Annotated in this window: 51 protein-coding genes (2 of these 51 running past the window's edge); 27 read left to right on the top strand and 24 right to left on the bottom strand. The window is 69.7% G+C overall.

What is annotated here, in order from left to right; all coding sequences use genetic code 11:
* Together BST38_RS06420 and BST38_RS06415 are read left to right on the top strand one after the other, a co-directional pair.
* A protein-coding gene (locus tag BST38_RS06420; RefSeq protein WP_083142409.1) for a cobyric acid synthase crosses the window boundary here: on the top strand, positions 1-1,023 show its 3' portion. The gene continues 453 nt to the left of window position 1, outside the view; only the last 1,023 of its 1,476 coding nucleotides appear in the window; its start codon lies beyond the left edge, outside the window; its stop codon occupies positions 1,021-1,023.
* A complete protein-coding gene (locus BST38_RS06415; RefSeq protein ID WP_083142408.1) occupies positions 1,023-1,751 on the top strand; it encodes a cobalt-precorrin-6A reductase in 729 nt (242 codons plus the stop codon). The genes BST38_RS06420 and BST38_RS06415 overlap by 1 nt, the downstream gene beginning before the upstream one ends.
* Here BST38_RS06415 and BST38_RS06410 read toward each other — a convergent pair.
* Together BST38_RS06410 and BST38_RS06405 are read right to left on the bottom strand one after the other, a co-directional pair.
* On the bottom strand, positions 1,739-3,133 hold the full coding sequence (locus BST38_RS06410; protein WP_083142407.1) for an aspartate aminotransferase family protein: 1,395 nt from the start codon (positions 3,131-3,133) through the stop codon (positions 1,739-1,741). The genes BST38_RS06415 and BST38_RS06410 overlap by 13 nt on opposite strands.
* Before the next feature lie 116 nt (positions 3,134-3,249).
* Positions 3,250-4,743 carry a CoA-acylating methylmalonate-semialdehyde dehydrogenase gene (locus tag BST38_RS06405; protein WP_083142406.1) on the bottom strand — a complete coding sequence of 498 codons (1,494 nt, stop codon included), beginning with the start codon at positions 4,741-4,743 and terminating at the stop codon, positions 3,250-3,252.
* 127 nt (positions 4,744-4,870) lie between these two features.
* On the opposite strand from BST38_RS06405, the gene BST38_RS06400 reads away from it, so the two are divergent.
* On the top strand, positions 4,871-6,457 hold the full coding sequence (locus BST38_RS06400) for a PucR family transcriptional regulator (protein WP_083142405.1): 1,587 nt from the start codon (positions 4,871-4,873) through the stop codon (positions 6,455-6,457).
* Between the two features lie 9 nt (positions 6,458-6,466).
* Positions 6,467-6,988, top strand: coding sequence for a bifunctional adenosylcobinamide kinase/adenosylcobinamide-phosphate guanylyltransferase (locus BST38_RS06395; RefSeq protein WP_083142404.1), 522 nt, complete (start codon positions 6,467-6,469; stop codon positions 6,986-6,988).
* Positions 6,989-7,019: 31 nt separating this feature from the next.
* Here the strand turns inward: BST38_RS06395 and bluB are convergent, their stop codons facing one another.
* The 5 genes from bluB to BST38_RS06370 all read right to left on the bottom strand — a co-directional run bounded on the left by bluB (position 7,020) and on the right by BST38_RS06370 (position 12,349).
* On the bottom strand, positions 7,020-7,667 hold the full coding sequence (gene bluB / locus BST38_RS06390) for a 5,6-dimethylbenzimidazole synthase (protein ID WP_083142403.1): 648 nt from the start codon (positions 7,665-7,667) through the stop codon (positions 7,020-7,022).
* A complete protein-coding gene (locus BST38_RS06385) occupies positions 7,664-8,449 on the bottom strand; it encodes a cobalt-precorrin-4/precorrin-4 C(11)-methyltransferase (protein WP_083142402.1) in 786 nt (261 codons plus the stop codon). Before BST38_RS06385 ends, bluB begins: the two co-directional genes overlap by 4 nt.
* 115 nt (positions 8,450-8,564) lie before the next feature.
* Positions 8,565-9,803 (bottom strand): amidohydrolase family protein, encoded by a 1,239-nt coding sequence (locus BST38_RS06380; protein ID WP_083142401.1) that lies wholly within the window; start codon positions 9,801-9,803, stop codon positions 8,565-8,567.
* Positions 9,804-9,856: 53 nt separating this feature from the next.
* Positions 9,857-11,281: a WS/DGAT/MGAT family O-acyltransferase gene (locus tag BST38_RS06375; RefSeq protein ID WP_083142400.1), complete on the bottom strand. Its 1,425-nt coding sequence runs from the start codon at positions 11,279-11,281 to the stop codon at positions 9,857-9,859.
* A gap of 75 nt (positions 11,282-11,356) precedes the next feature.
* Positions 11,357-12,349 carry a LacI family DNA-binding transcriptional regulator gene (locus BST38_RS06370; protein WP_181792095.1) on the bottom strand — a complete coding sequence of 331 codons (993 nt, stop codon included), beginning with the start codon at positions 12,347-12,349 and terminating at the stop codon, positions 11,357-11,359.
* A 133-nt stretch (positions 12,350-12,482) separates the two neighbouring features.
* On the opposite strand from BST38_RS06370, the gene BST38_RS06365 reads away from it, so the two are divergent.
* From BST38_RS06365 to BST38_RS06335, 7 genes are all read left to right on the top strand, one after another.
* Positions 12,483-13,910: a sugar porter family MFS transporter gene (locus BST38_RS06365; protein ID WP_083142455.1), complete on the top strand. Its 1,428-nt coding sequence runs from the start codon at positions 12,483-12,485 to the stop codon at positions 13,908-13,910.
* A complete protein-coding gene (locus BST38_RS06360) occupies positions 13,907-14,824 on the top strand; it encodes a sugar phosphate isomerase/epimerase family protein (protein WP_083142398.1) in 918 nt (305 codons plus the stop codon). Before BST38_RS06365 ends, BST38_RS06360 begins: the two co-directional genes overlap by 4 nt.
* 4 nt (positions 14,825-14,828) lie before the next feature.
* Positions 14,829-15,860, top strand: a complete 1,032-nt coding sequence (locus BST38_RS06355; protein WP_083142397.1) for a Gfo/Idh/MocA family protein — start codon at positions 14,829-14,831, stop codon at positions 15,858-15,860.
* Between the two features lie 4 nt (positions 15,861-15,864).
* Positions 15,865-16,737, top strand: a complete 873-nt coding sequence (locus BST38_RS06350) for a sugar phosphate isomerase/epimerase family protein (protein ID WP_083142396.1) — start codon at positions 15,865-15,867, stop codon at positions 16,735-16,737.
* A gap of 82 nt (positions 16,738-16,819) precedes the next feature.
* Entirely contained in the window at positions 16,820-17,842 is a 1,023-nt protein-coding gene (locus BST38_RS06345; protein WP_083142395.1) for a sugar phosphate isomerase/epimerase family protein, read from the top strand.
* A gap of 99 nt (positions 17,843-17,941) precedes the next feature.
* Positions 17,942-18,580: a TetR/AcrR family transcriptional regulator gene (locus BST38_RS06340; protein WP_420872563.1), complete on the top strand. Its 639-nt coding sequence runs from the start codon at positions 17,942-17,944 to the stop codon at positions 18,578-18,580.
* Between the two features lie 78 nt (positions 18,581-18,658).
* The gene (locus BST38_RS06335) at positions 18,659-20,266 is read left to right on the top strand and encodes a diflavin oxidoreductase (RefSeq protein WP_110781551.1); all 1,608 of its coding nucleotides are present in this window, start codon (positions 18,659-18,661) and stop codon (positions 20,264-20,266) included.
* A gap of 6 nt (positions 20,267-20,272) precedes the next feature.
* Here the strand turns inward: BST38_RS06335 and BST38_RS06330 are convergent, their stop codons facing one another.
* The 6 genes from BST38_RS06330 to BST38_RS06305 all read right to left on the bottom strand — a co-directional run bounded on the left by BST38_RS06330 (position 20,273) and on the right by BST38_RS06305 (position 26,342).
* Complete coding sequence (locus BST38_RS06330; protein WP_083142393.1) at positions 20,273-21,685, bottom strand: NCS2 family permease; 1,413 nt, start codon at positions 21,683-21,685, stop codon at positions 20,273-20,275.
* A 9-nt stretch (positions 21,686-21,694) separates the two neighbouring features.
* Positions 21,695-21,952, bottom strand: coding sequence for a hypothetical protein (locus BST38_RS06325; RefSeq protein WP_083142392.1), 258 nt, complete (start codon positions 21,950-21,952; stop codon positions 21,695-21,697).
* An 11-nt stretch (positions 21,953-21,963) separates the two neighbouring features.
* Positions 21,964-23,205, bottom strand: a complete 1,242-nt coding sequence (locus BST38_RS06320) for an acyl-CoA dehydrogenase family protein (RefSeq protein WP_237160680.1) — start codon at positions 23,203-23,205, stop codon at positions 21,964-21,966.
* On the bottom strand, positions 23,198-24,394 hold the full coding sequence (locus tag BST38_RS06315) for an acyl-CoA dehydrogenase family protein (protein ID WP_083142390.1): 1,197 nt from the start codon (positions 24,392-24,394) through the stop codon (positions 23,198-23,200). The genes BST38_RS06320 and BST38_RS06315 overlap by 8 nt, the downstream gene beginning before the upstream one ends.
* 141 nt (positions 24,395-24,535) lie before the next feature.
* On the bottom strand, positions 24,536-24,943 hold the full coding sequence (locus tag BST38_RS06310) for an STAS domain-containing protein (protein ID WP_083142389.1): 408 nt from the start codon (positions 24,941-24,943) through the stop codon (positions 24,536-24,538).
* A gap of 160 nt (positions 24,944-25,103) precedes the next feature.
* A complete protein-coding gene (locus BST38_RS06305) occupies positions 25,104-26,342 on the bottom strand; it encodes a DNA polymerase domain-containing protein (protein WP_083142388.1) in 1,239 nt (412 codons plus the stop codon).
* 55 nt (positions 26,343-26,397) lie between these two features.
* On the opposite strand from BST38_RS06305, the gene fadD2 reads away from it, so the two are divergent.
* Both fadD2 and BST38_RS06295 read left to right on the top strand, forming a co-directional pair.
* Positions 26,398-28,119: a long-chain-fatty-acid--CoA ligase FadD2 gene (gene fadD2, locus BST38_RS06300; RefSeq protein WP_083142387.1), complete on the top strand. Its 1,722-nt coding sequence runs from the start codon at positions 26,398-26,400 to the stop codon at positions 28,117-28,119.
* A 29-nt stretch (positions 28,120-28,148) separates the two neighbouring features.
* Complete coding sequence (locus tag BST38_RS06295) at positions 28,149-28,928, top strand: SDR family NAD(P)-dependent oxidoreductase (RefSeq protein ID WP_083142386.1); 780 nt, start codon at positions 28,149-28,151, stop codon at positions 28,926-28,928.
* On the opposite strand, the gene BST38_RS06290 is transcribed toward BST38_RS06295, so the two are convergent.
* From BST38_RS06290 to BST38_RS06260, 7 genes are all read right to left on the bottom strand, one after another.
* Complete coding sequence (locus BST38_RS06290; RefSeq protein ID WP_083142453.1) at positions 28,925-29,245, bottom strand: hypothetical protein; 321 nt, start codon at positions 29,243-29,245, stop codon at positions 28,925-28,927. The two genes, BST38_RS06295 and BST38_RS06290, sit on opposite strands and share 4 nt — an antisense overlap.
* Positions 29,246-29,271: 26 nt before the next feature.
* Positions 29,272-30,159 (bottom strand): ferredoxin family protein, encoded by an 888-nt coding sequence (locus BST38_RS06285; RefSeq protein ID WP_083142385.1) that lies wholly within the window; start codon positions 30,157-30,159, stop codon positions 29,272-29,274.
* Positions 30,156-31,379: a cupin domain-containing protein gene (locus BST38_RS06280; protein WP_083142384.1), complete on the bottom strand. Its 1,224-nt coding sequence runs from the start codon at positions 31,377-31,379 to the stop codon at positions 30,156-30,158. Before BST38_RS06280 ends, BST38_RS06285 begins: the two co-directional genes overlap by 4 nt.
* A 9-nt stretch (positions 31,380-31,388) precedes the next feature.
* Positions 31,389-31,571 carry a hypothetical protein gene (locus BST38_RS06275; RefSeq protein ID WP_083142383.1) on the bottom strand — a complete coding sequence of 61 codons (183 nt, stop codon included), beginning with the start codon at positions 31,569-31,571 and terminating at the stop codon, positions 31,389-31,391.
* A 113-nt stretch (positions 31,572-31,684) separates the two neighbouring features.
* Positions 31,685-33,868: an acyl-CoA dehydrogenase family protein gene (locus BST38_RS06270; RefSeq protein ID WP_083142382.1), complete on the bottom strand. Its 2,184-nt coding sequence runs from the start codon at positions 33,866-33,868 to the stop codon at positions 31,685-31,687.
* A gap of 56 nt (positions 33,869-33,924) precedes the next feature.
* On the bottom strand, positions 33,925-34,872 hold the full coding sequence (locus BST38_RS06265) for a 2-hydroxyacid dehydrogenase (protein ID WP_083142452.1): 948 nt from the start codon (positions 34,870-34,872) through the stop codon (positions 33,925-33,927).
* Complete coding sequence (locus tag BST38_RS06260) at positions 34,869-36,005, bottom strand: alpha/beta hydrolase (protein ID WP_083142381.1); 1,137 nt, start codon at positions 36,003-36,005, stop codon at positions 34,869-34,871. Before BST38_RS06260 ends, BST38_RS06265 begins: the two co-directional genes overlap by 4 nt.
* 101 nt (positions 36,006-36,106) lie before the next feature.
* On the opposite strand from BST38_RS06260, the gene BST38_RS06255 reads away from it, so the two are divergent.
* Entirely contained in the window at positions 36,107-36,682 is a 576-nt protein-coding gene (locus BST38_RS06255) for a VOC family protein (protein WP_083142380.1), read from the top strand.
* Here BST38_RS06255 and BST38_RS06250 read toward each other — a convergent pair.
* Positions 36,679-37,308 carry a TetR/AcrR family transcriptional regulator gene (locus BST38_RS06250; protein WP_083142379.1) on the bottom strand — a complete coding sequence of 210 codons (630 nt, stop codon included), beginning with the start codon at positions 37,306-37,308 and terminating at the stop codon, positions 36,679-36,681. The genes BST38_RS06255 and BST38_RS06250 overlap by 4 nt on opposite strands.
* A gap of 108 nt (positions 37,309-37,416) precedes the next feature.
* On the opposite strand from BST38_RS06250, the gene BST38_RS06245 reads away from it, so the two are divergent.
* From BST38_RS06245 to eccE, 12 genes are all read left to right on the top strand, one after another.
* Positions 37,417-38,322, top strand: coding sequence for an oxygenase MpaB family protein (locus tag BST38_RS06245; RefSeq protein WP_083142378.1), 906 nt, complete (start codon positions 37,417-37,419; stop codon positions 38,320-38,322).
* A 168-nt stretch (positions 38,323-38,490) separates the two neighbouring features.
* Positions 38,491-40,341, top strand: a complete 1,851-nt coding sequence (eccA, locus tag BST38_RS06240; RefSeq protein ID WP_083142377.1) for a type VII secretion AAA-ATPase EccA — start codon at positions 38,491-38,493, stop codon at positions 40,339-40,341.
* Positions 40,338-41,885 (top strand): type VII secretion protein EccB, encoded by a 1,548-nt coding sequence (gene eccB / locus BST38_RS06235; RefSeq protein WP_083142376.1) that lies wholly within the window; start codon positions 40,338-40,340, stop codon positions 41,883-41,885. Before eccA ends, eccB begins: the two co-directional genes overlap by 4 nt.
* Positions 41,882-45,880: a type VII secretion protein EccCa gene (gene eccCa / locus BST38_RS06230; protein ID WP_083142375.1), complete on the top strand. Its 3,999-nt coding sequence runs from the start codon at positions 41,882-41,884 to the stop codon at positions 45,878-45,880. Before eccB ends, eccCa begins: the two co-directional genes overlap by 4 nt.
* Positions 45,880-46,188: a PE family protein gene (locus BST38_RS06225; protein ID WP_083142374.1), complete on the top strand. Its 309-nt coding sequence runs from the start codon at positions 45,880-45,882 to the stop codon at positions 46,186-46,188. Before eccCa ends, BST38_RS06225 begins: the two co-directional genes overlap by 1 nt.
* A 6-nt stretch (positions 46,189-46,194) precedes the next feature.
* Positions 46,195-47,772: a PPE family protein gene (locus tag BST38_RS06220; RefSeq protein WP_110781542.1), complete on the top strand. Its 1,578-nt coding sequence runs from the start codon at positions 46,195-46,197 to the stop codon at positions 47,770-47,772.
* Entirely contained in the window at positions 47,769-48,062 is a 294-nt protein-coding gene (locus BST38_RS06215) for a type VII secretion protein EsxS (protein ID WP_083142372.1), read from the top strand. The genes BST38_RS06220 and BST38_RS06215 overlap by 4 nt, the downstream gene beginning before the upstream one ends.
* A 14-nt stretch (positions 48,063-48,076) precedes the next feature.
* Positions 48,077-48,364 (top strand): WXG100 family type VII secretion target, encoded by a 288-nt coding sequence (locus BST38_RS06210; protein WP_083142371.1) that lies wholly within the window; start codon positions 48,077-48,079, stop codon positions 48,362-48,364.
* A 9-nt stretch (positions 48,365-48,373) separates the two neighbouring features.
* Complete coding sequence (locus BST38_RS06205; RefSeq protein WP_083142370.1) at positions 48,374-49,246, top strand: ESX secretion-associated protein EspG; 873 nt, start codon at positions 48,374-48,376, stop codon at positions 49,244-49,246.
* A complete protein-coding gene (gene eccD / locus BST38_RS06200; RefSeq protein WP_083142369.1) occupies positions 49,228-50,676 on the top strand; it encodes a type VII secretion integral membrane protein EccD in 1,449 nt (482 codons plus the stop codon). The genes BST38_RS06205 and eccD overlap by 19 nt, the downstream gene beginning before the upstream one ends.
* A gap of 3 nt (positions 50,677-50,679) precedes the next feature.
* Positions 50,680-52,044 (top strand): type VII secretion-associated serine protease mycosin, encoded by a 1,365-nt coding sequence (mycP, locus tag BST38_RS06195; protein WP_083142368.1) that lies wholly within the window; start codon positions 50,680-50,682, stop codon positions 52,042-52,044.
* Positions 52,041-52,916: a type VII secretion protein EccE gene (gene eccE / locus BST38_RS06190; RefSeq protein ID WP_083142367.1), complete on the top strand. Its 876-nt coding sequence runs from the start codon at positions 52,041-52,043 to the stop codon at positions 52,914-52,916. Before mycP ends, eccE begins: the two co-directional genes overlap by 4 nt.
* Here the strand turns inward: eccE and BST38_RS06185 are convergent.
* On the bottom strand, positions 52,903-54,132 hold the full coding sequence (locus tag BST38_RS06185) for an alpha/beta hydrolase family protein (protein WP_083142366.1): 1,230 nt from the start codon (positions 54,130-54,132) through the stop codon (positions 52,903-52,905). The genes eccE and BST38_RS06185 overlap by 14 nt on opposite strands.
* On the opposite strand from BST38_RS06185, the gene BST38_RS06180 reads away from it, so the two are divergent.
* Positions 54,131-54,895: a trans-aconitate 2-methyltransferase gene (locus BST38_RS06180; RefSeq protein ID WP_083142365.1), complete on the top strand. Its 765-nt coding sequence runs from the start codon at positions 54,131-54,133 to the stop codon at positions 54,893-54,895. The genes BST38_RS06185 and BST38_RS06180 overlap by 2 nt on opposite strands.
* A 4-nt stretch (positions 54,896-54,899) precedes the next feature.
* Here the strand turns inward: BST38_RS06180 and cysC are convergent, their stop codons facing one another.
* Both cysC and cysD read right to left on the bottom strand, forming a co-directional pair.
* Positions 54,900-56,759 (bottom strand): sulfate adenylyltransferase subunit CysN, encoded by a 1,860-nt coding sequence (gene cysC / locus BST38_RS06175; protein ID WP_083142364.1) that lies wholly within the window; start codon positions 56,757-56,759, stop codon positions 54,900-54,902.
* Positions 56,759-57,671 carry the 3' portion of a sulfate adenylyltransferase subunit CysD gene (cysD, locus tag BST38_RS06170; RefSeq protein WP_181791988.1) on the bottom strand. The gene runs 20 nt beyond the window's last position, so the window shows 913 of its 933 coding nt (coding positions 21-933); its start codon lies off the right edge, out of view — the gene reads right to left on this strand; it ends in the stop codon at positions 56,759-56,761. Before cysD ends, cysC begins: the two co-directional genes overlap by 1 nt.

The following is a 57,671-nucleotide window of genomic DNA, read 5'->3' as shown; positions in this document are numbered from 1 at the left end:
AACCTCGGGCTGGCCCGGCACGCCGGCCTGCCGACCGTCGTGGTCGGCGACATCGACCGCGGCGGGGTGTTCGCCGCGTTCTTCGGCACCGTCGCGCTGCTCGCCGCCGAGGACCAGGCGCTGATCGCGGGCTTCGTGGTCAACAAGTTCCGGGGCGATCTCGAGCTGTTGTCCCCAGGGTTGCGCGACCTCGAACGGCTCACCGGCAGAACGGTATACGGAACCCTGCCCTGGCATCCGGACATCTGGCTGGACTCCGAGGACGCGCTGGACCTGCAGGGCCGCCGCTCCGCACAGACAGGAGCGCGCCGGGTCGCGGTGATCCGGTTGCCGCGCATCAGTAACTTCACCGACGTCGACGCACTCGGCCTGGAACCCGGCCTCGACGTCGTGTTCGCCTCGCACCCGGGCGCACTGGCCGATGCCGATCTGATCGTGGTGCCCGGAACCCGGTCGACGATCAGCGATCTCGCATGGCTGCGGACGCGGGGTCTGGACCGCGCGGTGCTGACCCATGCCGCGGCGGGCAAACCGGTGCTCGGCATCTGCGGCGGCTTCCAGATGCTGGGCCGCACCATCCGCGACCCGGACGGTATCGAGGGAGACCCCGCCGAGGTCGCCGCGTTGGGTCTGCTCGACGTCGAGACGAGATTCGTCGCCGAGAAGTCTCTTCGGCTTCCCGACGGCGACTGGCTCGGCGCCGCGGCGACCGGATACGAAATCCACCACGGCAGGATCTCCCGCGGCGACGGCGTCGAGGACTTCCTCGGCGGGGCCCGCAGCGGACAGGTGTTCGGCACCATGTGGCACGGCGCGCTGGAAGGGGACGCGCTGCGCGCACGGTTCCTGCACGAAACGCTCGGCGTGGCACCGTCGGGCGTCTCGTTCACCGGCGCGCGGGAGGCCCGGCTGGACCTGCTCGGCGACCTCGTCGAACGACATCTCGACGTCGATGCGTTGCTGGGTCTCGCCGAAAACGGTCCACCCGAGGGGCTTCCGTTCCTGCCGCCCGGGGCGCCGTGATGCGTGTCCTGATCCTCGGCGGCACCGCGGAAGCCCGCGCGCTGGCCGAGACGCTGTCCGCGGACGGCGTCGACGTCACATCGTCGCTGGCCGGCCGTGTCGCCGATCCCCGGCTTCCGGTCGGTGAGGTCCGCATCGGCGGGTTCGGCGGAGTGGACGGGTTACGCGCGGTGCTGTCCGATTACGCGGCCGTCGTCGACGCGACGCATCCGTTCGCGAAGACCATCTCCGCCAACGCCGTTGCCGCCTGCGGCACCGACACCCCGCTGCTGCGGCTGGAACGCCCGGGCTGGTCCGACCGGTCCCGCGACAGCTGGCACTGGGTCGACAGCCACGAAGACGCGGCGAGCACCGCCGCCGGCCTCGGAGCGAGACCGTTTCTGACCGTGGGCCGCCAGGAGATGGCGCGGTTCGTGCCCGCCCTGCGCGAACACGCCGTACTGGCCCGCGTCGTCCAGGCTCCCGACGTCGAGCTGCCCGCCGCATGGCGGCTGCTGACCAGCCGGGGTCCTTACCTGTTGGACGGCGAGCTGGCGCTGATGCGCGAGCACGCCGCCGACGTGTTGATCACCAAAGATTCAGGCGGAGAACACACCTGGCCCAAGATGGCCGCCGCGGCGAGGATCGGCGTGCCGGTCGTGATCGTGCGCCGCCCACCCCGGGCGCCTGGGGTGGCGACGGTGCACGACGTCGCCGACGCGGCGGCCTGGGTGCGTCAGACCGTGTAGTCGTCGGCGACGGTCAGGGCGGCGTCGAGGATCCGCAGACCCTCGGCCACCTCGTCGTCGGTGACGTTGCACGGCGGGACCGCGTGGACGCGGTTGAAGTTCGCGAACGGCAGCAGGCCGCCGGACTTGCACGCGGCCAGCACCGCGGTCATCGCCGGGCTGGAACCGCCGTAGGGCGCCAACGGTTCCCGGGTCTGCTGGTTCGCGACGAGCTCGATGGCCCAGAACACGCCGAGACCACGGACCTCGCCGACCGAGCGGTGCCGGGCCGCGAGATCACGCAGACCGGGGCCGAGCACGTCGCGCCCGATCCGGGCGGCGTTGTCGACCATGCCCTCGTCCTCCATCGCGTTGATGGTCGCGACGGCGCAGGCGGAGGCCAGCGGGTGACCGGAGTAGGTCAGCCCGCCCGGGTAGGCACGGTCGGCGAAGCTCGCGTAGATCGCGTCGTTGATCGCGACGCCGCCGAGCGGCACGTAGCCCGACGTGACGCCCTTGGCGAAGGTGATCAGATCCGGGACGACGTCGAAATTCTGGATGGCGAACCACTTTCCGGTCCGGCCGAAGCCCGCCATCACCTCGTCGGCGATGAACACGATGCCGTGCCGGTCGCAGATCTCGCGCACCCCGGCCATGTATCCGGGCGGCGGCACCATGATGCCCGCGGTGCCCGGCACCGATTCCAGGATGATCGCCGCGATCGTCGACGGGCCCTCCATCCGGACCAGCCGGTCGAGATGCTCCAGCGCGCGCTGGGTTTCCTGCTCCTCGGTCTCGGCGTGGAACGTCGACCGGTACAGGAACGGGCCGTCGAAGTGCACGATGCCGGCGTTGCCGTGGTCGTTGGGCCAGCGGCGCGGGTCGCCGGTCAGGTTGATCGCGGTCTCGGTGCCGCCGTGATACGAGCGGTACCGGGACAGCACCTTGTAGCGGCCGGTGTGCAGTCGCGCCATCCGCACGGCGTGCTCGACGGCGTCGGCGCCGGCGTTGGTGAAGAACACCCGGTTCAGGTCACCGGGGGTGCGCTCGGCGATCAGCCGGGCGGCCTCGGAGCGGGCGTCGTTGACGTGCTGCGGTGCGATCGTGCACAGCGTCGCGGCCTGTTCGGCAATGGCGGCAACGACTTTCGGGTGCTGATGACCGATGTTGGTGTTCACCAGCTGTGACGAGAAGTCGAGCAGCTTGTTGCCGTCGCCGTCCCACACGTAGGAGCCCTGTGCGGCCAGCACCGTCATCGGGTTGATCTGCGCCTGCGCCGACCACGAGTGGAACACGTGCTTGCGGTCGAGTTCGTAGGCGCGGCGGCCACGCTCGATCGCGGAGTCGACGGGCTCGCCGGTGGGCAGCACGGCGGCGTCGGTGGGCTGGTCGGTGATCGTCACTGTCGTTCCTTTGACAAGAGGGGAAGTGTGGAAAGCCTTCGGCGCGAGCGTGCGTGAAGTTCGGTCCGTAGGCGGCGTGTCGGCTGCAGACACGCACGCTCGCGGCGAAGGGGGGCCTAGTTGTTTTCGGGGAAGCCGAGGTTGATGCCGCCGTGGCTCGGGTCGAGCCAGCGCTGGGTGATGGCCTTCTGGCGGGTGAAGAACTGCACGCCGTCCATTCCGTGGGCGTGGGAGTCACCGAACAGGGAGGCCTTCCAGCCGCCGAAGCTGTAGTAGGCCATCGGCACGGGGATCGGCACGTTGATGCCGACCATGCCGACCTCGACCTCGTTCTGGAACCGCCGGGCCGCGCCGCCGTCGTTGGTGAAGATCGCGGTGCCGTTGCCGTACGGGTTGCTGTTGATCAGTTCCAGGGCCTGGTCGTAGGTGTCCACCCGGACCACCGACAGGACGGGGCCGAAGATCTCGTCGGTGTAGACGGTCATGTCGGGGGTGACGTTGTCCAGCAGGGTGGGGCCGAGCCAGAACCCGTCCTGACCACCGTCGGCCTGCACCTGGCGGCCGTCGACGACGACCTTGGCTCCGGCGGCCTCACCGGCGTCGATGTAGCCGGCGACCTTGTCGCGGTGGGCCTTGGTGACCAGCGGTCCCATGTCGGAGTCCTTGGTGCCGTCGCCGATCTTGAGGCCGGTGGTGCGTTCGCGGATCTTGGCGACGAGGTCGTCGGCGATGGGTCCGACGGCGACACACGCGCTGATGGCCATGCAGCGCTCGCCGGCGCTACCGAAGCCGGCGTTGACCATCGCGTCGGCGGCCAGATCGAGGTCGGCGTCGGGCAGGATCACGGCGTGGTTCTTGGCGCCACCGAGGGCCTGGACCCGCTTGCCCGCGGCGGTGCCGGTGGAGTACACGTACTGCGCGATCGGGGTGGACCCCACGAAGCTGACGCTCTTGATCTTGGGGTTGGTGAGCAGCTCGTCAACGGCGGTCTTGTCGCCCTGCAGCACGTTGAAGACGCCCTCGGGCAGCCCGGCTTCCTTCCACAGTGCGGCCAGCCACAGCGACGCCGACGGGTCCTTCTCCGACGGCTTCAGCACGACGGTGTTGCCCGCGGCGATGGCGACCGGGAAGAACCACATCGGGACCATCGCGGGGAAGTTGAACGGCGAGATGATCGCGACCGGGCCCAGAGGCTGGCGCACCGAGTAGACGTCGATCTTCGTGGACGCGTTCTCGGTGAAGCCGCCCTTGAGCAGGTGGGGGATGCCGCACGCGAATTCGACGACCTCCTGGCCGCGGGCGACCTCGCCGAGGGCGTCGGAGACGACCTTGCCGTGTTCGGCGGTGATGATCTCGGCCAGCTCGCCCTTGCGCTCGTTGAGCAGCTCCCTGAAGCGGAACAGGACCTGGGTGCGCTTGGCCAGCGAGGTGTCCCGCCAGGCCGGGAACGCCGCCGCGGCGGCGTCGATGACGGCCTGGGCATCGGCGACCGAGGCCAGTGCGACCTGCCCGGTCACCACCCCGGTCGCGGGGTTGGTCACCGGCGCCGACGCGCCGCTGGTGCCCGCGAACACCTCGTTGTTCACCCAATGCGAGATCGTCTTGGCCATGGAGATGGCGCCCTTCCGTCGTGGTCTTCGCCGTGCCTAGTGGGACATCTCCGATTCTGAGGTGTCGGCGCGGCCGCCGGGCATGACAGAATGTATCGATCTTGATGGATGCGTTTACACTCTGTAAATGCCGTTGACGCTGGCCGAGGTGGTCGCGCTGCCCGTCGTGCAGCGTGGCCGACCCGACGTGCTCAGCGCGCGCCGGTTCCACGACACGATCCGCTGGGCGCACGTCAGCGACCTCGCGGAGCTGTCCACCCTGCTGCAGGGCGGCGAGCTGGTGCTGACCACCGGGGCGGCGCTGGCCCGCTCGGCACGGGAGTATCTGCGCGGCTTGGCCGATGCCGGTGCGCTCGGCGTCGTCGTCGAGGTCGGGACGGTGGTCCCGGAGCTCCCGCCGGACGTCGGCGCCATCGCCGAACAGCTCGACCTCGCGCTGGTCGTGTTGCACCGGACGGTCCGCTTCGTCGAAGTCACCGAGGCCGTGCACCGGATGATCGTCGCCGAACAGTACGAAACCGTGGAGTTCGACCGCCGCGTCCACGAGACGTTCACCGACCTGAGCATGAAGCGCGCGTCACTGAACGGCATCGTCGACGCCGCCGCCCGCCTCCTCGGGGAACACGTTGTGCTGGAGGACCTTTCCCATCAGGCGCTGGTCGCGTCGACGGGCATCCCCGCGGACCTGCTGTCCGACTGGGAACGCCGCTCGCGCCGCAGCCCGGGCGATGCCGCGAATTCCGAACCGTGGTCGGCGACCGACGTCGGCCCCCGCTTCCAGCAGTGGGGGCGGCTCGTGGTGCCGTACGCGCCCGCCGATGCGCGGCGTGCCACCACCGTCCTCGAGCGTGCCGCGGCGGCGCTCGCCATGCACCGGATGGTCGAGCAGAACCGGACCGGCCTGCAGCACCAGGCCCAGAGCGGGCTGATCGACGACGTGCTGCGCGGCCGTATCGTCGACGACCGCGACGCCGCGGCCCGTGCCCAGGCGCTCGGGTTGCGCGGCAACTCCCACTACCTGCCCGTCGTCGTGCGCGTGGCGCGACCCCCGGAGGTCGCCGATCCGGTTGCGGGACACCGCCGCAACATGGCCGTCCTCGACGCCGTCGCGCACACCGTCAACGCGTCGGGCCACAGCGGCCTGTTCTCGCTGCGCGGTGACGGGGAGGTGGGTGCCGTTCTGTCGCTGAAGGATTCGCGATCACGGGGGCTCGACCAGGCTCTCGGCGCACTCGCGCGACGCATCAACGCCGAGATCCGCCGGGTCGACGGGGCCGAGCGCGCCGTCGTCGCGGTCGGGCCGGCGGCCGCGCAGGTCACCGACGCGATCGCCGGGCTCGGTGAGGCCACCGGCATCGCCGAGGTCGCGCTGTCGCTGAAGGGCGACGCCCGGGAGTTCTACCGGGCCTCCGACATCCGGCTGCGCGGCCTGCTCTCGCTGCTGCGCGACGACGGCCGGGTCCAGCGCTTCGCCGAGACCGAGCTGAAAGCCCTGCTGGCCCAAGATGTTCAGGACACCGGCGACCTGACGGTGCTGCGCGAGTACCTGCGCCTGGCAGGCAACAAGGCCGCCGTCGCGCAGCGGCTGCACATGAGCAGGCCCGCGCTGTACAAACGGCTCGACGCGATCCGGGACGCGCTCGGCGTCGATCTCGACGACGGGGAATCCATGACGTCACTTCATGTCGCGATCATGGTGCTCGACGGTTCCTAGGATGGCCGGGTGAGAATTCTCGTGACGGGCGGTGTCCGGTCCGGCAAGTCGCGGCATGCCGAGTCGCTGCTGGACGCGGCCGGGCAGGTCACCTACATCGCCCCGGGCAGGCCGGCCGACGGCAGCGATCCGGACTGGGACGACAGGGTGTCGCGGCACAGGGCGCGCCGACCGGGGCACTGGCGCACGGTCGAGACGGCCGATCTCGCGGCCGCCGTGCGCGACGCGAGCGGCCCGGTGCTGGTCGACTGCCTCGGCACGTGGCTGACGGCGGTCCTCGACGACGGCCTGTGGGATGCGGGTTCCGCGCAGGCCGGCGCGGCGGTCGAGGCACGACTGGACCCGCTGTGCGACGCGCTGGCCGCCGCCCCCGACGCCGTGGTCGTCACGAACGAGGTGGGCTTGGGGGTGGTGCCGTCGCACCGGTCCGGGGTGTTGTTCCGCGACCTGCTCGGCACGGTCAATCAGCGGGTCGCGGCGGTGTGCGACGAGGTGCACCTGGTGATCGCCGGCCGCGTGCTCACCCTCTGAATCCGGCGGGCCCGGGTACCTCGGTCTTCGCTCATCCGGTCGCGTCGTCGCGGTAGCGCTCCTCGTGCAGCACCGCGGACAGGGACGTGCGGGCGCGCCAGCCGAACCGTTCGAGGTCGGGGACCTCGGGCAGGTCGTCGACATGTCCGACGCACAACCACGCGACCGGGCGCACGTGGGCGGGCATACCCACCAGTGACCGCAGGAAGTCCTCTTGGTAGAACGACACCCAGCCGACTCCGAGTCCCTCGGCGGTCGCGGCCAGCCACAGGTTCTGGATCGCGCAGACCACCGAGTACAGCCCGGCGTCGGGGATGGTGTGCCGGCCCAGCACCTGCGGTCCGCCGCGGGACGGGTGGTACCCGACGACGACGCCGAGACCGGATTCGCAGATGCCCTCGATCTTGATGCGGGAGAACGTCTCCGCGCGCTCCCCGGTCAGGCTGTCGGCGAAGGCCTCGCGTTCGGCCGCCACATGATCGCGGAACGCCCGCAGGGTCTGTGGGGATCGCACCAGGATGAAATCCCACGGCTGCGACATGCCGACCGACGGCGCGGCGTGCGCGGCGAGCAGGATCCGGTGCAGCACGTCGTTGTCCACGGGCGCCCCGGTGAACTCGCGGCGGGTGTCGCGGCGCCGGTTGATGACGTCGTAAAGTGCTGCGGCGCAATCTGTCACAGCAGGCCCTGCCGCTTGAGTCCGCGGTCTCGCGACGGATCGTAGAGGTAACTCTCGCCCGCGTCGGGATCGGGGCGGCCGGCCAGTGCGCGGCCGACCAGGATCACCGCGGCCTGCCGGAGCTCGGCGGCCTCCACCGTGTCGGCGATGTCGGCGACGGTGCCGCGCAGCACGAGTTCCCGCGGCTGCGAGGCCCGGTACACCACGACGACCGGGCATTCGGCCCCATAGTGCGGTGCGAGTTCGGCCATCAGCTCCCGGGTCCGGGTGATCGCCAGGTGCAGCACCAGCGTGGCGCGGGTGGCCGCGAATGCCGCCAGCGACTCGGTCTCCGGCATCGCCGTCGACCGCCGCTGGGTGCGGGTCAGCACCACCGATTGCGCGACCAGTGGCACCGTCAGCTCACGCCCGACCCGGGCGGCGGCCGCCGCGTACGCGGGCACGCCCGGCGTCACCTCCCACGGCACCGCCGCGGCATCGAGCCGGCGGGTCTGCTCGGACACCGCCGAGTACACCGACGGGTCACCCGAGACCAGCCGCACCACCCGGCGTCCGGCACGGTGGCCGTCGACCAGGTGTCCGACGATCGCGTCGAGGTCCAGGTCCTCGGTGTCGACCAACTCCGCCGACGGGGAGCAGTTGGCCAGCACGCCGGGGTCGAGGTACGTGCCCGGGTACAGCACGAGGTCGGCGGCCGCCAGCAGCCGCGTCGCGCGCACGGTCAGCAGATCCGCGGCGCCGGGTCCCGCGCCGACGAACTGCACCGCGCGGTCGTCGTTCATCGCCCCGGAGTCTAGGCGGGCCCGTCCGCGCCTGGACGACTGTGGGCCTCATGCACGCTTTTTCGCCCGCAGGCGTGCACAGCGCCCACAATCAGTGGGCGTCAGGCAGTGGGCGTCAGGCCGGGGTCAGCGCGGGCGGGTGCGTCGCCGCCGGATCGGGGTTGGCGATCGGCAGTCCCATGAACCGGCGCGCGTTGTCACCCATGAAGTCGTAGGTGCGGCGCGTGTCCATGCCCTCGGCGTACTTCCAGAAGCCCTTCGGCTCGGCCAGCCCCTCGGGATGCGGATAGTCCGAGCCGAACATCACCTTGTCCCAGCCGACCGTGTTGACCACATCGGACACGCAGCCCTCCCAGAACGGGCTGACCCAGATGTTGCGGCGGAACACCTCCAGCGGATGTTCACCGAAGTTCTGCGGCATCTTCTTCGCGAGTTCCTCGAAGTCGTTGAACAGCGGGAAGATCCACGAGCTGCCGTTCTCGACGCTGGCGATCCGCAACTTCGGGAATCGGGTCAGGGTGCCGTGGCAGATCAGGCTGGTGATCATGTCGGAGATCTCGCGGTGGCCCAGCACCATCCAGCGGAACGCGCTCTGGGCCATGAAGTTCTGGGTGTGCGGCGGCTCCCACTTGCCGACGTACTCGTCGAGCGGGGGATAGCTGGCGTGCAGCACGATCGGCAGCCCCGCGGCCTCGACGTCGCGCCAGAACGGGTCGAACTCCGGCAGCGCCGGGGAGCGCCAGCCGCGCAGCCCGTTGACCGGGCCCGGCTTGATCAGCGCCACCTTCGCGCCGTGGTCCAGCACGTACTCGAGTTCGCGCTGCGCGCCGCCCACCTCGGACAGGTTGATGATCGGGGTGGAGAACACCCGGCCCTGATAGTCGAACGTCCAGTGCTCGGCCATCCACTGGTTCAGCGCGTGGATCACGGCCAGCGTCAGCTCCGGATCGTCGGCGGTCGCGTGTTCGATCAGGCTCGCCAGTGTCGGGTAGTTCAGTGCCTCGCGCACGCCCTGGCGGTCGAGTTCGGCGACGCGGTCGACCGGGTTGCGGGTGGCCGCGGGCGCCTCGATCGCCGGGCCCTGCATCTCGCGCAGCGTCAGGCCCTCGGCGTTCTCGCCTGCGAAGAACTTCTCGTGCGCACCCGGCGCGGCGACCCGCTCGAACGTCGGGTTCGGGATGAAATCGGACACCCGATTGTTGATCACGATCCGGGTATGACGCCCGAACTGGCCGTACTGCACCGCCCGCGAGAAGCGCTCCGGCAGGAACTTGGTCAGCGCGTCGGGGGTCTCGTACATGTGCTGGTCGGCGTCGAAGATCGGCGCGTCCCGGAACTGCTCGGCGTGGGTCATCAGGCTACCTCCCGGTGTCCTGAAGGATCTTACTGTAAAGCCGACGGTAGGCGTTACGCGCGGCCGCGCTTGCGGGGTTTCGGCCGGTCCGGATCGACCACCAGCCCGGCGGCGATCTCGAGATCGCGCAGCGCGGGCTCGATCTGATCGGCGAGGTCGGCGATGTCGGCGGCGATCTCGGGGGTGGTGATGAATCCGAAATCGACTGCGCCGCAGTAGCTGAAGCAGGTGATGTTCAGTGCGACGTCGAAGAGCAGAGGGCCGATGGGCATCAGATGCTCGACCCGCGCCCCGCCGAGGTACAGCGGGAACTCGGGGCCGGGCACGTTGCTGATCACGACGTTCATCGGGGCGACGTTGCTGCCGATGCCACTGGCGGCGTAGGCGCGCGACGCGAGCGCCAGCAGCCCCGGTGGCGTGGTCTCGGTGTAGCCCATGATCTGGTGCGCGGAAAGAGCTTTCGTCATCTCCTTGGCGCCCTGGGTGTAGGAGTAGATGGTCTTGATCCGTTCGGCCGGGTCGGCCACGTCGGTCGCGAGTACCACCGTCATCGCGGTGACCTGGTTGCCGACGGCGTCGTCGGCCTCGGTGCGGGTGGACACCGGGACCTGCGAGACGAGGGACTTGGCGGGCAGCTCGCCGCGCTCCTTGAGGTAGGCACGGAGCGCGCCGGAGACCAGCGCCAGCACGACGTCGTTGAGTTTGACGTCGAACGCCCGCTTCACCGCCTTCACCCGATCCAGGGACACGCTCGACCCGGCGACCGCGCGATGCGGTGAGATCGGGCCGTTGAAGCGGACTTTCGGGGCGTCGAAGTACCGCGGCGGCTTGTTGTCGATGTTGCGCACGGCGATCTGCTGGCGCACCGTCTGCTCGAGCAGCCGGGTGATGCGGTACGGGGTCTTGAACCACACGTTGATCAGCCCGTCGACCGCGCGACGCTCCCGGGACGGCGGCTTCACCCCGACCAGCGAACGGCTCGCGTCGACGGCCGGCGGGCGCGGTTCCGGGGTGACGTCGAGCAGGATCTCGCTGATCCCGGCGCCGGACACCCCGTCGACGACCGCGTGGTGCATCTTCGTCACGACGGCCACCCGGCCCCCGGCCAGGCCCTCGATGAACCACAGTTCCCACAGCGGCTTGGACCGGTCCAGCTTGTAGGACATCAGCCGCCCGACGAGTTCGTCGAGTTCCTTGCGTCCGCCCGGCGACGGGACCGCGATGCGCCGGATGTGGAAGTCGGCGTCGATGTCGGGGTCCTCGACGAAGTACGGGCGGTCGAGTCCTAGCCGTGCGCCCTCGACGCGCCACCGCAGTTGTGGCAACTCCGGCAGCCTGCTGATGATCAGCTCGCGAACCCGGTCGAAGCTGAAATCCGGCGCGTCGGACGGGTCGCACAACGCGATCGCGCCGATGTGCATGTGCCATTTGAGATTCTCAGCGAACCAGAAGGCGGCGTCGACGCTGGACAGGCGCATCTGCAAAAGATACGGGGGCGCCGAACCGGACGCGGGGATTTGGTGCGATTCGCCGCGCGCCCGAGGTCCGCGCGCTCAGTCCCGCGGCGGCGCGGTCGTCCCGCGCACCACCAGCGTCGGTTCCAGTACCACGTCGGCCGCCCGTGACGGGCCGTCGACGAGCATGTGCACCGCCAGATCCACCGCGTGCCGTGCGATCTCGCGGGCGTCCTGGTGGATCGTGGTCAGGTCGATGCGCGGGTTCTCCGAGAGCCTGTTGTCGTCGTACCCCATCAACGACACCTGACCGGGGACGTCGACGCCTGCGCGGGTGAACACGTCGAGCACGCCCAGCGCGCAGCGGTCGTTACCGGCCAGCACCGCGGTGGGCAGGTCGGGCCCGGCGAGCATCGTCCGTGCGGCCGCCGCGCCCGCTTCCTCGTTGTGCGCCCCCGGGATCACCACGATCTCGTCGCCGAGCCCGTGCGCCCGCATCGCGGCGCGGTAGGCCCGTAGCCGGTCGGCCGAACCGGGGTCGGTGCCACCGTCGACGTGGTGGATGCGTCGGTGCCCGAGCTCGACGAGGTAGTCGATGGCCTGTCGAATCCCTTTGGTGTCGTTGGTTCTCACCGTCGCCAGCGGGCACTCGGTGGTGATGCCGGCCAACCGGCGGCCCGCGACGACGACCGGCACCCGGTCGGCGAGCTGCCTGAGGTATTCGGCGTCGGAGGTCGGCCCGAGCAGCACGAGGGCGCCGCACCGGTGGCTGAGCAGTGACTCGACGACGGTCGGCTCGGTGCGGTCGGGAAGGTTGGCCGACAGCAGCACCTCGTAGCCGAGGTGCTCGGCGGCCGGGTACAGGTGCGTGACGAGTTCGGCCTGGAACAGCTGGCGGACGTCGAGCATCACGCCGAGCGTGCGGCTGCGGCCCTGTGCGAGCAGGCGCGCCGCGGCGTCCGGACGGTAGCCGATCTCGTCGGCGATCGCGAGCACCCGCTGCCGGGTCTCCTCGCTGGCCCCCGGCTTGCCGTCGAGGATGAACGACACCAGCGTGCGCGACACCCCGGCGCGCTCCGCGACGTCGGCCATGGTGGGCCGTTTCCGGGGTGCGCTCACTGGTTGTCCGTTCGCTCGGAGTGACGGTTGACACATTCACGGGTCGGGTTCATAGTAGGTCTCACGCGCGTTACTAACGCGCGTTAGTTCCAGAAACGAGGTGCTCGTGTCCGCACAACCTTCGCCCGGCAGTTCGGGCAAGTTCCTGACGAAGCTCACCGTGATCGCCACCCTCGGCGGACTGTTGTTCGGCTACGACACCGGAGTCATCTCGGGGGCGCTGCTGTACATGAAGGACGACCTGGCGCTGTCGGCGTTCGGCGAGGCCACGGTGGTCAGCGCGCTGCTGTTCCCCGGGGCGGCCTTCGGCGCCCTGTTCGGCGGCCGGGTCGCCGACCGCATCGGCCGCAAGAATGCCCTGCTGGTCTGTGCGGGGTTGTTCCTCGTCGGTGCGCTCGGGTGTGCGCTCGCCCCGAACGTGCAGATCATGGTCGCCGCCCGCATCATCCTCGGCCTCGGTGTCGGGGCCGCCGCGGTGACCTGCCCCCTCTACCTCGCCGAGATGGCGCCGGCCGAGCGCCGCGGTCGGATGGTCACCATCAACGAGCTGATGATCGTCACCGGTCAGATGCTCGCGTTCGCGACCAACGCCCTGCTCGACCATCTCATCCAGGACCCGCACGTGTGGCGGACGATGCTCGCCGTCGCGTCGATCCCCGCGGTCGCGCTGTTCCTCGGGATGCTGGCACTTCCGGACTCCCCGCGCTGGTACGCGCTGAAGGGCCGGTTGCAGGAGACGCGGAAGGTGTTGGCGCTGAGCCGGAATCCGGAAGACGCCGACAACGAGTACGCGATCGTCGTCGAGCACACCAGCCACATGCGTAAGTCCCACGCGCTCAAGACCGCGGGCACCCCGTTCACGGTGATCCGGGACGTGCCGTGGATCCGCCGCGTGGTGCTGATCGGCTGCGGGCTGGCGATCGTCCAGCAGGCCACCGGTATCAACACCGTGAACTACTACGCCCCGACGATCCTGGAGCAGAGCGGGCTGGGTGTCAGCGCCGCACTCGTCGCGACGATCGCGGTCGGCGTCACGTCGGTGGTCACCACGATCATCGGCATCATCCTGCTCGGCTTCATCGGCAGGCGCACCATGCTGCTGATCGGCTTCGCCGGCGTCGCCGCCTCCCAGGCCCTCCTCGCCGCGGCATTCCTGTTGCCGGAGAACACCACCCGCAGCTACGTGATCCTCGCGTGCATGGTGCTGTTCGTCGGGTTCGTGCAGATGTTCATCGGCACCTGCGTGTGGCTCCTGCTGTCGGAGATCTTCCCGCTGTCGGTGCGCGGATTCGCCATGGGCATCGCGGTCTTCGTGCTCTGGTGCACCAACGCGGTCATCTCGTTCCTGTTCCCGCTGCTGAACAACGCCCTCGGCTCCACCGGCACGTTCGCACTGTTCGTCGTCGTCAACATCGCGTCGTTCGTGTTCGTGCATCGCGTCGTACCGGAGACCAAGGGCACCTCCCTCGAGCAACTCGAAGAGCGCCTGGAAGCCATCGGCACTCCCAACTCCCTGGAAAGGACCGCAGTATGAGCACAATTCACGTGGGATCGGCGCCGGACTCGTGGGGCGTGTGGTTTCCCGACGATCCGCAGCAGACGCCGTACACGCGGTTTCTCGACGAGGTGGCCGCGGCCGGCTACACGTGGATCGAGCTGGGCCCGTACGGGTACCTGCCGACCGATCCGGCGCAACTGGCCGACGAACTGGGTTCGCGCGGGCTCAAGCTGTCGGCGGGGACGGTGTTCGAGCATCTGCACCGGGACGGGGTTCCCGCGGCCGACAACTGGAACTCGGTGTGGAAGCAGATCGACGACGTCGCGAAGCTGACCGCCGCGGTCGGCGGTGAACACGTGGTGGTGATCCCGGAGATGTGGCGCGACCCGGCCACCGGCGAGGTGCTCGAAGACCGCACCCTGACCGCCGAGCAGTGGGCCCGCAAGACCGCCGGGATGGACGACCTCGGTAAGGCGATGTTCGAAACCTACGGGGTGCGTGCGCAATACCACCCGCACGCCGACTCGCATGTCGACACCGAAGACAACGTCTACCGGTTCCTCGACGGCACCGACGGCCGGTTCGTGAATCTGTGCCTGGACACCGGGCACATCTCCTATTGCGGCGGCGACAATCTCGCGATCATCCGCCGCGCCCCGGAGCGCATCGGGTATCTGCATCTCAAGCAGGTCGACCCGGTGGTGCGCGCCGAGGTCGAGTCCGAGGACCTGCCCTTCGGGGAGGCGGTGAAGCTCGGTGCGATGACCGAACCGCCACTGGGCATCCCGGAGATACCGCCGCTGCTGGCCGAGATCGAGCGTCTCGGTATCGACGTCTTCGCGATCGTCGAGCAGGACATGTATCCCTGCGAGGTCGACGCCCCGCTGCCCATCGCCCAACGGACCCGGCGCTACCTCGGGTCCTGCGGTATCCCGTCTGTGAGGTTCTGACACCATGAACGATGTCCGCATCGCCGTGCTCGGCGTCGGCCTGATGGGCGCCGACCACGTCGCCCGCATCACCTCCCGGATCTCGGGCGCCCGCGTCAGCGTCGTCAACGACTACGTCACCGAGAAGGCCGAACAGCTCGCCGTCACCATCCCCGGCTGCCGGGCCGTCACCGATCCGCTCGACGCGATCGCCGACCCCGACGTCGACGCGGTCCTGCTCGCGACTCCCGGCCCGACGCACGAGAAGCAACTGCTGGCGTGCCTGGAACACCGTAAGCCGGTGCTGTGCGAGAAGCCTTTGACCACCGACGTCGAGACCTCACTGGAGGTGGTGCGCCGCGAGGCCGAACTCGGAATCCGGCTGATCCAGGTCGGTTTCATGCGCCGCTTCGACGACGAGTACGCCGCGCTGAAGGCGTTCATCGACGGAGGAGAGCTCGGCAACCCGCTGGTGCTGCACTGCGTGCACCGCAACCCGGCCGTGCCCGCACACTTCGATTCGGTGATGACGGTGCGCGATTCGCTCGTCCACGAGGTCGACGTCACCCGGTTCCTGTTCGGTGAGGAGATCACGTCTGTCCAGATCGTCACGCCCACACCGAATTCCCTGGCCGGCGGCGGACTGTCCGATCCGCAGATCGCGATCATGCGCACCGCCGGCGGTCGCCACGTCGACGTCGAACTGTTCGTCACCACGGGCGTCGCGTACGAGGTGCGCACCGAGCTCGTCGCCGAGAAGGGCAGCGCGATGATCGGTCTCGATGTCGGTCTGGTCCGCAAGAGCGCCCCCGGCACGTGGGGTGGAACCATCACGCCGAGCTTCAAGGAGCGGTTCGGCCGCGCCTACGACACCGAGATCCAGCGCTGGATCGACGCGGTGCGAACGGGCGCCGAGACAGGCGACTACACCGACGGCCCCACCGCATGGGACGGCTACGCCGCCACCGCGGTGTGCGAAGCGGGGGTACAGGCCCTGCGGTCCGGACAACGCGTCGCGGTGACGATGGCCGACCGCACCTCGATCCCGGGAGCCTGACGACATGTTGATCGCCCTCGACCCCACACCGTTCCACCACGACTATTCGCTGCTCGAATTGCCTTCTGTGGTTGCAGATCTCGGATACGAGTACCTGCAGCTGACGCCGCACCGCGACTTCATCCCGTTCTACAACCACCCGCGTGCCGACGACGATCTGGTCGCGAAGTTCCGCAAGGCCTGTGCCGACGCCGGCGTCGGCATCGCGTCCGTGCTGCCGGTGCTGCGCTGGTCGGGTCCCGACGAGGACGCCCGCGAGGCCGCGGTGCGCAACTGGAAGCGCGTCGTGCAGATTACCGTCGATCTCGGCGTGAACGTCGTCAACACCGAGTTCTCCGGCCGCCCCGAACGGGCCGAGGAGTCCGAGCGGGCGTTCTTCCGGTCGATGGAAGAGCTGGTGCCGATCTTCGAGCGTGAGGGCATCGATGTCCGGATCGACCCGCACCCCGACGATTTCGTCGAGGACGGCCTCGAAGCGGTGCGCATCATCCGCGGCGTGAACTCACCGAACATCGGCATGGTGTTCGTGGCCTGCCATGCCTTCCACATGGGCGCGAACATGGCCGAGATCATGGCCGCCGCCGGCGACAAGCTGCGTCTGGTGCACGTCGCCGACACGATGGACCATCACCGCTCCCACGGGCTGCGCTACATCACCAACCCGCCGGGCAACCCGGTCCGGGTGCACCAGCACCTCAAAATCGGTGACGGCGACGTCGACTGGGACGAATTCTTCGGCGGGCTGGCCGAACTCGGCTTCTATGACCGCGACGACACCGTGATGGTGTCGAGCGTGTTCGCCGAGGACGAGCAGGCCCACGAGGTGTCGCGCTATCAGCTGGCGACCATGACCGAGTACGTCGACAAGTACCGCTGACATACTCGCCGAAATTGCGTTCCAGCAGCGAAAGTGCGAGTAGACGCCTGCTGGAATGCAATTTCGGCGCGGAGGGAGAACCATGAAACTCGGCCTGTACAACGCGATCCTGCACGACCGGCCGCTGTCCGACGCGATCGCGGTGATCGCCGGACTCGGTCTGACCGGCATCGAGCTCAACACCGGCGGTTTCCTGGCGCCGGTTCATGTGCCCGACATCGACGACATCCTGGTCAGCGACACCGCGCGCGACGACTTCCTCGGCGTCTTCGAGGGCACGGGAGTGTCGATCGCCGGACTGAACTGCAACGGCAACCCGCTTCACCCGAATCCGGAGATCGGTGTCAGGCACGCCGCCGACGTCCACCGGTCGATCCGGCTCGCGCAACGGCTCGGCCAGCATCGCGTCGTGACGATGTCCGGGCTGCCCGCGGGCGAACCCGGCGGGGTGCGGCCGAACTGGATCGTCAACGCCTGGAACTCGGCCGCACTCGACGTGCTCGACCATCAGTGGGGTGTCGCCACCGAGTTCTGGCGCGAGACCGACCGGCTGGCCCGCGATTACGACGTCAAGGTCGCGCTCGAGCTGCATCCGCAGAACCTCGTCTTCAATTGCGCGTCGGTGCACGAACTCCTCGAGCGCACCGGGGCGACCCACCTCGGCGTCGAGCTCGACGCGTCACACCTGTTCTGGCAGCAGATGGACCCCGTCGAAGTGGTTCGTCATCTCGGCGGACTCGTGCTGCACGCCGCCGCCAAGGACGTCCGCGTCAATCCCGAGTCCGTCGCGCTCAACGGCGTGCTGGACAACAGCTTCCGGCGGCTGTCGCCCCAGGAGCCGCGGATTAATCTCGGCGCCGACGAATGGGCCAACGAGTGGCCGAAGAATTCGGCCTGGGATTTCGTGGCGCTCGGCAAGGGGCACGACACCGCGTACTGGACCGAATTCCTTCGCGCGCTGCGCGAGGTCGACCCCGACATGATGGTCAACATCGAGCACGAGGACGTCGAGCTCGGACGGATCGAGGGCATCGCCGCGGCGGCCGAGGTGCTGCGGGCGGCCGATGCCGCACTCACCGGGATGGCACCACCAGCGCGTCGATGAACTCGGCGCGCTCGCCGAAACTTCTTCCCGCCGCAAAAGTCCGAGAACATCGGCGCCAGAATGCGATTTCGCCTATTAGCTGCCTGACGCGGCCGTAATATTGTCGGCGTTGACAACCGCCGCAAGCACAACGCCGTCGAACGTCGTCGCAGCCTCTGCGACGCCGCGATCGCGCTGCTGGCCGAGGACGGTCCCCGCGGCCTGAGCCACCTCAAGGTCGACCGTCGGGCGGAGGTTCCCGACGGGACGACCTCGTTCTACTTCCGGACCAGAACGGCACTGCTGCACGGCGTCGCCGATCAGTTGGTCCGCTATGACGCCGAGGCCTTCGCGGCCGCGTTCAAGGATGCGCCGATCGGGGACGGCGATGTGATCGCGACGCGGCTCGCCAGGCAGATCCTGTCGATTCGCGAGGACCCGCAACTGTCGCGGACCCGCGCCCGGCTGGAGCTGTCGCTGCTCGCCCGCGGCGACCCAGTGCTGTCGGAGAACTTCGCACAGATGGGGGAGAGCTTCCGCGGGATCGTCGAACGCCTCGTCATCGCCGCCCAGCCCGAGCATGGACCGCTGGACCGAGATCTCCTCGACGAGCAGATCTCGGTTGTGCTGAGTTATCTCGGCGGCCGCATCCTGGCCTTCGCCAGCGGCTCCGCCGAGCCGCTGGCCTCGGACGACATCGTCCGCCAGCTCCGCGCGGTGATCGCCGGAGTGGCCGCCGTGCGCCCCACGGTCGGGTAGGGAACCCACACAGACGCGGCTCCGGAGATTAAGGTCCCTTCCAACTAAGGGTGTCCTTACTTGAGGGGGTGTGTCTCGGTGCCGGAACAGCGGTCATTGTCGTTGGTGCTCGGTTTCGCCACGGAAACCGGCAATTCGGCGATGGTGGCCAAGAAGTTCGCGCAGGCCGCCGCGAGTGTCGGCATCGAGGTCGAACCCCAGTACCTCAACGACCTCGACATGGAGTCGCTGAAGGCGGCGACGCACTTCGTCGTCATCACCGCCACCTACGGCGACGGTGAGCTACCCTACGACGCCGAGGTGTTCTGGGAGGCACTCGAGCACGACGATGCCGAGCGCCTCGACCACCTGACGTTCGCGGTCTGCGGACTCGGCGACAGTTTCTATCCGTACTTCAACAACGCGGGCAAGCTCGTCGACGCACGGCTCGAGCAGTTGGGCGCCAGTCGGTTGCTCGACCGGGTGGACTGCGACCTCGAATTCGAGGAGCCGTCGGAAGCGTGGACTGCCGAAGTGATCACGCGGCTGGCCGAACTGGCCTCGCCCGCAGGCGGCACCGCGGCCGTCCCGTCGGAGGCGGCACCTGATTCGGAGTGGAGCCGCCGCAACCCGTTTCCGGCACGGCTGGCCGTGAATCGGGCATTGACCCCGCCGGGATCGGGCAAGTCCGTGCGCCACTACGAGATCGACCTCGCTGACAGCGGGATCACCTACCAGGCCGGTGACTCGCTGGGGATACATCCGGTCAACGATCCCCGCCTCGTCCACGCCGTCCTGGAAAGGCTCAGCGCCGATGCCGATGACGTTGTGCCCCAACATCATCAACCACTCGGCGTGCTACTGACCGAGCGGCTCGAACTGCGCATTCCCACGGGTGCGTTGCAGGCTCTGGTCGCGTCGCGCACCCGCGACGCGGGGGCCGGCGCGATCCTGCGAAGCGGTGACTCCGCGACATTGACGAACTGGCTGTTCGGCCGTGACGTGCTGGATCTTCTCGCACTCGCCGACCTCGCCGTCGACGAGGTGATTCCGACGCTTCGGCCCCTGCAGCACCGCGACTATTCGATCGCGTCCAGCCCACTGGTGCACCCCGATCGCATCCACCTGACCGTGGCGACCGTCGAGTATGAGGCCCGCGGCCGCGCGCACCGCGGCGCGGCCTCCGGGTACCTTGCCGATCGGGCCACCGGGGTACGAATTCACCTGGCGCCCAACGATACCTTCCGGCTCCCGGGGCCGGACACGCCGATCATCATGATCGGACCTGGCACGGGCATAGCACCGTTCCGGGCGTTCCTGCAGGAACGCCAGGCGGTCGGGGCGACCGGCCCGTCCTGGCTGTTCTACGGCGGTCGCCACCGCGACAGCGACTTCCTCTACCGAGACGACCTCGAGGGCTTCGCGAAGGCGGGCGTGCTGACACGGATGAACTGCGCGTTCTCCCGGGACCAAGCGGCCAAAGACTATGTGCAGCACCACATGATGACCCACGCGGTCGAGGTGTACGCCTGGCTGCAGGACGGCGCCCACCTCTACGTGTGCGGCGACGCCGAGCGCATGGCCAGGGACGTGCACCGGACCCTGCACGAGGTGATCCGCACCGCGGGCGGGCTCTCCGCGGATGCGGCGCACGCCTACGTCAACGAGCTGATCACCGCTCGTCGCTACCTGCGCGACGTGTACTGACGCCGGTCACATACCGAGCAGGGACTCCAGCGGGGTGCGGGCGAAGTAGATCGCGAAGCCCGCGGCAACCACCCACAGCAGCGGGCTGATCTCCTTGAACTTCCCTGCCGCGGTGCGCATCAGCACCCAGGCGATGAAACCGACCCCGATGCCGTTGGCGATCGAGTAGCTGAACGGCATCACCGCGACCGTCAGCACCACCGGCAGCGCGATGGAGAACTCGGTCAGGTCGATGTGGCGCAGCTGCGACACCATCATCGCGCCGACGATCACCAGCGCCGCGGCGGCCACCTCGGTGGGCACGATCGACGCGAGCGGGCTGATGAACATCGCGGCCAGGAACAGCACGCCGGCCACGACGTTGGCCAGACCGGTGCGGGCGCCTTCCTCGATACCGGCGCCGGACTCGATGAACACGGTGTTCGACGACGACGACGTCGCACCACCCACCACGGCACCGGCGCCCTCGACGATCAGCGCCGATTTCAACCGCGGGAACGTGCCCTTCTCGTCGGACAGGCCCGCCTCGCGGGACAGGCCGGTCATGGTGCCCATCGCGTCGAAGAAGTTCGCGAACACCAGCGTGAAGATCAGCATCACCGCGGCGAGCACACCGATGCGGCTGAAGCTGTCCAGGCTGAACTCACCGACCAGCGACAGGTCGGGCAGCGCGAACGGCGAACCCGACAGCGTCGGCACCGACAGGCTCCAGCCGCCGGGATTGTCGACGGCCGATCCGAGGTGCCAGATCGCCTCGATCACCACCGCGACGACGGTGCCGGCCACCAGGCCGATGAGGATTCCGCCGCGAACCCTCCGGACGACGAGGAATCCGGTCAGTACCAGGGTCAGCACGAACACCAGGGTGGGCACGGTGCTGATGGATCCGAGCCCGCCCGCACCGAGACCGACCGGCGGAGACGGCCGCCCGGTGGAGCCGATGAAGCCCGCGTCGACCAGCCCGATGAACAGGATGAACAGCCCGATGCCCGCGGTGATCGCGAGCTTGAGCTGCATCGGCACCGCGTCGAACACCAGCCGGCGCAGCCCCGTGACGGCCAGCAGCACGATGATCAGGCCGTTGATGACCACCAGGCCCATCGCCTCGGCCCAGGTGAGGTCACCGACGACGGTGGTGGCCAGGAACGAGTTGATGCCGAGCCCCGCGGCCAGCGCGAACGGCAGTCGCGCGATCAGGCCGAACAGGATCGTCATCACGCCGGCGGCCAGCGACGTGGTCGCCGACACCTGCGCGAATTCGAGTTGGGCGCCGGTGACGTCGGGCGAACTCGACAGGATGATCGGGTTCAGCACGATGATGTAGGCCATCGCGATGAACGTGACGACGCCACCGCGGATCTCGGTGCCCAGCGTCGACTGGCGGGCCGTGATTTCGAAGAAGCGGTCCACTGAGTTCACGAGATGTTCCTAGAAACGCGGAGCGGGCGGTGGGGGAGGCGGCGCGATCGGCATGCACAACCCGGTCTGGGTGTCCAGGTACTTGCCCTCCACGCAGAACGGCGCGCAGCCGTAGATCACCCCGGTCTGGCCCGGGGGGCACTGCGCGGTCGTCGCCGACGGGGATGCCGCCAGCGCGGCGGCCACCGGCGCTGCGACGGCCGCGGTGAGCGCCGCAGCGCCCAGGTAGCGCGAGAACCGTTGTCGCGCGGTGGTCTTGGACAGCATGGCGTTCCCTCTCAGCTGGGTGTACCGGTCGCGACGGGTGGGGGGTTCTTCTCGGGCGCGGCGTCGAGCACGAGTTCGGCCACCCGGGACCGGTGCTGCTCGGCGCTGCCCAGCAGTGCCGCGTCGGTGTAGGCCCGCTTGTAGTACAGGTGGGCCTGGTGCTCCCAGGTGAATCCGATACCACCGTGGACCTGGATCGTGTCCGTCGCAACCCGGACGAACGCATCCGAGCAGATCGCCTGCGCGATGCTGACCGCCAGCGCCGGGTCGTCGGAGCCGTCGGTGAGCGCCCAGACCGCGTGGTACGCCGTCGAGCGGGCATGCTCGAGGGCGACGAGGTCGTCGGCCAGGCGGTGCTTGACGGCCTGGAAGGAGCCGATCGGTCTGCCGAACTGCAGCCGGTTCTTCGCGTAGTCCACGCTCAGGTCGAGCAGATGCTGCGCGGCGCCGACCTGTTCGACGGCCAGCAGCGCCGCACCCACCTGGAGGGCGTGGGTGATGACGCGCTCGGCTTCGTCGGGGCCCGCGATCAGCTCCGCCGGGGCATCGGTCAGCACGACCGTGGCCTGGGGGCGGGTCAGATCCAGCGTGGTCAGCGGAATGCGTTGCAGCGCAGAGGCTTCGGCGTCGACCGCGAACAGGCCGACGCCGTCGGGTGTGCCCGCGGCGACCAGCAGGACGTCGGCGGCACCGGCGTCGACCACCCGCTCGACCGTGCCGGACAGCGCCCAGCCCTGATCTGCCCGGATCGCCTGAACCGCAACCGTGGCCGGGTCGAACGCGCCCGCGTCGTCACGCACGACGAACGCCGCGGTGCGGGTGCCCTCGATCAGCGGTTCGAGGTGCTGCGCGCCGCGCGAGGCCGCGACCAGCGCCGGGATCGCGAGATAGACCGTGCCGAACAGCGGACCGCACGTCAGCGCGGCGCCGAGCTGCTCGACCGCGACGGCCTGATCGACCAGATTGCCGCCGGCGCCGCCGGCGGACTCGGGCACCGCCATCCCGAACACGCCCAGCTCGGAGCCGAGCCGGCGCCAGATCTTCGCGTCGAACGGCGGATCGGACTCCATCGCCTCGCGCACCGCGGTCTCGTCGCCGTGATCGGCGCAGAACGCGCGCACCGCCGCGCGCAGCTGGTTCTGCTCGTCGGTGAACACCCACTCGCCAGCAGCCAGAGTCTCAGCTGTGCTCTTGGGCTGATCCGCAAGCTCCTCAGCTGTGCTTCTGGTCTGATCCGCAAGCTCCTCAGCCACGCGGGATCTCCTTCCACGCGATCCCCGCATCCGCCCTCAGATCACCCGGCAGACCCAGCACCCGTTCGCCGAGGATGTTGCGCATCACCTCCGACGTTCCTCCCTCGATCGTGTTGGCGCGGCTGCGCAGGAAACGCTGCTGCACCGGCCCGCGCCAGTCGGCGGCATCGCCGTCGCGGTCGCCCTTGCCGTATCCGTCGTACAGAATCCCCTCGGGGCCGAGCAGGTCCATGCAGAACTCGTAGATGTGCTGGTTGAGTTCCGCGCCGACGAGCTTGCCGATCGAGCCCTCCGGTCCCGGGCCGCCGACCGTTGCCGACGCGCGGGACCGTTCGGCGGTGAGGCGCTGGGCCTCCGAGCGCAGCCACAGTGAGCTGAGCCGGTCCCGCAGCACGGGGGTGTGCAGATCGGGACGCGACGCCCACAGCGCGACCGCATCCGAGATGGTGCCGGCGCCGCGCCTGCTGCCGCTGCCGCCGAGCGCGCTGCGCTCGTTCATCAGCGTCGTCATCGCGACCCGCCAGCCGTCGCCGACCGCGCCGAGCCGGAACGCGTCCGGGATCCGGGCGTCGGTGATGTAGACCTCGTTGAACTCCGCGTGCCCGGTCATCTGCCGCAGCGGACGGGTCTCGACGCCCTCGCCGTGCATGTCGATGACGAAGTACGTCAGCCCTTTGTGCTTGGGCATGTTCGGATCGGTGCGCGCGAGCAGCAGACCCCATTTGGCGCGGTGGGCCAGGCTGGTCCAGACCTTCTGGCCGTTGATGATCCAGGTGTCGCCGTCGAGTACCGCCGACGTCGCCAGCCCGGCCAGGTCGGAACCCGCCCCCGGTTCGGAGAACAGCTGACACCAGATGTCCTCGGTGGTGGCCAGCGGCCGCAGCAGCTGCTTTCGGACGTCGTCGGTCTGCGCGTGCTCGCGCACCGTCGGGGCGGCCATCCCGTACCCCATCGGGTTCAGACCCAGCGGCACCGGTCCGCCGGCACCCTGCAGGATCCGGTCGGCGACGGCCTGGAGGCCGCGGGAGACGCCGAGGCCGCCGAAACCCTCCGGGAAATGCACCCAGGACAGGCCGGCGTCGAAACAGGCGCCGAGAAACTCGGGAATCGGAACCGACTTCGGATCGTGTTCGGCGACCACCCGTCGCGCGGCATCGGCGACCTGGTCGGCAGCGGCGTCAGTGCCCATACGAGCACATTAGCCAGTGCCCGTTAGGCAGGTGCGTGCAACCGGCCTAGTGAGCCGTCAGCGCCAAATTGTGATGATGCGCCCTGTGACGGCGCTGGAGCAGGAATCGGAGCCACCTGACATCGAGTAACACAGTGATCCTTACGCAGTCTTGGTGAGCAGGGGGAGGAGACGGCGGCGCGCGACCATCGCATCGGCGAAATGGTTGAGCGCCTCGGGGACCGAGCCGGCCGCCGGGAACTCGATCCCGGCGTCGCGGAGTGTCTGCTCGACCGCGCGGCTGGCGATCAGCGACCACTCCTCACCGGCGGCGGTGCAGAGGTCGTCGACGACGAACAGCAGTGAAATCGCTTCCTCGCTAAAGGAATCGACGTCACCGAGGTCCAGGACGAAGGGCTTCTCGGGAATGATGAACCGGTCGAGGTAACGGCCGGCGCGTTCGACGTTGGCGCTGTCGAGACGACCCGCGACCTTCACGACGGTGGCCAACTGCCGACAGTGCGCCCGAATATCAGCGCCGTCGCAGTGAAACGTCGGATTGCCGTACATCGCAGCCCCCTTCGATCCAGTGCTCTCATGTCTCGCCGGTTGGGCGACACATAGATGAAGGTAGTGAGCCAATTTAAGGCCGCTGGGAGTAACGACTAATACTTCGGTAAGAACCTGGAGCGCCGCCGGTCAGCAAACTCGTCGGTAACTTAGCGCCTGCTCAATCCCGGCGCTGCACCTGGGCGCCGGTGTAGCCGGCCCACGGGTTGTAGTCGGCCAGCAGTTCCTCCTGCGGCGGCCGCTGGTCCTCGGCGACGTGCTGCAGGTTGATCCGGATCCGGTACCAGATCGAACTCGGGCCCCGCATCCCGTCGACGAGAACATCCGCGGGCTCCAGCTTCTCGGACGCGGCCGGGTACTTCTCGCGCCACTGCGCGAGCGCGGCCATCGCCTCGTCCTTGGTCTTCGTCCGTGCGATCTCGATCAGCGGCATCACCGACGCCCGCCGTCCGTCGACGGATCTGTTCGCGCCCTTGGGGGCCTTCTCGGGCGGGCCGAGCCGCTCGGCGAGCTCCAGCAGCGCCTCCAGACCGCCGGGGGAATCGTCCATCCCCTCCCACGGGTCGCCCAGCTCGGCGAACCGGGCAGGCACCGTGTGCAGCGTGAACTCCTCGGGTCGGCAGCCGGCGACCTCATCCCAGAACAGCGGCGTCGACACCCGCGCGTCCGGGGTGGCGCGCACCGAGTACGCCGACGCGACCGTGCGGTCCTTGGCGTTCTGGTTGAAGTCGACGAACACACCGTGTCGTTCTTCTTTCCACCAGCGCGCCGTCGCCGACTCCGGGGCCCGCCGCTCCACCTCGCGGGCCACCGCCTCGGCCGCCAGCCGCACCTGCTTGAACGGCCAGTGCCGGTGGATCCGGGCATAGATGTGGAAACCGCGCGACCCGGACGTCTTGGGCCAAGCGACCAGCCCGTGGTCTTCGAGGACTTCACGCGCGACGAACGCGACATCGAGGATCTGGCGCCACCCGACCCCCGGCATCGGGTCCAGGTCGACACGCAACTCGTCGGGATGGTCGAGGTCGTCGGCCCGCACCGGGTGCGGGTTCAGGTCCACACAGCCCAGGTTCACCGCCCACACCAGGCCCGCCGCATCGTGCAGGACCGCCTCCTTGGCCGAGGTGCCGCGCGCGTATCTGAGCTCGGCGACGTCGACGAAGTCGGGGCGTTTCTCCGGGGCGCGCTTCTGGAACACCGCCTCTTCCTCGATGCCCTTGACGAACCGTTTGAGGATCATCGGGCGGTCTCGGACCCCGCGCAACGCGCCGTCGGAGACCGCGGCGTAGTACTCGATCAGGTCGAGCTTGGTGACCCCGAGATCGCCGAACACCACCTTGTCCGGATGGGTGATCGGCACCGCCTGACCGCCGATCTCGAAGGACTCGCGGGCGGCCATTTCCTCATCGTAGGTTCCAATCCGCGGTGCGACCGGCGTCACATAAGGTTGACGCATGTCGAAGCTCAGCGATCTTCCGTTGCAGGCGCTCGCCACAGTTCAGCAGACGTTGGGGAAGTCGGTCGGCAAATATGTCGACCGCGGCACCGCCGAACTGCATTACGCCCGCAAGATGTTCGAGGCCGGTGCGCTCAAGCTCGAACCGCCGCAGGACATCGCCGCGTTCGTCGCCGACATGGTGCGCTGGGGCGAGTTCGGGATGATTCCCGCGCTCAACGCGCGCCGCTACCCGAATCGCGCCGCCGTGATCGACGACTTCGGTGAGATGACGTTCGCCGAGATGGAGAGCGCCGCCAACGCGGTCGCCAACGGGCTGATCGCCAAGGGCGTCAAGGGCGGTGACGGGGTCGCGATCCTGGCCCGCAACCACCGCTGGTTCCTGGTGTCGGTGTACGCCGCGGGCAAGACCGGTGCCCGCATCATCCTGCTCAACAGCGAGTTCTCCGGTCCGCAGATCAAAGAGGTCTCGGAGCGCGAAGGCGCGAAGCTGATCATCTACGACGACGAGTACACCAAGGCCGTTTCGGCCGCCGAACCCGAACTCGGCAAGCTGCGCTCGCTCGGTATCAACCCGGATAAGGAGGAGCCGTCGGGCAGCACCGACGAAACCCTCGAGGAACTCGTCGCGCGCACCAGCTCGACGCCGCCGCCGAAGGTGACCAAGCATTCGTCGGTCATCATCCTGACCAGCGGCACCACCGGAACGCCCAAGGGCGCCAACCGCAGTGCCCCGCCGTCGCTGGCGCCGATCGGCGGCGTGCTGTCCTCGGTGCCGTTCAAATCCGGTGAGGTCACCTCGCTGCCCGCGCCGATGTTCCACGCGCTGGGGTTCCTGCACGCGACGATCGCGATGATGCTGGGCACCACGCTGGTGCTGCGCAGACGGTTCAAACCGGCCACGGTGCTCGCCGACATCGAGAAGCACAAGGCCACCGCGATCGTCGTGGTGCCCGTGATGCTTTCGCGCATCCTCGACGAACTCGACAAGACCTCTCCGAAGCCGAACCTGTCGTCGCTGCGCATCGTGTTCGTCTCGGGCAGCCAGCTCGGCGCCGAACTGGCCACCAGGGCGCTGAAGGAACTCGGCCCGGTCGTGTACAACCTGTACGGCTCCACCGAGGTGTCGTTCGCGACAATCGCCGGCCCACAACATCTTTCGATCAACCCGGCCACAGTCGGCCCGGTCGTCAAGGGCATGAAGGTCAAGATCCTCGACGACAACGGCAACGAGGTGCCGCGCGGTGAGGTGGGCCGGATCTTCGTCGGCACCTTCTTCCCGTTCGAGGGCTACACCGGTGGCGGCGGAAAGCAGATCATCGACGGGCTGCTGTCCTCGGGTGATGTCGGCTACTTCGACGAGCACGACCTGCTCTACGTCAGCGGCCGGGACGACGAGATGATCGTCTCCGGCGGCGAGAACGTGTTCCCCGCCGAGATCGAGGACCTCGTCAGCGGCCACCCGGATGTGGTCGAGGCCACCGCGATCGGCGTCGAGGACAAGGAGTGGGGCCACCGGCTGCGCTGCTTCGTGGTCAAGGCCGAGGGCGCCACGATCGACGAGGACGGCATCAAGACCTACGTGCGGGAGAACCTGGCCCGCTACAAGGTTCCGCGCGAGGTGGTCTTCATCGACGAACTGCCGCGCAACCCGACCGGGAAGATCCTCAAGCGCGAGCTGCGCGAGATGGAGATCTCCATGGAGACCCCTGAGGAATAGTCGGCGCCCGCAGGTCGTAGTACCCCAGCGTGAACATCGATCTGATCGGAAAGACCGCGCTCGTCACCGGCTCCACGCAGGGCATCGGACTGGCCATCGCGAAGGGCCTCGCTTCGGCGGGGGCGCGCGTCGTCGTGAACGGCCGTAGCCAGGACCGGGTCGACGAGGCCGTCGCGACGATCGAGGGCGACGCGGTCGGCATCGCCGCGGACGTCGCGACCGACGGCGGGGCGCAGGTGCTGTTCGACGCCGTTCCCGCGGTGGACATCCTGGTCAACAACCTCGGGATCTTCGGCGCCGCCCCGGCCGGGGAGATCAGCGACGAGCAGTGGCGGCAATTCTTCGAGGTCAACGTGCTGGCCGCGGCGCGGCTGATCCGCCTCTACCTGCCCGGGATGACGGAGCGGCACTGGGGCCGGGTACTGCAGATCGCCAGCGACTCGGCGGTGGTGATCCCGGAGGAGATGATCCACTACGGCGTCTCCAAGACCGCGCTGCTGGCGCTGTCGCGTGGGTTCGCCAAGAGTGCCGCCGGCACCGGGGTGACCGTGAACTCCGTGATCGCCGGCCCGACGCACACCGCGGGCGTCGAGGAGTTCGTCTACCAGCTCGTCGACAGATCGCTGCCGTGGGACGAGGCGCAGCGCGAGTTCATGCGGCTGCACCGCCCGCAGTCGCTGATCCAGCGGCTGATCGAACCCGAGGAGATCGCGAACATGGTCGTGTATCTGGCCTCGCCGCTGGCGTCGGCGACGACCGGCGGTGCGCTGCGGGTGGACGGCGGCTACGTCGACGCGATCCTGCCCTAACCCGCGAACGCCGCCGAACCGGGCAGCGCGAGTGCCATCAGCATCAGCAGCAGCAGGAACCAGCCCGCACCCTGCCAGGCGGTCCATCCGCGCTGGGCCTTCCACTCGCGGTAGGCGCGAATCAGCGCGCCGACGCCGCCGAGGAACAGGAACCCCGGCACCAGGCTGGCGCTGAACACCGAGTCACGCGGCCCGAACGCGTATACGGCGAAAGCAAGCCCGGCCACCGCGACCACGATGAGCGCGTAGGTCGCCGCGGCGCGGTACTCACCGGGTCGGTTGAAGCGTTTCTCCACGAAGTTGCGGTCGTTGGTCACCATGGCGGGGTTCCCAGCTTTCGCCATTACATGCCGCGTATCGAACGCAACCTGAAGGTGCGCACCGGTCCCGCGGTGGTGGCCCGGCACTGGGAGAACAGCGGTTCGGACATCACCACCTCGAGGATCACCTCGACGTTGCCCGACCCGGTCGCCAGCACCACCTCGATCTGGTCGGTGCCGCCGATGAGCGACACCGGCGGCAGGGCTTCGATGCGGTTGTCGCCGTACGCTTCCCGCGCGAAGTGCTGCGCGGCCTGCACGGCGTGCGGCAGCGATGTGCGGCCGCGCAGGAACCTGTCGTCGAGCTTTCCGTCGCAGTAGAGCCGGACCAGCTCGGCGGCGTCGGTGCTGTCGACACGGCCGTAACACAGCCCTTCCGGCAGGATCAGCATCGTGGCGGCGAACCGGTCACCGCCCAGATGTGAGCATTCCCATGTCGATTCGGGATATGCGGCCGCGATCGCGGCCACGGCCCCGCGGCCGCGCACCGCGCAGCACTGGTCGTGTCGTCCGTGCGCGCACACGGCCACGAGCGGACCGTCGATCGCCGCGCCGTCGCGGCCGCCGAGATCGATGTCGAGGTAGTCCCGGGCCTCGTCGACCTCCCCGTGGAACAGTGCGTGCGCGCCGACATCGGATTTCGCGACGAACCACCGCCAGCGCGGTGACGCGGAGCGGCGGCCGTGGCGGCGGATCGCCGCGATGCGCATCCCCGCGGCTTCGGCGCGGCGCACCACGGCGCGGCCCAACTCCGGGTCGATGCTGCCGGGGGACTGCAGGAAGGCCGACGGTCCCCAGCCGCCCTCCAGTTCGAGGAGCAGCCAGGCCGAACCCGCCGACGCGGTGCCGTACATCGGTTCGTCGCGAGCCAGGGACTGGTCGCTGCACGGCGCGCGTTTCGCGGCGGTCACGTGGCAGGCACCACGATGCCCTCGCGCAGCAACCGCCGGATCAGCACCGCGCCGTCGGCGGTGTCAAGACCAGCGCTGTCGAGACAAGCGATGTCGTCGGCGCCGATCACGCGGCCGGTGAGGACGTCGTCCAGCGCCGCCGCGCACGAGGCGGGGAACGTGATGGTCTTGCCGGCCACCGCGACCGACACCCGTCCGTCGGCGTCGTGGCGCACTGTCGCGTTCAGTCCGCGGCGCAGCCGGACGCGGACGGTCGCCGCCTGCTCGGTGGCGTGCAGTGTCGCCAGCGGTCGGATCTCCTCGGGACGGGTCCGGTCCCCGTGCCGCTTCTTGAGCCGCTCGGCGGCGGATGCGCTGAGCGTGGCGGCGTCATCGCGCAGATGGGTGACCAGCTGTGCGATTACCTTGGCCGCGAGCGCCGCGGTCTGGTCGCCGGAGGCCGGGTCGATGCCCAGCGGCAGCGGCGCGCGGAACTCGTCGGTGCGGGCCAGTTCGTCGAGCACCGCGCGGGCGACGTCGATCCCGGTTGTCGCGGACACCCCGATGGTCAGGTGGATGGAGGTGGTGTCCATCGCCTGCGCGGCGTGCACCCATCCGCGGGGCAGATACAGCGCGTCGCCCGCGGTGAGCACGGTGTCGATGACGGGGTCGGTGGTGACCCGCTGCGCGATCTGCTCCCGGAACAGCGTCCACGGCTGGTCCGGCAGCGGATGCAGGTGCACCGGTTCGTGCACGACCCACCGCTTGGTGCCCGAAACCTGAAGCACGAACACGTCGTGGACGTCGTAGTGAAAGTCGAACCCGCGGTTGTCCGGTGGGGTGATGTAGGCGTTGGCCTGCACCGGGTGCCCGATGTCGGCGACCGCCCGGTGGGTGAACTCGATCAGCGGCGGCCACAGCCGGTGCAGGCCCTGCAGCACGACTGTCGCCCCGGCGGCGAGTTGGGTCAGCACCTTGGCCGAGTCGACCTGGTCGGTGATCTCGGCGCCGAATCCCGCCGGTCCGAGGTAGGAGTCCTTGGCCAGCACCTGGCCCTCCTTGGCCAACCGGATGAACGGCGCGCGTACCCCGCGCTCGGCGATGAGCTCGTCGACCATGGCCGGGGAGAGCAGATCGCCGAAATCGCGGGGCAGCGCGTCGGCAGAGCTCAGCAGCGGCTTGCGACCCCAGTATTCGGCAGCGAAGACCTCGGGATCGATGCCGATGCATCGGCTCAGCACGGCGGAACCTCAGGCGGTGCCGTCAGCGCCGCCGTCGTGCCCTTCGGGGTTGCTGCCGCCGTCGGCGGTGCCCTCACCGGACGCGGTGCCGTCGGCGCCGCCGTCGTGCCCTTCGGGGTTGCTGCCGCCGTCGGCGGTGCCCTCGCCGCCGTCGCCGGGGGTGGTGTCGATGTCGTCGTCGTCGAGTGCCATCGCAGTCTTCTTTCTGCCGTGGACCCCGGTCCCGGGGCCCTCCTTGGCGCGGTGCGCGCGTCGACGGGTTGCCCCGCGCGGCACTGCCCGAAACGCCAGGGTCGGCTTATCTGCTAGGGATCGCGAGGGAGGCCGAGCAGTCGCTCGGCGATGATGTTGAGCTGCACCTCGGAGGTGCCGCCGTAGATCGTGGTCGACCGGCTGGCCAGCAGGTACTGCGCCCACCGGCCGGTCGGCTGGTCGGTGTCCGCGACGACGGCGTCGGTGCCGAACGACGACACCGCGAACTCGGCGTAGCCCTGCCCGGTCTTCATCGACAGCAGCTTCGAGATCGCCGCCGCCGGCATCGGGTCGCCACCGGCCAGCGTCAGCAGCGTCGACCGCATGTTGAGCACCTTGGCGGCGTGCCCTTCGGCGATCAGGGTGCCCGCGTGGTGCTGGGCGACCTGGTCGAAATGGCCGTCGCGGAGGAACTCGACGAACCTGTCCAGACTCGGCAGGAACGCCGGCTCGCTGCTGCCGAGCGACACCCGCTCGTTGGTCAGTGTGTTGCGGCTGACCTCCCAGCCGCGGTCGACGTCGCCGAGGACCAGATCGTCGGGGACGAACACGTCGTCGATGAACACGGTGTTGAACATCGCGTGCCCGGTGAGCTCCCGCAGCGGCTTGACCTCCACCCCGGGACTGGTCATGTCGAGCAGGAAGTACGTGATGCCCTGGTGCTTCGGGGCGCTCGGGTTCGTCCGTGCCAGCAGCGCGCCCCACTGCGAGTACTGCGCACCCGTGGTCCAGATCTTCTGGCCGGTGATCCGCCAGCCGCCGTCGACCTTGGTGGCCTTGGTGGTCAGGCTCGCCAGGTCGGATCCGGCGCCCGGCTCGGAGAACAGCTGGCACCAGATCATCTCGCCGCGGAAGGTCGGCGGCAGGAAACGCTGCTGCTGATCGTCGGTGCCGAACGCGACGATCGACGGGATGATCCACGCGGCGATCCCCATCTGGGGCCGCTTGACCCGCCCTTCGGAGAACTCCTGCGCGATGATGATCTGCTCGACGGGGCTCGCGGCGCGACCCCACGGCGTGGGCAGGTGCGGCGCGACCCAGCCGCCCTCGGCGATCACGGCGGCACGCTGTTCGCGCGGAACCTCTTTCAGCGCGGCCACTTCGGCGCGGATCTCGGACCGCAGCTTCTCGGTGTCGGGGTCGAGGTCGATGTTCAGTGCGCGCATACCGGTCGAGGTGGCGAGGTCCACGACGCGCTGCGGGTACTCCGCCGCGCGGCCGAACGACGCGACCAGCACCAGCGCGCGGCGGTAGTAGACGTTGGTGTCGTGCTCCCAGGTGAACCCGATACCGCCGTGCACCTGGATGCAGTCCTGGGTGGTGTGCTGTGCGGCCGCGGGCGCCAGGGTGGCGGCCACGGCGGCGGCGAATTCGAACGCGGCGTCTGCATCCGGGGCTTCATCGAGTGCCCGGGCGGCGTCCCACACGGCGGCGGTCGCCCGCTCGGTCTCGGCGATCATGTTGGCGCACTTGTGTTTCACGGCCTGGAACTGGCCGATGGGCCGGCCGAACTGCTCGCGGATCTTGGCGTAGGCCGCGGCGGTGTCGGTGGCCCAGCGGGCGACGCCGACGGCCTCGGCGGACAGCAGCGTCGACATCAGCGCGCGGGCGTGCGCCCGGCTCAGGTTGCTCAGCACCCTGTCGTCGCCGACCTCGACGGCGTTGGCGCGCACGTGGGCGACGGGACGCAGCGGGTCGACACTGGCGACCGGCTCGACCTCGAGCCGGTCGGCGTCGAGGAGCACCCACTCCTCGCCGGAGTCGATCGCCACCGGCAGCACCAGCAGTGACGCCTGCGCGGCGGCGGGCACAGCGCGCACCTCGCCGCGGATCACCAGCCGGTCCCCCTGCCGGGTGGCGGTCAGGCCGGAGTCGATCGCATAGGCGGCGATGACGTCCCCGGCCGCCAGCCCGGTCAGCACCTCGGCGGTCGGATCGTGAGCGGCGATCAGCGCGCTCGCGATCACCGACGGGACGAACGGGCCCGGCACCGCGCCGTACCCGAATTCTGCGACGACGATGGCCAATTCGAGGATTCCGAAACCCTGACCGCCGACCGGCTCGGCGAGGTGCACGCCGTGCAGGCCCTGCTCGGCGGCGGGCTTCCAGTACGGCGGCGGATTCGGGATCGGCGTTTCCAGCGCGTCGTGGAGCACCTCAGACGGGGCCACCCGCGCGACGAACGCGCGCACCGAATCGGCGAGGTCGTTGTGCTCTTCGGAGATCGCGATGGGCATAGCTGCACCTCTTCACGTCGTCGTGACTGGCCCCAACCGGTTGGTCGGGACCGACGTTACCCGTGGATGCCGTTCACCACGTGGGCGAGGTCTCGTCCGTCACGAAGCCGTTCGCAGTTGTCGACGGCGAATTCCAGGTAGCGGCGCATCGTATCGGCGGTGTACCAGGTGACATGCGGTGTCAGCACCACGTTGGGCAGCGCCAGCAGCGGGTCGCCGGCCGGGACGGGTTCGGTGGCGAATACGTCGAGGCCGGCGGCGGCCAGCCGGCCGCCGCGCAGCGCGTCGACCAGCGCCGCTTCGTCGACGATCGGGCCCCGGGACGTATTGACCAGCACCGCATCGGGTTTCATGACGGCCAGCGCATCCCGGCCGAGCAGTCCCGCGGTCGCGTCGGTCAGTGGCAGGTGCAGTGACACGATGTCGCTGCCGGCGAGCAGGTCGGGCAACCGGCGCCAGGTCGGCAACCCGTCGTCGCGCGTACTGGTGTGCAGCACGTCGGCGCCCATCGCGAGCAGGATGCGTTCCACCTGCTTGGCGATGTTGCCGTAGCCGACGAGCCCGACGGTGCAGCCGCCGATGTCGCGGACCGTCTCGCCGAGCGTCGGGTCCGACGGCCAGCCCCGGCCCTCGCGGGTGGCGCGGTCGAGGGCGGGCAGCCGGCGCAGCGCGGCGAGCATCAGCAGCAGGGTGCCCTCGGCGACCGACGGCGCGTTCGCGCCGGGCATGTTGGCCACCGCGATGCCGCGGGCTGTCGCGGTGTCGACGTCGATGGTGTTGACGCCGGCGCCGAGCTTGTGCACCAACCGCAGCCGTGCGGCCCTGGCCAGATCGTCACCCGAAATCGGGCGCAGCACATGCCAGATGACGTCGACTTCGGGCAGTGCGCGGTAGAACGTCTCGTCGTCGTCCTCGGCGCAGTAGGTGATGTCGAGCCAATCCGTGTGCGGGGAAAGGAAATCGGTGACTTTCGCGCCCGGGACGAAGTGCGCGAGAACTCTCACCAGCGGCGTGCGATCCACTTGGCGATGGTATCGGCCTTGTCGGAGCGTGCGCCCGGCGTGGTGAAGTAGTGGTCGGTGTCCTTCGAGCACAGAGTCTTGTCCTGGCCGGCCAGCGCGTCGAAGATGCGCCGGGCGTCCGACGGGTAGACGCCGGTGTCCTGTTCGGCGTTGATGACCAGCGCGGGACAGTCGATCAGGGCCAGATGGGGTTCGGCCCGGGTCTGGGCGTAGCGCAGGCTCCACATGCCGAGCCAGTTGCGCAGCGTGCACGCCGCGGCGATGCCGTGGGTGGACCGGTTTGCCTTGGCGGGCACGCCGGCGTAGCACATGTTGGGCTGGCGTTTCGTCGGCTCCAGCGCCGGGTCCACCATCCGGGGGTCGGCCCAGGTGCGCATCACGGTGAACGGGCGGTCGGAGAAGCCCGCGGCGCGCACCCTGGTGAGTTCGGCCTCGGCCCAGTCGGTGATCGCGTCGTTGCGGGCCACCTGCGCGGCCCGGTAGCGGGCGACGAACTCGGCGTCGAAACTCGGACCGTTGCGGTCGTTGAACAGGTCCAGATCGGGATCGGTTGCCACCGCGTCGTTTTCGTCGATGACCGACGCATCCATCCACGCGGTCAGCACATCGGGACGGCCGGGGTGCGCGGCGCTGGCGACGTAGCCGTCGGCAGGTGGGAGATCGTCGAGTCCGGCGGCGGGGCGCATCCCGTCCATCGGGGTGACATGGTTGGCGACGGCGTTGGCCTGGTATGCCGCCATCAACGAACCGCCCCCCGAATTGCCCAGCAGGATCACGGTTTCGATGCCCTGGACCTCACGCAGCCAGCGCACACCGACACCGATGTCGACCAGCGCGTGGTCGAGCAGGAAACTGCTCTCGAAACCGCGGAAACGGGTGTTCCAGCCGAGGAACCCGATCCCGCGGGTGGCCATGTAGTCGGCCAGATAATGTTCGGAGAAGTCGATCTGATAGTGCGTCGCGATGATCGCGACCTTGGGTTTGCGGCCCATCCCGCGGTGATAGAGGCCCTGGCACGGATGCCCGCCCGAGCCCGCGCGCCGCGCGGTGGTGGAGTCGAGCCCGACGAATTCCCGCGTGACACCAGGAGCCTGGACAGCGGTGGTGCGGCTCATGAATGTCCAGCCTCCGGCGGGCGTTCGGCGTTGGAGAAGCTGAGCCTGATGTTAGATTCAGAACGGCGTCGGTGGGTGGAGTTTCTGCGGAAGGCGCGTCGATGATCAAGCCGAACAATCCCAACACCGAATTCGAGTTGGGCGGCATCAACCACGTCGCGCTGGTGTGCGCGGACATGGAGCGCACGGTCGACTTCTACAGCAACGTGCTGGGCATGCCGCTGATCAAGTCCCTCGATCTGCCCGGCGGCATGGGGCAGCACTTCTTCTTCGACGCCGGCAACGGCGACTGTGTGGCGTTCTTCTGGTTCGCCGACGCGCCCGACCGCGTGCCCGGCATCTCGTCGCCGGAGGCCATCCCCGGCATCGGGGACATCGTGTCGGCGGTCAGCACGATGAACCATCTGGCGTTCCACGTGCCCGCGGACAAGTTCGACGAGTACCGGCAGCGTCTCAAGGCCAAAGGGGTGCGCGTCGGGCCCGTCCTCAACCACGACGAGAGCCCGGCGCAGGTCTCGGCGACCGTGCATCCCGGCGTGTACGTGCGGTCCTTCTACTTCCTCGACCCGGACGGGATCACGCTGGAATTCGCCTGCTGGACCAAGGAGTTCGGCGAGGCCGACACCACGACGGTGCCCAAGACCGCGGCTGAGCGCCGGGTGCCGGTCTCGGGTTAATCCCGGTACAGCGCCGGGTCGGCGAGCTGGTCGATCATCGCGCCGAGGTGCGCGGCGAGTTGTTCCGGGGTGAACGTCAGGTCGCCGGCCAGCCATGCGCTGAGGGTCTGGGCGACCCCGCCGACGACGAAATGTGCGGCAGCCTTGATCCGGTCGTTCTGTTCCAGTCGCAGCGCCGAACCCGCGTGCTGGCCCGACAGCAGCGCGAACAGCGCCCCGGATTCGGCGCGTTTGCGCACCACTACGGGGTTGTCGAGGCGCACGCTGAACAGCAGCCGGCCCACCCGGACGTCCTCGCCGATGGTGCGCACGATGTTGGCCATGCCCTGCCGGCTCTGCTCGCGGGCCGGAGCGGCCGCGACGGCGGCCTGGGTGGTCGCGGCGATGTCGGAGATCACCCAGTCGAAGACCGCGCCGACGAAGACGTCCTTGTCGGAGAAGCTCTCGTAGAAGTACCTGGCGGCCAGGCCGGACTGTGCGCAGATCGCGCGGACCGTCAGGTCGGCCGGGGTGTGCTCGCCGCCGAGCAGGTCGAGTCCGGCTTCGAGCAGACGACGGCGCCGCTCGGCGATCCTCTGCCGAGCGTCCACCCCGCGATACGGACGGACCTGGCCCATGGATCCCATATTGACACCCTGCCACGGGCCGGAGCAATATCAGGAAACACACGTTCGCAGTTTTGACACGGTCGCGCGCAGCGCGGCACGGCACTGTCGCCGAGGAGGAGCCCCCTGATGACGCTGTACGAGCCGGTCGAAGCGCCGCTGCCCGTGGTGGAACGCCCGATCGACGAGGTGGTCGCGGTACCGCCGCACGCACGCGCGCGCCGCCACGAGGACGACGGCATGCTCGGCCTGGGGCTGCTCGCCGGCCCGGCGAACGTCATCATGCAGCTGGCCCGCCCGGAGGTCGGCTACGGCGTGCTGGAGAGCCGCGTCGAGAGCGGACGGGTGGACCGTCACCCGATCAAGCGGGCCCGCACCACGTTCACCTATCTCGCGGTGTCCACCAACGGCACTCCCGAACAGCAGCTTCACTTCCGCCGCGCGGTCAACGGTGCGCACCGGCAGGTGTTCTCCACCGACGAGAGCCCGGTCAAGTACCACGCGTTCGACAAGGACCTGCAGTTGTGGGTCGGCGCGTGCCTGTACAAGGGCGTCGTCGACGTGCACCGGCTGTTCGTCGGCGAGATGGACGAGCAGGCCGCCGACCGGCTCTACCTGCAGGGCAGGGCGCTGGCCACGATGCTGCAGGTGCCCGAGCGCATGTGGCCCGAGAGTCGGGCGGCGTTCGACCGGTACTGGGCGGACTCGCTGGAGAAGGTGCACATCGACGACACCGTGCGCGAGTACCTGTACCCGATCGCGGCATCGCGGCTGCGCGGACTGCAGCTGCCCAAACCGATCCAGCGCCGCAACGAGGAGCTGGCCCTGCTGATCACCACCGGCTTCCTGCCGCAGCGGTTCCGCGACGAGATGCGGTTGCCGTGGGGGCCGGACAAGCAGCGCTCGTTCGACCGGCTGATGGCGGGCCTGCGCGTCGCGAACAGGGTGTCGCCGAGGTTCGTGCGGCAATTCCCGTTCAACGTGCTGCTCAAAGATGTGGACCGGCGCATCCGCACCGGCCGCCCGCTGGTCTGAGCCGAGCACTTCCGCACCGCCGATCAGGCGGACCCGTGCGTCTCGACACTTTGCTTATGCAATGCTAACTTTCACCCGCAAAGTTAGCTTAGCCATACATAAGCACCGTAAGGGAGATGGCGGCGTCGGCGCCCGGCAGCGGGTGCGCCGACGGCGCCGCGGAAGTACATGGACATTGGAAGTGACACGCTCGCGGCCCCGACGGGGACCTCTCGCGTCGACCAGGACGTGGTCAGCCGTTTCGCGGCCTGCTGCCGAGCGTTGGGACTGTCCGTCCACGACCGCAGGCGCCCCGCGGATCTGAGCGCGGCCCGGTCCGGATTCGCCGCGCTGACGCGCATCGCCCACGACCAGAGCGACGCGTGGACCGGGCTGGCCGCCGCCGGTGAGGTCACCCCGCAGGTCGTCGAGAAGATCTGGCAAACCTCCGCCGCGACCGCGGGCGTACTGCAGCGCCACCTCGACCTGACCCCGGGAGCTCTCGGCTTCCACTACGACAGCGGGCTGTATCTGCAGTTCCGGGCCACCACCCGCGACGACTTCGCACTGGCCTACGCGGCCTGCCTGACCGACGACGCCCGCCACGAAGAGGCCGACGAACTCGTCGGCGCGCTGCTGCAGCGCCGCCCCGACTGGTTCGACGCGCGCTGGGTGCGCGTCGCGATGTACCAGCGCACCGCCCGCTGGTCCGACGTGGTGCGGATGCTGACCCCGCTGGTGACCGACCACAGCCTCGAGGACACCGCGGCGCACGCCGCCCGGATCACCCTCGGGATCGCGCTGGCCCGGCTCGGCATGTTCGCCCCGGCGCTGTCGCACCTGGACCGCCCGGACGGCCCCGTCGCCGTCGCCGCCGTCGACGGCGCGCTGGTCAAGGCGCTGGCGTTACGCGCCCAAGGGGAGGTCGACGAAGCCCAGGAGCATCTGCAGGCGCTGTATGCGGCCAACCCGGAGCACACCGAGATCGAAGAGGCGTTGCTGGACACCAGTTTCGGCGTCCCGACCACCACGGCGGCCCGTATCGACGCGCGCAGCAACCCGTGGGATCCGGAGACCGAGCCCGGCGAGGCCGACTTCGTCGATCCGGGCGCCAAGGATCGCAAGGCCCATCTGCTCATCGAAGCCGAGGCCGAGCTGGCCGAGTTCATCGGCCTCGACGAGGTCAAATACCAGGTCGCCCGGCTGAAAAGCTCGGTGGCGATGTCGATCCGGCGCCAGGAGCGCGGACTGGCGGTCGCGCAGCGGACCAACCACCTCGTGTTCGCGGGCCCACCCGGAACGGGTAAGACGACCATCGCGCGCGTCGTTGCCAAGATCTACTGCGGGCTCGGGCTGCTGAAGAAGGAGACGGTCCGCGAGGTGCATCGCGCCGACCTGATCGGTCAGCACATCGGTGAGACCGAGGCCAAGACCAACGCGATCATCGACAGCGCGCTCGACGGCGTGCTGTTCCTCGACGAGGCGTACGCCCTGGTGTCCACCGGTGCCAAGAACGACTTCGGGCTGGTCGCGATCGACACGCTGCTGGCCCGGATGGAGAACGACCGCGACCGCCTGGTCGTGATCGTCGCCGGCTACCGCAAGGACCTCGACAACTTCCTCGACACCAACGAAGGTCTGCGATCCCGCTTCACCCGCAGCATCGACTTCCCGTCCTACTCAGGCCAGGAGCTCGTCGAGATCGCCACGCGCATGGCCGAGAAGCGCGACTCGCGCTTCGAGGACGCCGCCCGCGCGGACATGGAGCGGCTGTTCGAGTATCTGGCGCAGGCCACCACCCCGGATGCCAACGGGGTGACCCGCCGCAGCCTCGACATCGCGGGCAACGGCCGCTTCGTGCGTAACCTCGTCGAACGCTCCGAGGAGGAGCGCGAATACCGGCTCGATCACTCGGACTCCGAGGACTTCACCGACGACGAGCTGATGACCATTACCGCGGCCGACGTGGCCAACTCGGCCGCGCCGCTCCTGCGGGGGCTGGGTCTGTCCATGCCGCAACAACTTCCGGGACAGCGATGAGCACCCCTGACGGCGAGCGCCGCTCCTTCACCTCCCGTACCCCGGCCAACGAGAACCCACAGCAGATCAGCTACCGGCGCGGTTTCGTCACGCGCCATCAGGTCACCGGCTGGCGGTTCGTGATGCGCCGCATCGCGTCCGGGGTCGCGCTGCACGACACCCGCATGCTGGTCGACCCGCTGCGTACCCAGTCCCGTTCGGTGACGGTGGGTGCGCTGATCCTGGTCACCGGCGTGATCGGCTGCTTCCTGTTCTCACTGATCCGGCCCGCCGGCGACGCGGGCACGGATTCGGTTCTGGCCGACCGCGACACCGCCGCGCTCTACGTCCGGCTCGGCGAGCAGCTGCACCCGGTGCTGAACCTGACCTCGGCGCGGCTGATCACCGGACGCCCGGACAACCCGTCGATGGTCAAGAGCAGCGCACTCGACGAGTTTCCGCGCGGCAACATGCTCGGCATCCCCGGCGCACCGGAACGCATGGTGGCCAACACCACTCGCGACGCGTACTGGACGGTCTGCGACGCCGCCACCGGAACCGTCACCGGGGTCACCGTGATCGCAGGCGCACCCGTCGACGGCGGCGAACGCGCCACGGTGCTGCCCGCCGGTGAGGCGATCCTGGCCGAGAACGACGGCCGCACCTGGCTGCTGTGGAACGGCAAGCGCAGCGCCGTGGACCTGGCCGACCGCGCTGTCACCGGCGGGGTCGGTATCGGGGTGGACGCCGCCGCGCCGCAGCCGATCGCGGCGGGACTGTTCAACGCGATCCCGGAGGCGCCGCCTCTGGTCGTGCCCGCCGTCCCGAACGCCGGGCTGCTGTCGGATCTCGGGCTGCCCGAGCCGTACCCGGTCGGGTCCGTCGTGGTGGCCTACGACGCCGACAACACCCTGCGCCACTACGTGGTGCTGACCGAAGGGCTGCAACCGGTCTCACCGGTCGTGGCCGCGATCCTGCGCAACTCCAACTCGTGGGGGCTCGCGTCACCGCCGCGCCTGGAGGCCGACCTGATCGCGCGCACCCCGCAGGCCCGCGCCATCGACGTCGACGCCTACCCGGGTGAGCGGGTGACGCTGGTCGACACCGCCGCCGATCCGGTGATCTGCGCGGCGTGGGCGAAACCCCAAGGAGCGCAGGAGAGCTCGCTCGAACTGCGCTCGGGGGCGGCGCTGCCGGTCGCCGACGGACAGGGCGCCGTCGCGCTGGTCAGCGCCGGTGCGCCGGGCGGGCCCGCCGACCAGGTGATGTTGCCGCCGGGCACCGGATACTTCGTCGACAGCGCGGGCTCGCTGTTCTGGGTCAGCGATACCGGTGTGCGCTACGGCATCGACACCGCCGCTGACACCGCCGCTGACACCGGCGCGAATACGGTCAGCGCGCTCGGCCTCACCGCGGCGCCGCTGCCGGTCCCGTGGTCGGTGCTGTCGCTGTTCGCCGAGGGCCCGACACTGTCGCGCACCGACGCGCTGCTGGCCCACGACACGCTGGCGCCCAACGCTTCTGCGGCGCGCGTGGAGTCCCTCCCTCGTCTGGAGAAACCATGAGCAGGCTGATCTTCGAACACCGCAAACGGCTGCCCGGCCCGGATGTTCGCAAGGGCACCATCACGATCGAGCCGCCGCCGGAGTTGCCGAGGGTGGTTCCGCCGTCACTTCTGCGGCGGGCGCTGCCGTACCTGATCGTGATCCTGATCGTCGGGATGATCGTGGCGCTGGTGGCGACCGGGTTGCGGCTGATCTCGCCGACCACCCTGTTCTTCCCGTTCGTGCTGCTGCTGGCCGCCACCGCGCTCTACCGCGGCACCGACAACAAGATGCGCACCGAGGAGGTCGACGCCGAACGCGCCGACTACCTGCGCTACCTGTCGGTGGTCCGCGACAACGTGCGCGCGCACGCCGACGAGCAGCGCGCCGCGCTGGAGTGGTCGCATCCCGAACCCGCTGCGCTGGCGGCTATCCCGGGCACCCGCAGGCAATGGGAACGCGACCCGCACGACGCCGACTTCCTGGTGCTGCGCGCCGGTCTGCACGACCGGGAGCTCGACGTCACGCTGCGGGTCAAGGACACCGCCGACGAGATTGACCTGGAACCGGTGTCGCACACCACGCTGCGCGGCCTGCTCGACACCCAGCGCACGCTGCCCGACGCCCCGGCCGGTATCTCGCTGACCCGCGTCTCGCGCGTCACGGTGACCGGTGACGACGCCGAGATCACCGGTGCGCTGCGCGCGTGGATCGCACAGGCCATCACCTGGCACGACCCATCGGTGCTCGGAATCGCCTACGCCGGTTCCGGTCTGGAGTCCAGCGCGTGGTCGTGGTTGAAGTGGCTGCCGCACGTCGACGTCCCCGGCCGGGTCGACGGGGTCGGGCCCGCCCGCTATCTCGCCGCAGACGCCCACGAGCTGCGCTCCATGCTCGAGCCCGCGCTGGCCGAACGCGGCGCGTTCACCGGCGACGGCCCCTCGGGTGGCAAGCACCTGCTGGTCGTGCTCGACGACCCCGACGCCGACCCCGCCGAGTTCATCGGCCGGGGGCTGGCCGGGGTCACCGTGATCCATCGCCGCACACGCGAGCCCGATCGCGACCAGTACCCGGACCCGGAGCGGCCGGTGCTGCGCATCGCCGACGGCCGGATCTCGCGCTGGCAGAACGGCGACTGGGCGCCCTACATCGACTCGGCCGACCGGCTCGGGTCCGCCGAGGCGCGCCACATCGCGCGACGGCTGGCGCGCTGGGACTCCGTGCCCGGCCGGGCCCGGTCGGTGACCACCAACGGCGCGGAATTCACCACGCTGCTGGGCATCCCGGACGCGTCGGCGCTCGACGTCGCCGCGCTGTGGGCGCCCCGCAACCGCGACGACGAGCTACGCGTCCCGATCGGTGTCACCTCCACCGGCGAGCCGCTGATCTTCGACCTCAAGGACGAGGCCGAGGGCGGTATGGGCCCGCACGGCCTGATGATCGGCATGACCGGCTCGGGTAAATCGCAGACCCTGATGTCGATCCTGCTGTCGCTGCTGACCACGCATTCCGCCGACCGGCTGATCGTGATCTACGCGGACTTCAAGGGCGAGGCGGGCGCCGACATCTTCCGCAACTTCCCGCAGGTCGTCGCCGTGATCTCGAACATGGCCGAAAAGCGGTCGCTGGCCGACCGATTCGCCGACACGCTGCGCGGTGAGGTGGCGCGCCGCGAGCAGCTGCTCAAGGACAGCGGACGCCGTGTCCAGGGCAGCGCGTTCAACTCGGTCACCGAGTACGAGAACGCCCGTCTTTCCGGCAACACAGAGGCCGCGGACCTGCCGCCGATCCCGACCCTGCTGGTGGTCGCCGACGAGTTCACGCTGATGCTCGCCGACCACCCGGAGTACGCGGACCTGTTCGACTACGTCGCCCGTAAGGGCCGCTCGTTCCGGATCCATCTGCTGTTCGCGTCGCAGACCCTCGACGTGGGCCGGATCAAGGACATCGACAAGAACACGTCGTACCGGATCGGTCTGAAGGTAGCCAGTCCCAGCGTGTCCCGGCAGATCATCGGCGTCGAGGATGCCTATCACATCGAATCGGGCCGCGAGCACAAAGGCGTCGGCTTCCTGGTGCCCGCGCCCGGGGCCCTGCCGGTCAAGTTCCGCAGCACGTATGTCGACGGCATCTACGAGCCGCCGCGCGTCGACCGCTCCATCGTGGTGCACGCGATCCCGAAGCCCCAGGTGTTCCCGGCCGGCTGGGTGGACCCCGAACCCGACACGGTCATCGTCGACGACGGCGCCGACGTCGAGGTGCTGCCCCCGCGCAAGCTGATCGCCACGATCGGGGATCAGCTCGCCCACTACGGTCCGCGCGCACCACAGCTGTGGCTGCCCCCGCTGGACGAGCCGATCCCGCTGTGGAATGTGGTGGAGCGCTCCGGCGTCGGCGCCAGAGGATGGCGCTGGCCGCTGGGCGAGATCGACCGGCCCTTCGAGATGCGGCGTGACCCGCTGGTCTTCGACGCGACCTCCGCCGCCGCCAACATGGTGATCCACGGTGGGCCCAAGTCCGGGAAGTCCACGGCGCTGCAGACTTTCGTGCTGTCGGCCGCTGCGCTGCACGCCCCCGGCGACGTGTCCTTCTACTGCCTCGACTACGGCGGCGGCCAGCTGCGTGCGCTCGACGACCTCGCCCATGTCGGCAGCGTCGCGTCGCCGCTGGAACCCGAACGCATCCGGCGCACCTTCGGCGAGCTCGAACAGCTGCTCAAGGCTCGGCAGCGCCAGGGCGCGGCAGCCAACGGCGAGTACCGGGACGGCTACGGTGAGGTGTTCTTGCTCATCGACAACCTGTACGCGTTCAGCCGGGACAACACCGACACCTTCAACACCCGTAACCCGTTGCTGGCCAAGGTGACCGAACTGGTCAACACCGGGCTGTCGTACGGCATCCATGTCGTCATCACCACGCCGAACTGGCTCGAGGTGCCGCTGGCGATGCGCGACGGGCTCGGTCTGCGCCTCGAATTGCGCCTGCACGACCCGCGCGACAGCAATGTCCGTGCCGGCGGATCCGGCACCGCGCTGCGGCGTCCCGCCGAGAGCGTCCCCGCCGACCAGCCCGGCCGCGGCCTGACCATGGCCGCCGAGCACTTCCTGTTCGCCCAGCCGGCACTGTCGTCGATTCCCGCGCTCAACGCCCGCTACCCCGACCAGAGCGCACCGCCGGTGCGACTGCTGCCGACCGACGTGTCGCCGCGGGCGTTCGGCACGCTCTACCCCGCACCCGAGCGGGTCGTCATCGGGCAGCGCGAGGAAGACCTGGCCGCGGTCAGCGTCGACTTCGCCGACAACCCGCTGCTGATGGTGTTCGGTGACACCAAGACCGGCAAGACCACCCTGCTGCGCCACCTGATCCGCACGATCCGGGAGAACTCGCGGCCCGACCAGATCGCGTTCACGGTGATCGACCGGCGGCTGCAACTCGTCGACGAGCCGCTCTTTCCGGACAACGAGTACACCCCGAACCTCGACCGGGTGCTGCCCGCGATGCTCGGGTTGTCCGCACTGCTGGAGAAGCGGCGCCCACCGGCCGGGCTCAGCCCGCAGGAGCTGCGCGGCTGGGACTTCCGTGCCACCGCCAACGGCTCGGGCAGCCACGTGCACTACCTGATCGTCGACGACGTCGACCAGATCCCGGACGGTCCCGCGATGAGCGGCCCGTTCGCCGGGCAGCGGACGTGGACCCCGGTGATCGGATTGCTGTCACAGGCCGCCGAACTCGGGCTGCGCGTGATCGTCACCGCCAGGGCGGCCGGGTCGGCGCACGCGGTGATGACGGCACCGCTGCTGCGCCGCCTCAACGAACTGCAGGCGACCACCCTGCTGCTGTCCGGTAATCCGCAGGACAGCGGCAAGATCCGCGGTCACCGCTTCAGCCGGTTGCCCACCGGTCGGGCGATGCTGCTCGACGACGGCTCCGATACGCCCACGTATGTCCAGCTCGTCAATCCCCTCGCCGACGGGGCGGCCGCCCAGGCCGGTTACAGCGGAAAGGAGTTCAGCTGATGACCCTGCGAGTAGTACCGGAAGGCCTGACCGCGGCCGGAGCGGCCGTCGAGGCGCTGACCGCCCGGATGGCCGCGGCGCACGCGGCCGCCGCACCGCTGATCACCGCGGTGGTGCCGCCTGCCGCCGACGCGGTGTCGCTGAACACCGCGGCCGGCTTCAGCGCCCACGGCGCCGCACACCAGGGTGTCGCCGCCCACGGGATCGAGGAACTCGGCCGCTCCGGCATCGGTGTCGGTGAATCCGCCGCCAGCTACGTCAGCGGTGACGCGATGGCCGCGTCGTCCTACCTGATCGCCCGGGGCTGATCCGCCGTGACCGCTCCGGTATGGATGGCGCTGCCGCCCGAGGTGCACTCGGCGACGCTCAGCAGCGGCCCCGGGCCGGGTCCGCTGCTCGCCGCGGCCGGCGCGTGGCAGCGGCTCTCCGCCGAATATGCCTCCGCGGCAGCCGAACTGACGAACATCCTGGCCGGTGTGCAGGCGGGCGCCTGGGAGGGGCCGAGCTCCGAACAGTACGTCGCCGCGCACACCCCGTACCTGGCGTGGCTGGCGCAGCAGAGCGCGGCCGGGGCCGCGACGGCCGCACAGCACGAAACCGCCGCGGCCGCGTACTCGACCGCGCTGGCCACCATGCCGACGCTGCCCGAGTTGGCGCTGAACAAGACCACCCACACCGTGCTGGTCGCGACGAACTTCCTCGGTCTCAACACGATTCCGATCGCGCTGAACGAAGCCGACTACGTCCGGATGTGGATCCAGGCGGCCACCACGATGGCGACCTACCAGGCGGTGTCCGGCGCCGCGCTCGCCGCCACCCCGCAGTCGACCCCGGCGCCGATCGTGCTGCTGCCCGGTGTCGGCGAAGCGGGACGCGCCGCGGCCGACGTGTCGGCGATGGCGGCGCAACCGATGGCCGCCGAGGCCGGTGCCGCGTTCGACGTGTCGAACATCATCGCCGACCTGATCCGGCTCTACGGCGAGTTCCTGCGGTTCCTGTTCGAGCCGATCTTCAACTTCCTGCGCGACCCGATCGGTAACACCATCGCGCTGATCACCGACTTCCTGACCAACCCGGTGCAGGCGCTCATCACCTGGGGCCCTTTCCTTTTCGCGGTCGTGTTCCAGGCCGTCTCGTGGGTGGGCGCGTCGATCCTGTACCCGTCGCTGTTCCTGCTGCCGCTGCTGGCGACCACGCTGGCGATCGTGCTCGGCGTCGGGCAGCATCTGCTGGGCCTGCTGAACATGCCGCCCCAGGACGCCCCAGCCGAGGAGGACCTCCCCGCCGACGCGGCGCCGGGCCGCTCCGATCAGCAGGGCTTCCCGGCCACCATGTCCGCGCCGCCGCCTCCCAGCGGAGTGCCGGTGACCGCCAACACGATCAGCGTCGGCTCGCCGTCTGCTCCCGCCGCGCCGGCGGCGGCTGCCGCGACCTTCGTGCCGTATGTGATCGCGGGCCGCGATCCGGGTGCGGGTTTCTCTCCGACGGTGCGTGACAGCACCGCGGCCAAGGCGCCGTCGGCGGGAATCCCGGCCGCGGCATCGGGTGTCGCGGCGTCGGCGGCCGAGCGGCGCAAGCGCAGACGCAGGCAGAAGGACGAGATCAAGGGCCGCGCCTATGCCGACGCGTACATGGACTACCCCGCGGCCGACGACGAGCCGGACCGTGAGCAGCCCGCCCCGCCACGCGTCACCGCGTCCGGTCGTGGCGCCGGGCCGATGGGCTTCACCGGCGCCATCGGCAAGGACGCCGAACACGCGGGCGGGCTGACCACGCTGCCCGGCGATTCGTTCGGTGGCGGCCCGAAAGAACCGATGCTCCCGGGCAACTGGGACCCGACCGATCCCGAACCCCACGATCCCGAACCTCACGACCGAAAGGACACCCCATGAGCATGCTGGACGCCCATATCCCGCAGATGATGGCCTCGGAGGCGGCGTTCGGCGCCAAGGCCGGCCTGATGCGCAGCACCATCGCCCAAGCCGAGCAGGCGGCGCAGTCCGCGCAGGCGTTCCACATGGGCGAATCGGCGGGAGCCTTCCAGGCCGCGCACGCCCGCTTCGTCGAGACCTCGGCGAAGATCAACGCGCTGCTCGACATCGCGCAGGCCAACGTCGGCGATGCCGCGGGTGCCTACGTCGCCGAGGATGCCGCCGCCGCCAGCAACTACCCCGTCGTCTGATCGGAGCAACCCCCATGTCGCAGATCGTGTTCAACTACCCCGCGATGCTCAACCACGCCGGGGAGATGGCGAGCTACGCCGGTGCGCTGCAGGCGATCGGCGCCGAGGTGGCCAGCGAGCAGGCCGCGCTCAAGAGCGCCTGGCAGGGCGACACCGGCGTGACCTACCAGGCCTGGCAGGCCCAGTGGAACACCGCGTTGGAGGAACTGGTGCGGGCCTACCGCGCGATGGCCAGCGCGCACGAGATGAACACCACCTCGATGGCCGCGCGCGATCAGGCCGAAGGCGCCAAGTGGGGCTGACGGGTCGCCGTGCGCGCTAATGCCGTCGAACTGAGCGCCGCCTCGGCGTGGTTCCTCGCCGAAAAGCTCGGCGCGGGATCGTATCCGTGGGTGCTGGCGATCACGCCGCCCTACACCGACCACACGCAGCGCACCGCGTTCGGCCGGGAGCAGACCGCCGTGCTGACGAACGCGGGCGTACTGACCGCGGGCGGCACCGTCGATCCCGCAGTGGCGCAGTGGATCCGGCGGGTGTGCCGGGCCGCCCAGTGGTTGGAGCTCCGATTCGTCGGCAGCAGGGGAGCGATGCTGCGCGGCATCATCGCCCGCGACGCGGGCGGCACCGTGGTGGCGTTGCGCAGTGGCGCACTGCTGACGCTGACCGAGATGGATCTCGACCATCCGGAGGCGCTGGTGCCCGTGGTCACGGTGGGTCTGTCCGGCCGCGCCCCGGCACGCTTCCCGGACTTCTCGCTGCCCGCCCGCATCGGTGCGAAGGCCGACGAGCAGATCCGCGGTGGCGCATCGGTGCACAGCCTGCTCGACTATCTCGGGATCCCCGCATCGGCGCGCCCTGTGGTGGTGGCGGCCTTCGAACAGGACCGCACGTATGTCGAGATCGTCGCCGGGCGGCACCGCGACGGCCACCGGGTCAGCACCGACGTCGGCGTGAGCGTCGTCGACACCGCGGTCGGACGGGTCCTGGTCAGCCCCGCCAAAGCGGCTGACGGCGAATGGATTTCCACGTTCAGCCCCGGCGAACCCGCGGCGATCGCCGCCGCGGTCGAGCGCCTGACCGCGACACTTCCCGACGGATCGTGGTTCCCGGGCCACACCCTCACCAGAGACTTCGACGAACGCACGGCCGACAGAAGAGAAGAGAGATGTCCGAGTCCGCTCTGAGCACCACCAACGCCGCGATGCCGATCGTGCGCGTCGCCGTCCTGACCGCGACGGAAGGCGAGGACGGCGACCGCGGCGGTCGCGTCACGGAAGTCGCGCTCCCGGCGCAGCTTCCGCTGCGCGAGATCATCCCGGCGGTCCAGCGCATCGTCGCCCCGTCGGACGAGACCCCGGGCTCCGCGGAACTGCTGAGCCTGGCCCCGATCGGTGGCGCCCCGTACAGCCTGGACGCGACGCTGACCACGGTGGGCGTCGTCGACGGTGACCTGCTCGCCCTGCAACCCGTACCTGCGGGCCCGCCGGCACCGCGCATCGTCGAGGACATCGCCGACGCCGCGATGATCTTCTCCGCGGCACGCGAACGTCCCTGGGGGACAACGCACATCCAGCGCGGCGCGACGCTTGCGGTGATCGGGCTGATCCTGGTCGCCACCGCGCTGGCGGTCGCGCACCGGTTGGTGACCGACTCGATCGTCGGGGTGTTCGCCGTCAGCGGCGTCGCGATCGCCGCCGTGCTCGGCGCGCTGCTCGCGAGGTCGGGATCGCCGCGCGTCGCCACCGCCCTGGCCGCGGCCGCGCTGCCGTCCGTCGCCGCCGCGTTCGCACTGGCCGTACCCGGCGACTTCGGTGCCCCGAGCGTGCTGCTCGGTGCCGCGGGGGTGGCCGCATGGTCGATCATCAGCATCACCGTCGCCGAGCGGGCGATCGCGTTGTTCACCACCGCCGCGGCCGCCGCGCTCGGGGTGCTGCCCGCCGCGGCCGCTGCGACGCTGTGGACGCTGGACCTGACGAGCATCGGCTGCGTGCTGATCCTGGTGGCACTGGTGATCACCGTGCAGGCGGCGCAGTTCTCGGCGATGTGCGCGCGGCTTCCGGTGCCGGTGATCCCCGCCCCGGGTGACCCGACACCGTCGGCGCCGTCGCTGCGGGTGCTCGAAGACCTGCCGCGCCGCATCCGCGCCGCCGACTCACACCAGAGCGGCTTCATCGCCGCGGGCGTGCTGCTGGCCGTGACCGGTTCGGTGCTCGTGCTGTGGCCGGTGCTCACCGGGGACGGCGGCGTATCGCCGTGGGCCTGGTATTTGGTCGCCGCGACGGCGGCCGCGGCGGCACTGCGGGCCCGCGTCTGGGACTCTGCGGCGTGCAAGGCATGGCTGCTCGGTCATTCCGGGCTGCTGACCGTCGTGCTGCTCGGCCTGTTCGCGGCCAACGGCCGCTACACCTCGGCGTGGTGGGCGCTGGGCGCGCTGGCGGTGCTGACCGCGGCGTGGGCCGTCGTCGCGCTGAACCCGCGGATCGGTCAACCGGAGACGTACTCGCTGCCGATGCGCCGCATCGTCGGGTTCGTCGGCTCGGCCCTCGACGCGTCGGTGATCCCGGTGATGGCTTACCTGGTCGGCGTGTTCGCCTGGGTTCTGAACGGCTTCTGAGCGATGGGCTCGTTGATCCGGTCCACCGCCGCGGCGCTGGCGGTGACCTCGGCGGTGCTCGTGATCGGCGGGCCGTCCGCCGGTGCGATCACCCCGCCGGAGGTCGATGCCGACGCGGCACCGCCCAGCTCGTCGGCGGCGGTGGTGCCGATGACGCAACGGAATCCGTGCGTCACCACCGGGGTGTTGCCCGGATCCGATGTCGCCGCGCCGGGCCCGAACCAGCTGTCGCTCGGGCTGGCCGAGGCGCGGCGGCACAGCGACGGCAGGGATCAGCTCGTCGCGGTGATCGGCACCGGCGTCACGCCCGGACCGCGGCTGCCCAACGTCGACCCCGGCGGCGACTACGTCGGCTCCGGTGACGGGCTGACCGACTGCGACGGCCACGGCACGTTCGTGGCCGGTCTGATCGCGGGACAACCCGGTGAGGACGGTTTCTCGGGCGTCGCACCGGCCGCGCGGATCCTCGCGATCCGCCAGAGCTCGCCGCGCTATTCACCGAGCGATCCCGGCGAGGACCCGGCGCTGGCCCGCGCGGCCGCCGAGATCAGGGCGCTGGCGCGCGCGGTCGTGCGCGCCGCCGACGCGGGTGCGCGGGTGATCACCGTGTCGAACCCGGTCTGTGTCCCCGCAGCAGCGCAGATCGACCAGAACGATCTCGGGGCCGCACTGCGCTACGCGGCGGTCGACAAGGACGCCGTGATCGTCGCGGCGGCCGGCGACACCGACGGTCTCTCGGGTTGCCGGTCCAATCCGCTCGGCGACCCCGCGCAACCGTCGGATCCCCGCAACTGGTCCGGGGTCACCGACCTGTCCGTCCCGGCCTGGTGGCAGCAGTACGTGCTGTCGGTCGGTTCGCTCGCGTCCGACGGCCGTGCGTCGTCGTTCACCATGGCCGGGCCCTGGGTCGGCATCGCCGCGCCCGGTGAGGGCGTCGTGTCGGTGGGTAACGACGAGACCGGAGGCCCTGCCAATGCGCTGCCGGGCAACGAGCAGCTTGTCCCGGTCGCCGGCACCGGCTACGCGAGCGCCTATGTGGCGGGCACCGCGGCATTGGTGCGCAGCCGTTTTCCCGAGCTGACGGCCCCGCAGGTGATCGAGCGCCTCACCGCGACCGCCAGCGGAGCGGCCAGGTCCCCGTCGAATCTGGTCGGTGCGGGCACCGTCGATCCGGTGGCCGCATTGACCTGGAATGTGCCCTCGTCCGATGTGGATCCGGCCGCGGTGCGCGAGGTGACCGCACCGCCGGCCGACGAGCCCGCCGAACTGTTGCCGCGCATCGTCGCGTTCACCGGAGCCGGCGCCCTGGCGCTGGCCGTGGTGGTCGTGGTCGCCGTGCGCGCGAAACGAAAGGACTCACAGTCATGATCGTCCGGCTCACGCTGGCCGCGTTGTTCGTCATCCCGGCGGTGATGGCCTACCCGTGGCAGAGCACCGGTGAACGCTGGCTGCTCGGCGCGGCCGTCGCCGCCATCGTTATCCTGTTCGCCTGGTGGCGCGGGCTTTTCGTGACGACGATCATCGCACGCCGGATCGCCCTGCTCACCGGCCGCCGCCGTGGCGCCGATGCCCGTTCCGGCGAGTACGCGACGGTGGTGCTGCGGGTCGACGGCGAGCCGCCGTATGCGCTGCTGGCCGGCTACCTGGACCGCTACGGAATCCGGCTCGACAAGGTCCGGGTCACCACCCGCGCCCTTCCGGACTCCCGGTCCACCTGGGTCAGCCTGACCCTCGGCGCGGCCGACAACATCGCCGCGCTGACCGCACGTTCGGCGCGGATCCCGTTGCACGACACCGCACACCTGGCCGCTCGCCGGCTGGCCGACCATCTCCGCGAACTCGGCCGGCAGGTGTCCTTCGACGAGGCCCCGCCGGTCCCGGTCGGCGACGACGCGAAGGAGACCTGGCGCGGTGTGTCCGACGGACGCGGTCATCTCGCCGCGTACCGCGTCGCGGCAGGCACGCTCGCCGAGACCCTGGACGCGCTGCGGTCCGTCGACGCGGCGGAGGTGTGGACCGCCGTCGAATTCACCGGTACCCGTGCGTATCCCGAGACGGCGGCGGCATGCGCGCTGCGCACCGGTGACCGTCCCGGTGCCAAGGCGCCGATCGCCGGGCTGACCGCGGAGCGTGGTCGGCATCGTGTCGCGCTGATCGCGCTGAGCCCCGCGTCCGACCGGCGACTGAGCGCACAACCGGCGCCGGGGATTCCGCAGGTGCCCGAGCTCAGTCGAACATGAACGGCGCCAGGAAGCGCGTCATCCGGCGAAGGTAATCCGGCTGGCTCACGTGCAGCACGTGGTTGCCCGGGAACCAGTGGAACGCGCAGCGGTCCCAGTGCTTCCACAACAACTCCGCCTGTTCGGGCGGTGCCAGCCGGTCCCCGAGACCGGCGATGATCAGCCGGCGATCCTTGGCCGGGATGGGCCGGTAGTTCAGCGGTGACGAGTACATGGTCGCCGTGTCGACGAGTTCGGTGTCGGTGCGTGCGATCCAGTCCCGCAGCGCGACAACCTTGTTCGCGGGGAACCATTCGTCCACCGTGCGGTCCGGGGTGACGACGGGAACGTTCGGGATGACGGCCTGGATGCGGTCGTCGACGCTGGCGATCAGCGCGGACGTGTAGCCGCCCAGTGACATCCCGGTCAGCGCGATGCGGTCGACGCCGGTGAACTCGAGATAGTCCAGCAGCGAGCGGAAGTCGTGCACAGCCTGGGCCATCGCCTCGGCGAAACCCGCCATGCCGTGGGCGAAGTAGCCGTGGCCGCTGAACGGCGAGTACTTCTCGGCGCGGCGGCCGTGGAACGGCAACGTGTACAGCATCACGTCGTATCCGCTGCGGTAGAACCACGGCAGCGAGAAGAACAGGCCGTTGAACAGGTACGCCGAACCCATGAAACCGTGGATCAGGCACAGGGTCGGCCGGGGCCCGTCGTCGTGGCGCCAGTGCTGGGCGTGCACCACGTTGTTGCGGACGAAGCCGGCGCACTGGTCCCGCAGTGCCGGGTTGACGGCGCGGAAGCTGCTGTCGAAGCGGATGTTGCGGACGTTTCCGTGCGCGACCCATTCGGCGACCGGGTTGGCGGGCCGCGACGACACCCTCGGAAGGTCCTGCGGCGCCGGGAACGACAGCTCCGGATCCTTGGCCGCGGCGAGTTCGGCGTAGAACCGCAGGTGCTCCTGCTCGGTCCGGGATGCCGACTTGTGCAAAGCCTGCGCGAGCGAGGGCACCATCGTCGCGCTCAGCAGCGACGCGATCGACGTGCGCAGCGCCAGGTCCGCGACCGCCGAGGAGTCCACGATCAGGCGCTGGCGTAGCGTCAGGTCGACCCGGCGGGGGAGTCCGCCCGCGCCGGCGTCCTCCCCGGGAACATCGGGGACCGGGATCGGTGGCACGTCAGCGGGCACACTGTTGGGCTCCACGTTTCGCAGCCTAGCGCGGCAGACTGGCCTCATGTGGAACCCGGACGTGTACCTGACCTACGCGGACCACCGGGGCAGGCCGTTCTTCGACCTGCTCGCGCGCGTCGGTGTCCGCGCACCGCGCCGGATCGCCGACCTGGGGTGTGGTCCCGGCAATCTCACCGAGACGCTGGCCCAGCGCTGGCCGGGCGCGGTCGTCGAGGCGCTGGACTCCTCGCCGGAGATGGTCGAGGCCGCGCGAAACCGGGGTCTGGACGCCCGCGTCGGCGACGTCCGGGACTGGGTGCCCGCACCCGACACCGACCTGCTGGTCAGCAATGCGACGCTGCACTGGGTGCCCGAGCATCCTGAACTGCTGGCGCGCTGGGCCGCGCAACTGGCCGCCGGGGCGTGGATCGCGTTCCAGGTGCCGGGTAACTTCGATGCGCCGTCCCATCGGGCGGTCCGGGATCTGGTGACGAGCCCCCGGTGGGCGGACGTGTTGCGCGGCTTCCCGTTCGAGACGTCCGAGGTGGTGCGGTCGGCGGCGGACTACGCCGCGCTGCTGACCGACGCCGGATGCCGCGTCGACGCGTGGGAGACGACGTACGTGCACGAACTGACCGGACCGGACCCGGTGCTCGAGTGGATTCGGGGCACCACGCTGCGGCCGGTGCGCGCCGCGCTGTCGGACGCCGACTGGGCGCGGTTCCGTGAAGAGCTGATTCCCGCACTGGACGCGGCGTACCCAGCCCGCCCGGACGGGATCACCTTCTTCCCGTTCCGGCGGATCTTCGTTGTCGCACAGGTGAAGTGACGCCTCAGCGGCGCTGGTCGAGCAGGTCGATCACCTGGGCGACGAGCGTGTCGATGTCCGCGTCGGTGGTGTCGAGCACCAGGTCGGGATTCTCCGGCGGCTCATACGGCGCGTCGACACCGGTGAGACCCTTGAGTTCGCCGGTGCGGGCCCGCGCGTAAAGGCCCTTCGGATCCCGCTTCTCGCATTCCTCGCGGGGTGTGGCGACGTAGACCTCGATGAACGGGAGTTTCGCCGCGTCGTTCAGCGCCCGGGCGATCTCGCGGTCGGACTTCAGCGGAGACACCAGCGACGCCAGCGCGACGACACCGGCATCGGCGAACAACCGCGTGAGATGGCCGACGCGGCGAATGTTCTCGGCGCGGTCACCGGCCGAGAAACCCAGGTCGTCGGAGAGGCCGTGACGGATGTTGTCGCCGTCGAGCAGATAGGCGACCTGACCCGAATCCACCAGTGCGCGCTCGACGGCCACCGCGACCGTCGACTTACCGGAGGCAGGCAGACCGGTGAACCAGATCGTCGCGCCCTTCTGGCCGGTCGCGCTCTTGCGGTATTCGCGGTCCAGAGAAGAAGGATGCCAACGGATGTCGTTGCGGGTCTGCTCGCCAGGCTTGACCTCGCGAGGCTCGACGATGGTGCCCGCGCCGACGGTGTCGTTGGTGGACTCGTCGATCAGGATGAACGCTCCGCTGTCCCGGTTCTCGGTGTACGGGTCGGCGACGACGATCGAACTGGTACGCAGCGTGACCGAGCCGATGTCGTTGAGCACCAACTCGACCGGGTTGTCGAGTTCGTCGAGCGTCTCGGGATCCAGCCGCGAGTGCAGCGCCTGCACGGTGGCGCGGACGGTCCGGGTGCCCTGCTTGAGCGCGAGCCGGTCACCGGCGCGCAGCGGGGCCTCACGGAACCAGCACACCGTGGCGTCGAGCTCGCGGGCCAGCACGGGCAGCGCGGCGTCGTCGGCGCCGCTGACCAAGACATCGCCGCGGCCGACGTCGATATCGTCGGCCAGTTCGATCGAAACCGACAGCGGCGCAACGGCGGTGCTGCGCTCGTCGTCCAGGGTGTCGACCGCGGTCACCGTCGAGCGGGTACCCGCGGGCAGGCTGACGACGGCGTCCCCGATGCTGAGGGTGCCGCCGGCGAGACGCCCGGTGTAGCAGCGGCGCTGCTGCGCATCCGGCCGCGACACCCACTGCACCGGCAGCCGCAGGCTGCGTGACTCGGCATGCGGCGCAGCCAGTTCGACCGCCTCGAGGTATTCCAGCAAGGTCGGCCCCTGATACCAAGGCGTGTTGCCGGAACGCTGCACGACGTTGTCGCCGAGCTTGGCCGCGACCGGGATGACCGTGATGTCCGCACCGCCGAGCCGGGCGGCCACCTTGTTCAGCTGTGCCTCGACCTCACGGAACCGGTCCTCGTCGAAGTTCACCAGGTCGATCTTGTTCACCGCGGCGACGAAATGCTTGATGCCCAACAGCTTCGCGATCCGGGCGTGCCGATTCGTCTGGCGCAGCACGCCGGCGCGGGCGTCCACCAGCAGAACCGCGACGTGCGCGTTGGACGCGCCGGTGAACATGTTGCGGGTGTAGCGCTCGTGTCCGGGGGTGTCGGTCAGGATGTAGCTGCGGGTCTCGGTGGAGAAGAATCGGTAGGCCACGTCGATCGTGATGCCCTGCTCGCGCTCCGCGCGCAGACCGTCGGACAGCGCCGCGAGATCGGCGACGCCCGCCTCGTCGGTGACCGCCTCCAGATGGTCCAGCGGCAGGCTGTCGGTGTCGTGCAGCAGCCGCCCGATCAGCGTGCTCTTACCGTCGTCGACCGAGCCCGCGGTGGTGATGCGGAGGAGTTGGCGTGCGCTCATCAGAAATACCCCTCGCGCTTTCGGTCCTCCATCGCCGCCGCCGACGTCCGGTCATCGGCGCGGGTCTCCCCGCGCTCGGACACCGTCGCCGCCGAGATCTCGGCGATCACCCCGTCAATCGTCGTGGCCCGGGAGCGCACGGCACCGGTGATCGTCAGATCACCGACGGTGCGGTAGCGCACCCACTCCACGTTCGCGGACTCCCCGTCGCGCGGCAGGGCGTACTCGGACACCGCGAGCAGGATCCCGTCGCGCTCGAACACCTCACGCTCGTGCGCGAAGTAGATCGACGGCAGCTCCAGGTTCTCCAGCGCGATGTAACGCCAGATGTCGAGCTCGGTCCAGTTGCTCAACGGGAACACCCGGACCTGCTCACCCTTGCGGATCCGGCCGTTGTACAGCGACCAGGGTTCGGGCCGCTGCGCCCGCGGATCCCACTGGCCGAACTCGTCGCGAAAGCTCAGGATGCGTTCCTTGGCGCGGGCGCGCTCTTCGTCGCGGCGGGCGCCGCCGAATGCGGCGTCGAACTGACCAGCCTCCAGTGCGTCGAGCAGTGTCCTGGTCTGCTGCCGGTTCCGCGAGGCGCCGGGCCCCGGATCGGGTACCCGGCCCCTGTCGATCGATTCCTGCACCGAAGCGACGATCAGCTTATGGCCCTGCCCCGTCACCCGGCGGTCGCGGAACTCGATGACCTCCCCGAAATTGTGGCCGGTGTCGACGTGCATGACCGGGAACGGCAAGGGGCTGGGCCGAAAAGCCTTCTCCGCCAGCCGAAGCAGCACGATCGAGTCCTTGCCCGCGGAGAACAGCAGCACCGGCCGCTCCAACTCGGCGACGACCTCGCGGATGATGTGGACGGCCTCGGCCTCCAGCAGTCGCAGCTCGTCGACGTGGACGGTGTCGTAGGTGGCG

The organism is Mycolicibacterium parafortuitum (assembly GCF_002086815.1).
GTDB classification, from domain to species: Bacteria; Actinomycetota; Actinomycetes; order Mycobacteriales; family Mycobacteriaceae; genus Mycobacterium; species Mycobacterium parafortuitum.
Note: the sequence above shows the minus strand (reverse complement) of the source record. Positions and strands in the feature narration are given on the sequence as shown.

Bases quoted from the DNA above. Each gene is read 5' to 3' on its own strand.
- BST38_RS06415 (WP_083142408.1), top strand. From the start codon at position 1,023: ATGCGTGTCCTGATCCTCGGCGGCACCGCGGAAGCCCGCGCGCTGGCC.
- BST38_RS06405 (WP_083142406.1), bottom strand. From the start codon at position 4,743: ATGGCCAAGACGATCTCGCATTGGGTGAACAACGAGGTGTTCGCGGGC.
- BST38_RS06400 (WP_083142405.1), top strand. From the start codon at position 4,871: ATGCCGTTGACGCTGGCCGAGGTGGTCGCGCTGCCCGTCGTGCAGCGT.
- BST38_RS06385 (WP_083142402.1), bottom strand. From the start codon at position 8,449: ATGAACGACGACCGCGCGGTGCAGTTCGTCGGCGCGGGACCCGGCGCC.
- BST38_RS06380 (WP_083142401.1), bottom strand. From the start codon at position 9,803: ATGACCCACGCCGAGCAGTTCCGGGACGCGCCGATCTTCGACGCCGAC.
- BST38_RS06375 (WP_083142400.1), bottom strand. From the start codon at position 11,281: ATGCGCCTGTCCAGCGTCGACGCCGCCTTCTGGTTCGCTGAGAATCTC.
- BST38_RS06370 (WP_181792095.1), bottom strand. From the start codon at position 12,349: ATGGCCGACGTCGCGGAGCGCGCCGGGGTGTCGCGCACGCTGGTGTCG.
- BST38_RS06360 (WP_083142398.1), top strand. From the start codon at position 13,907: ATGAGCACAATTCACGTGGGATCGGCGCCGGACTCGTGGGGCGTGTGG.
- BST38_RS06355 (WP_083142397.1), top strand. From the start codon at position 14,829: ATGAACGATGTCCGCATCGCCGTGCTCGGCGTCGGCCTGATGGGCGCC.
- BST38_RS06350 (WP_083142396.1), top strand. From the start codon at position 15,865: ATGTTGATCGCCCTCGACCCCACACCGTTCCACCACGACTATTCGCTG.
- BST38_RS06345 (WP_083142395.1), top strand. From the start codon at position 16,820: ATGAAACTCGGCCTGTACAACGCGATCCTGCACGACCGGCCGCTGTCC.
- BST38_RS06325 (WP_083142392.1), bottom strand. From the start codon at position 21,952: ATGCTGTCCAAGACCACCGCGCGACAACGGTTCTCGCGCTACCTGGGC.
- BST38_RS06315 (WP_083142390.1), bottom strand. From the start codon at position 24,394: ATGGGCACTGACGCCGCTGCCGACCAGGTCGCCGATGCCGCGCGACGG.
- BST38_RS06310 (WP_083142389.1), bottom strand. From the start codon at position 24,943: ATGTACGGCAATCCGACGTTTCACTGCGACGGCGCTGATATTCGGGCG.
- BST38_RS06305 (WP_083142388.1), bottom strand. From the start codon at position 26,342: ATGGCCGCCCGCGAGTCCTTCGAGATCGGCGGTCAGGCGGTGCCGATC.
- fadD2 (WP_083142387.1), top strand. From the start codon at position 26,398: ATGTCGAAGCTCAGCGATCTTCCGTTGCAGGCGCTCGCCACAGTTCAG.
- BST38_RS06275 (WP_083142383.1), bottom strand. From the start codon at position 31,571: ATGGCACTCGACGACGACGACATCGACACCACCCCCGGCGACGGCGGC.
- BST38_RS06270 (WP_083142382.1), bottom strand. From the start codon at position 33,868: ATGCCCATCGCGATCTCCGAAGAGCACAACGACCTCGCCGATTCGGTG.
- BST38_RS06260 (WP_083142381.1), bottom strand. From the start codon at position 36,005: ATGAGCCGCACCACCGCTGTCCAGGCTCCTGGTGTCACGCGGGAATTC.
- BST38_RS06255 (WP_083142380.1), top strand. From the start codon at position 36,107: ATGATCAAGCCGAACAATCCCAACACCGAATTCGAGTTGGGCGGCATC.
- BST38_RS06250 (WP_083142379.1), bottom strand. From the start codon at position 37,308: ATGGGATCCATGGGCCAGGTCCGTCCGTATCGCGGGGTGGACGCTCGG.
- BST38_RS06245 (WP_083142378.1), top strand. From the start codon at position 37,417: ATGACGCTGTACGAGCCGGTCGAAGCGCCGCTGCCCGTGGTGGAACGC.
- eccA (WP_083142377.1), top strand. From the start codon at position 38,491: ATGGACATTGGAAGTGACACGCTCGCGGCCCCGACGGGGACCTCTCGC.
- eccB (WP_083142376.1), top strand. From the start codon at position 40,338: ATGAGCACCCCTGACGGCGAGCGCCGCTCCTTCACCTCCCGTACCCCG.
- eccCa (WP_083142375.1), top strand. From the start codon at position 41,882: ATGAGCAGGCTGATCTTCGAACACCGCAAACGGCTGCCCGGCCCGGAT.
- BST38_RS06225 (WP_083142374.1), top strand. From the start codon at position 45,880: ATGACCCTGCGAGTAGTACCGGAAGGCCTGACCGCGGCCGGAGCGGCC.
- BST38_RS06215 (WP_083142372.1), top strand. From the start codon at position 47,769: ATGAGCATGCTGGACGCCCATATCCCGCAGATGATGGCCTCGGAGGCG.
- BST38_RS06210 (WP_083142371.1), top strand. From the start codon at position 48,077: ATGTCGCAGATCGTGTTCAACTACCCCGCGATGCTCAACCACGCCGGG.
- eccD (WP_083142369.1), top strand. From the start codon at position 49,228: ATGTCCGAGTCCGCTCTGAGCACCACCAACGCCGCGATGCCGATCGTG.
- mycP (WP_083142368.1), top strand. From the start codon at position 50,680: ATGGGCTCGTTGATCCGGTCCACCGCCGCGGCGCTGGCGGTGACCTCG.
- eccE (WP_083142367.1), top strand. From the start codon at position 52,041: ATGATCGTCCGGCTCACGCTGGCCGCGTTGTTCGTCATCCCGGCGGTG.
- BST38_RS06180 (WP_083142365.1), top strand. From the start codon at position 54,131: ATGTGGAACCCGGACGTGTACCTGACCTACGCGGACCACCGGGGCAGG.
- BST38_RS06185 (WP_083142366.1), bottom strand. From the start codon at position 54,132: ATGAGGCCAGTCTGCCGCGCTAGGCTGCGAAACGTGGAGCCCAACAGT.
- cysC (WP_083142364.1), bottom strand. From the start codon at position 56,759: ATGAGCGCACGCCAACTCCTCCGCATCACCACCGCGGGCTCGGTCGAC.